Below are 56473 nucleotides of genomic sequence, written 5' to 3' on the forward strand. Positions count from 1 at the left end.
CATTCTACAGCAGCCTCATTTGCTGTCAAGTGATTATTTTCAGAAGTTTTCGAAGATTTCTTCAACAACTTCAACCACTTGCGCTTCCGATCTCTCGTTAGCGGGAGGCGAATTCTACAGCGTTACACGCTGCTGTCAACACCTCTTTTTCTCCGCTTTCGACCGAGAAGATCGAAACATTAATAGAGCCAGACAACACTACCCTATCAACTCCTTCTGGGCTCCAATGAACTGAAGCAAGTCGCTGTCGAATTCTGCGTAACTCTTTGTTTACCAAGGAGTTTTCCGTTTCGACTGCGCCGGAAGTGGGGCGAATTATAGACTTCCAGAATCTGCCGTCAACCCTTAATTTGGTTTTTCTATCAAAGAGCCTGAAACACTCAAAGTCCGTCCTGTATAACGCATCAAAAAGGATAATTGAGCAATATATTGCTCATCACCAAACAGTTGCGCATCATAGCGCTCTTGCTTCTTTTATATGACTTCGGACGAATTCCCCAATGACCACCTCCCCCCGCAGCCTGGCCTCGACACTGTTCCCTGTCGGCCTGCTGTTGATCGCCATGGCCTCTATCCAGTCCGGCGCCTCGCTGGCCAAGAGCATGTTCCCTGTCGTTGGCGCACAAGGCACAACGGCACTGCGCCTGATTTTCGCCAGCATGATCATGCTGCTTTTGTTGCGCCCGTGGCGCGCCAAACTGACCTCCAAGTCCTTACGTACCGTCATCGTCTACGGGATGGCGTTGGGTGGCATGAACTTTCTCTTCTATATGTCATTGCGCAGCGTGCCCCTGGGGATTGCGGTCGCCCTGGAATTCACCGGCCCCCTCGCGGTGGCCATTTACGCCTCTCGGCGCGCAGTCGACTTCCTGTGGATTGCCCTCGCCATCATCGGCCTTCTCTTGTTGATCCCGATGGGCGAGGCCAGCAGCGGCATCGACTTGCTGGGGGCAGCCTACGCGCTGGGAGCAGGCGTCTGCTGGGCACTCTACATTCTGTATGGTCAGAAAGCAGGGAATGACAACGGCGTCCAGACCGCCGCCCTCGGGGTGATGATCGCCGCATTGTTTGTTGCACCTATCGGCATCGTCCACGCAGGCAGCGCATTGCTGACTCCCGCACTGATCCCGATCGCCATCGGCGTCGCCATTCTGTCCACCGCCCTGCCCTACACCTTGGAAATGGTTGCACTGACGCGCCTCCCTGCCCGAACCTTCGGCACCCTTATGAGCATTGAGCCCGCTTTCGGCGCGCTTTCCGGCCTGTTATTCCTGCACGAGCACTTGTCCTTCGCCCAGTGGCTGGCAATCACTTGCATCATTTTGGCCTCCGTAGGTGCCACGGTAACGATGCGCAGCGAACCAAAGCCACTGGTTGCCTCGGATTGAAGTCTGTTTGAATGTAGCTCTGGTATTTACCGCACATTTAGGCCATGTTTAAGCCGTAAACGAATGTCATTCATGGAGAATTTCGACAAGGACAGCGCGAACGCTACACCCGAAAGCGAGTAGAGCCGGCCTCTAGCGTTGCAAGGCGGCTATTAAGGATAGGAATGAAGCGAATTTTAATACTGTTAATGGTCATGGCCGTTGCTGGTTGTGCCGCGACCACCAAGACAGAAGTGAAACGTGGCAAAAAAGGGTTGCATATCAACTGTTCCGGCCTGTCCTCTTCCTGGGAGCAGTGCTACACCAGTGCGACCAACTCCTGTGGCGCCAAGGGCTACCGAGTAATCGCAAAGTCCGGTGACAATTCTGAGGAACCTGGGGACTACCCATTCGGCCTCAACCCTGCCGGCTACACCAGCCGCAGTATGATCGTCATCTGTAAGTAATCGAATGAGCAGTCATCTCTGACTGCTCCTATCAAATCCGGATACAAATCCGGCCCTTCGCGACACGGCGTCTAAACTCCTGCTCTACCATCGAGCCAACGGAGTTCCCATGACACACAACAAAAAAATCGTATTGGTAGTGGGCGCCGGTGATGCAACCGGCGGCGCCATTGCCAGACGCTTCGCCCGCGAAGGCTATGTGGCCTGCGTCAGCCGCCGCAGCGCCGATAAGTTACAGCCGCTGGTGGACAGTATTAACGCAGTGGGCGGCGAAGCCCATGGGTTTACCTGTGATGCGCGTAAAGAAGAAGACGTCATCGCGCTGATCGAACAGATCGAAACTGAGCTGGGTCCGATTGAAGCCTTTGTGTTCAATATCGGCGCCAATGTGCCGTGCAGCATCCTGGAAGAAACCGCGCGCAAGTATTTCAAGATCTGGGAGATGGCCTGCTTCTCCGGTTTTCTGAACGCACGCGAAGTGGCCAAGCGCATGGTCACGCGCAATCGAGGCACCATCCTGTTTACCGGCGCCACCGCCGGATTGCGCGGCGGCGCAGGTTTTGCCGCCTTCGCCGGGGCCAAGCACGGGATTCGGGCCCTCGCGCAAAGCATGGCGCGGGAACTGGGTCCCAGGAACATCCATGTCGCCCATGTCGTGATCGATGGCGCCATTGACACCGACTTCATTCGCGACAATTTCCCGCAGAAATACGCACTCAAAGACCAGGACGGCATCCTCAGCCCCGAGCATATCGCCGATAACTATTGGCACCTCCACAGCCAGCCACGCGATGCCTGGACCTTTGAACTGGACCTGCGCCCCTGGAATGAACCCTGGTAAGCACGCCCCCATAACAATAAGCAGCGAGCATCGACCATGCGTAAAACCCTGGAATTCTTCTTTGACCTGGGCAGCCCCGCCACCTACCTGGCCTACACCCAGCTACCGGCATTGTGCGAGGCAACCGATACACAGCTTGTGTATAAACCCATGTTATTGGGCGGCGTGTTCAAGGCCACCGGTAACGCCTCTCCAATCACCGTTCCTGCAAAGGGTCGCTACATGCTCGATGACCTGGCGCGTTACGCCCGGCGCTACAACGTACCGCTCCGGTTCAACCCGCACTTCCCCATCAATACGCTGGTGTTGATGCGAGCGGTCACCGGCATCCAATTGCACCAGCCTGAGCGTTTCCTGGACTTCGTTGATTGCCTGTTCCATGCCCTTTGGGTCGAAGGCCGTCACTTGGGAGACCCCGCCGTCGTGGCTGCCGTACTCACTGAATACGGATTTGCCGCCAATGAAATCCTGAATTTGGCCAATGACGAAACCGTTAAGGCTGCCTTGAAGGACAACACCGAACAGGCCGTTCAACGCGGCGTGTTCGGTGCCCCCAGTATGTTTGTAGGCAACCAGCTGTTCTTCGGTCAGGACCGTCTGGAATTTGTGCGCGAAGCGTTGAGTTAGAGCTTGATGGCCAAAACGCCCTGGCACGTTACTGCCTGGCAGGTAATCAGATAGCCGCAGTGCGTACCTGCAACCACTCCAGCGCGGCACCGCTGAGCAATGGGCTCAAACGCTTGCGCACCTCAGTGTGGTAAGCGTTGAACCACTCACGCTCGTCTGCCGTGAGCAACGATGGCAACAGGCAGCGCGTGTCGATCGGGCACAAGGTCAGGGTTTCGAACTTGAGAAACTCACCGAACTCGGTCTTGCCCGCTTCGCGGTTCAACACCAGATTCTCGATACGCACGCCCCAACGGCCTGGACGGTAAGTACCCGGTTCAATGGAGGTGATCATCCCCGCTTGCATCGCCGTTTGCGGCGCGGTAGCCGCCTGGTAGGCAATCACTTGTGGGCCCTCATGCACGTTGAGGAAATAGCCTACACCGTGGCCAGTACCGTGGCCGTAGTCCACGCCTTCCGCCCAGATCGGCGCGCGGGCAATCGCATCCAGCAGCGGCGACAGGATCCCTTTCGGAAAGTGGGCACGGGACAAGGCAATCACGCCCTTGAGCACCCGGGTGCAGTCCCGCTTCTGCTCGTCACTCGGCGTGCCGATCGGCACCATCCGCGTGATATCCGTGGTGCCGCCCAGATACTGGCCACCCGAATCAATCAGCAGCAGGCCATCGCCTTCGATCAGCGCGTGCTCTTCTTCAGTGGCGTGGTAATGCGGCATCGCGCCGTTGGCGTTGTAGGCCGCAATGGTGTTGAAACTCAACGACACATAACCAGGGCGGCGGCTGCGTGCAGCGGTCAGGTGTTCGTCGATGGTCAACTCGGTGATGCGTTCACGGCCCAGCGCACTGTCCAGCCAGGCGAAAAACTCGCACAGCGCTGCGCCATCCTGCTCCATGGCTTGGCGGATATGTTCTGCGTCGGCCAGGCTCTTGCGGGACTTGGCCAATGTGGTCGGGTTGAGGCCTTCGACCAGCTTGACGCCGGCATCGAGATTTTCCAGCAAACCCGCGGTAACGCGCGCCGGGTCGACCTGCAGACTGGCGCCCGCCGGCACCGCGCGCAATGCATCCGCCACTTCGCTGTAGTCGCGCAGCGTCACGCCATCCTGCTCCAGCACAGCCCGCAACTCGGCGTCGACTTTGCTCAGTGCCACAAACAGCGTGGCCTGGTGTTGATTGATCAACGCAAAGGACACAAACACCGGGTTGAACGAAACGTCACCACCACGCAGGTTGAACAGCCAGGCAATGTCATCCAGGGTCGCGATGAAATGCCAGTCGGCGCCCTTCTCTTTCAAGGCAGCACGCAGCGAAGCGAGTTTTTCAATACGGCTGACAGTAGCCTGCGGTGGCAGGTGTTGATAGATCGGCTGGTTCGGCAATGCCGGACGGTCATGCCAGACTTCATCAAGCAGGTCGATATCGGTACGCAAGCGCGCGCCGCGCTCCGCCAGCTTACCGCCCAGGGTACGCGCCGAAGCCACGGCCATGACCGCACCATCCACCGCCACCACACCACCTTCCGGCGTTTGCTCGGCCAGCCACTCCAGCGGCCCGGGTTGGCCCGGCTGCAGCTTCACCAATTCGATGCCGCTGCCCTTGAGTTCCTTGGTCGCCTGTTCCCAGTAACGGCTATCGGCCCACACACCGGCGAAATCCGCAGTGACAATCAGCGTTCCCACCGAGCCATGAAACCCCGACAGCCATTGCCGCCCCTGCCAGTAACCCGGCAAGTACTCGGACAAGTGCGGGTCGGCCGACGGCACCAGCAGGGCATGAATACCCTCGCGGCTCATCAGTTCACGGGTATGCGCCAGGCGCTGGGGAACCGTTCCATGGGTCAAGGGCTGCGTACTCATTGTGTCTCCTGCTAACCACGAATAATTGTTATGTGTCGCGATAAATGAATCAGACCGCCCAGAACGCCGGTGCGCTGGCGAGGGCCGCCTTGATCAGTTGCACCGCCTGGTCGATATCCTGTTCAGTGGTAAACCGGCCGAGGCTCAAGCGAATGGTGCGGCTGGCGCTGCGTGCATCATGGCCCAGGGCGAGCAGCACATGGGACGGTGCATTGCTGGCCGAGTTGCAGGCCGAGGTCGCAGAAAACGCGATCCCCGCGCTCAACGCCGCGGCGTTGAATTCGCCTTCACTGAACGTGAGGCTCAGGGTATGGGGAATACGCTGTGTAGCGCTGCCATTGAGGCGCACACCGGCCACCGACTCCAACTGGTCGAGCAGGCGCTGGCGCAGAGCCACAATCACCGCCTTTTCTTCAGAGAAAGACGCCGCCGCCAAGGCGAACGCGGTGCCCATGCCAGCAATCTGATGGGTCGCCAGGGTGCCGGAACGCAAGCCACCCTCGTGGCCGCCACCGTGAATCTGCGCCAGGACCTTCTGCTGCGCCCGCGGACCGACGTACAAAGCACCGATACCTTTGGGGCCATAGAGTTTGTGCGCGGAAAACGACATCAGATCCACCGGCCACTGCGCCAGATCGATCGCCACCTTACCCGCCCCTTGCGCCGCATCCACATGCAACAACGCGCCGTGTTCACGCACGCGGGCACCGATGGCAGGGATATCGTTGAGGGTGCCGAGCTCGTTGTTCACCAGCATTAACGACACCAGGAAGGTGTCCTCGCGCAAGGCTTCGCTGACGGCATCGGCGCTGATCAAGCCATCGGCGTCCGGCACCAGGTAGGTCACGGCCACGCCGGCTTCCTGCAATTGTCGCGCGGTATCCAGGGTGGCCTTGTGTTCGATCTGGCTGGTAATGATATGCCCACCCGCCACGCCCCGCGCCTGGGCCACGCCTTTGATCGCAAGGTTGTTGGATTCGGTGGCGCCGGAGGTCCAGACGATTTGGTCCGGGTTGGCACCGACCAGCCCGGCCACCTGACGACGCGCCTGTTCGACCGTCTGCCGGGCCGCCTGGCCGAACGCATGGGAACTGGACGCGGGGTTACCGAAATTGGCGTTGAAGCCCAGACACTCGACCATCACCTGGATGACCCGCTCGTCCACCGGGGTGGTGGCGGCATAGTCGAAATACAACGGACGTTTATTCATGACGTTAGAAACTCGCAGAGCAGGTTCCCGAGAGCAGCGTCTCAGGGGCACGGACCGGGACAGAGGTCGTCAGGTTTAACCGATCACACGCCATTAAAGAAGGACCACTTTATGTAAATGTGCGTAGGAACGCTCCTGAAATTCAGCTTAACAGGCTGAAGTCGCTCCATGGCAAACAAAAAGCCCGAGGATCCTTGTGGATAACCTCGGGCTTTTTGTCGCTGGGCGCGGGTTCAACTGGGACGACCATGCAGGGTCACGCTGCGTTCGGCATTCATTTCGCCCTTGCTATCAAAGTCGAAGGGTTTCTGTGGCTGGCCGGTCAGCGCGGCGCGCTGCTGTTGATATTCGTCAAACGACAAACCACGACGGCTCAATGCTTCAAGGGCCAACTGCTTGGTTTCTTCTGCGGTGTAAGGACGCAATTCAGGCGAAGGATGAGTCGCACATCCGGCAAGGACTGAGCTGACAATCAATAAGGAAACAGCGAGGAATCGGTTCATGGTGGTGGCCCTGCGAAGGAGGTTTCGAGTCAATGAACACAGGCTACTCCGGCCCCTTGATGGTGAAAAATCACCTGCCTTGATAGTTGCTATCAACCGCCAACGCACCTTCGATAGCAGAGCCTTTATATTTCCTTATGATCTATAAATATGGAAATACGTTAATTTACGGAATAAATACAACCCTCTATAAAGGGACTACACCGCCTGGCACTGTTGCCCACGCAACTGTTGCCCTGGCAACAGCCAATCAACAAATCACCAGGCAGCCAACACCGGCATTTTTCAGCAGTGAGCCTGCAACCCGCGTCGATCAAGGCTTGCACCCGTTGGTACAGCTCTTGCTCAAGCGGTTGCACTCCACCTGCTATGAACCACTGTTGAAAAAGGAACTGTTCATGACCCGTCCCCTGAATGTTGTTGCCCTCTCCGGCGGAACCTGGCGCCCGTCCCGTACCCTGGTGTTGACCCAGGCGGTGCTGGCTGAGCTGGCTACCTTGCTGCCGATCCAGGCCACCCTGATCGAGCTGGGCGATATCGCCCGGCCGCTGGGCGGTGCGCTGTCCCGTGATGAACTGCCCGCAGAAGTCGAAGCGCAACTGTTGGCCATCGAACAGGCCGACTTGCTGATCGTCGCCGCGCCGGTCTATCGCGGTTCCTACCCGGGCCTGCTCAAGCACCTGTTCGACCTGGTCGGCCTCAATGCGCTGATCAACACCCCCGTGCTCCTGGCGGCAACCGGCGGCAGCGAACGCCACGCGCTGGTCCTCGACCACCAACTGCGTCCGCTGTTCAGCTTTTTCCAGGCGCTGACCCTGCCGATCGGTGTGTACGCCACCGAGGCCGACTTCACCGACTACCAAATAACCAGCGAATTACTGAAAGCCCGTATTCAACTGGCGGCAGAACGCGCAGCGCCTTTGTTCGCCGCGCACTCCCCCTCTCTGCTGAAAATCGCTTAAGGATTGGTCATGGATGTTTTCTGGTTTCTGCCAACGCACGGCGACGGTCATTACCTGGGCACCACGCAGGGTGCACGGCCGGTCACCCTCAATTATCTGAAACAAGTCGCCCAGGCAGCTGACAGCCTGGGCTACCACGGCGTGCTGATTCCTACCGGGCGCTCGTGCGAAGACTCCTGGGTCATCGCCTCGGCCTTGGTGCCGCTGACCGAACGCCTGCGTTACCTGGTGGCGATTCGTCCGGGCATCATTTCGCCGACTGTCTCGGCGCGCATGGCGGCGACCCTCGATCGCCTGTCCAATGGCCGCCTGCTGATCAACGTGGTGACCGGCGGCGACCCCGACGAAAACCGTGGCGACGGCAGTTTCCTCGACCACGCCGAACGCTACGAAGTCTCCGACGAATTCCTACGTATCTGGCGCCGTGTGTTGCAGGGCGAATCGGTGAATTTCGAAGGCAAGCACCTGCGCGTGCAAAACGCCAAGGCCCTTTACCCGCCGGTGCAGAAGCCTTACCCGCCGCTGTACTTCGGTGGATCCTCCGACGCCGCCCACGACCTCGCCGCCGAGCAGGTGGACGTGTACCTGACCTGGGGCGAACCACCCGCCGCCGTTGCGGAAAAACTCGCGGATGTGCGTGAGCGCGCCGCACGCCACGGGCGCACCGTGAAGTTCGGCATCCGCCTGCATGTGATCGTGCGCGAGACCGCAGAAGACGCCTGGAAAGCCGCCGACAAGCTGATCGAGCACATCAGCGACGAAACCATCGCCGCCGCGCAAAAATCCTTTTCGCGCTTTGATTCCGAAGGCCAACGCCGCATGGCCGCCCTGCACGACGGGCGCCGTGACAACCTGGAAATCGCCCCCAACCTGTGGGCCGGCGTCGGCCTGGTGCGTGGCGGGGCCGGCACCGCGCTGGTGGGCAACCCGCAACAAGTGGCCGAACGCATCAAGGAATACGCGGACCTGGGGATCGAGAGCTTCATTTTCTCCGGCTACCCGCACCTGGAAGAAGCCTATCGCTTCGCCGAGCTGGTGTTCCCGTTGCTACCGGAACCCTATGCCAGCCTTGCCGGCCACGGCATCACCAACCTCACGGGCCCCTTTGGCGAAATGATTGCCAACGATGTGTTGCCGACCAAAGCTTGAGATCAATGAGGAACACCGTGTGACCGCCAAACCCCACAGCGTCCTGCCGTCCCCCTTGCAGACCGCCAGACTGCTGGCCGCCGACTTCGCCCTCACCGCCGTCGAACGTGACGAACGCGGCGGCACACCCAAGGCTGAACGCGACGCCCTGCGCCAGAGCGGCCTGCTGGCCCTGAGCATTCCCACCCAGTACGGTGGCCTCGGCGCACGCTGGAGCGACACCCTGGGTATCGTGCGTGAATTCGCCAAGGTCGACAGCTCCATCGCCCATGTCTTCGGTTTTCACCACCTGATGCTCGCCACCGTGCGCCTGTTTTCACGCCCGGACCAATGGCAACCCTGGTTCGAACAGACCGCGCGCAAAAACTGGTTCTGGGGCAACGCCCTCAACCCGCTGGACACGCGCACCGTGGTCAAGGATTTCGGCGGCTGGCGCGAGTTCTCCGGCAAAAAGAGCTTCTGCTCCGGCGCCAGCGACTCTGAAATGCTGATCGCTTCGGCGGTGGACGAATCCGCCGGTGGCAAACTGCTGATCGCAGCGATCCCCAGCGGGCGCAGCGGCATCACCTTGCACAATGATTGGAACAATATCGGCCAGCGCCAGACCGACAGCGGCAGCGCCAGCTTCGAACGGGTGCGCGTCGAAGAATCCGAGCTGCTGCTCGATCCGGGACCGCTGAGCACACCCTTCGCCTGCCTGCGCCCGTTGATCGCCCAACTGACGTTCACCCACATGTTTCTCGGCATTGCCGAAGGCGCCTTCGAGGAAGCGCGCAATTACACCCTCACCGAAACCCGCGCCTGGCATAAATCCTCGGCCGAAGATGTGCGCAGGGACCCTTACGTACTGCATCACTACGGCGAATTCTGGGTCGCACTGGAAGGCGTGCGCCTGCTGGTGGAGCGCGCTGCCGACCTGCTCGACCAAGCCTGGGCCAAAGGCCCGAACCTCAGCGAAACCGAACGCGGCCAGTTGGCCATTGCCATCGCCACCGCCAAGGTCGCCGCCACCCAGCAGGGCCTGGAGCTGTGCAGCCGCCTGTTCGAAGTCACCGGTGCGCGCTCTACCCACGCGTCGCTGCGCCTGGACCGTCACTGGCGCAACCTGCGCACCCAGACCCTGCACGACCCGGTGGACTACAAACTCCACGAACTGGGTGACTGGGTGCTGAACCACTCCCTGCCGATTCCAACGTTCTATTCCTAAGAGAGGTGCCCATGCAGCTGTTGACCCTACCGCCCTCGCCCGCCCTCGCGACCTCGATCCGCGCCACGGCCCAGGTCTTCGAAGACCCCAAATCCCAGGCGTTGCTCGACCACATCCAGCAAGTGGCGCCCAGCGAAGCCAGCGTGCTGATCATCGGCGAGACCGGCACCGGTAAAGAGCTGGTGGCACGCCACATCCACAACCTCAGCGCACGGCGCAACCGGCCATTCGTGGCGGTCAACTGCGGGGCGTTCTCCGAGTCCCTGGTGGAGGCCGAACTGTTCGGCCATGAAAAAGGCGCCTTCACCGGCGCCCTCAGCGCCAAGGCCGGCTGGTTCGAGGAGGCCGACGGCGGCACGTTGTTTCTCGATGAGATCGGCGATTTGCCGATGGCGATCCAGGTCAAACTGCTGCGGGTCCTGCAGGAACGAGAAGTCGTACGCCTGGGTTCGCGCAAGAGCATTCCGATTGATGTGCGCGTCTTGGCCGCAACCAACGTGCAGTTGGAAAAAGCCATCAACGCCGGGCATTTCCGCGAAGACCTCTATTACCGCCTCGATGTGGTCAGCCTGGAGCTCAGCCCGCTGCGCGAGCGCCCCGGCGATATCCTGCCGCTGACCCGACACTTTATCGAAGCCTACAGCCAGCGCCTGGGATATGGCCCCATCACCATCAGCCGCGAGGCCGAGCACAAGCTTAAAAGCTACAGTTGGCCGGGCAACATCCGCGAGTTGGAAAACGTAATCCACCACACCCTGCTGACCTGCCGGAACGGCGTGATCGAGCGCGACGACCTGCGCCTGTCTAACATGCGCATCGAGCGCCAGGACGACAGCCAGCACGGCAGCGACAACAGCGCTGAAGCATTGCTGGCGCGGGCCTTCCAGAAACTGTTCGAGGAACAGGCCGGCGCCCTGCATGAAAAGGTCGAAGATGCCCTGCTACGGGCCGCCTACCGTTTCAGCCATTACAACCAGGTCCACACCGCCAACCTGCTCGGCCTGAGCCGCAACGTCACACGTACGCGCCTGATCAAGATCGGCGAGCTGGCGGTGAACAAGCGCCGGCCCGGAGAAAACGTGCAAGGCGAGCGCATGCTGCACCTATCCATTTAGGCGGCAGTGCAACGCGTTGTCGTGGCTGCGCTCGAAACTGCGCAGCACCTGGAACGAACCAAAGGTCACGGCCGTGGCCTGGTGGGCGCGAATCAATGTCCAGAAATCTTCCTCGCCATGCTCAAAACACTGGAAGGCCGCCTCGCCGTCTTCACGCGAGTGCCATTGCAGGTAATTGAGCACCCGCCGTCCGTCATCGCTGACCAGCACACTCGCATTGATAAAGCCGCCATGGCCCTGGGCCAGGCGTTCGCTCTGAAGGGTCAGGGCGGCCACCAGGGCAGATTGTTGCCGGGGTTCGATCTGAAACTCGATCAATTGAGTGAAGCTGCGATTCTTCTCTGATACCTGCATGAACACTCCCCTTCCTCTGTAGGCAGAATCTTGCGATTCGATGCCATGCAGGGTAAAACCTCTAGTTAAGTCAAGGTCAAGCGCTTATCTGGAGTTTTTCATGCTCAACAAGGAACTCACTGTCGGCCAACTGGCCGCCCGCAGTGGTGTGGCGGTCACGGCGCTGCACTTCTACGAAACCAAGGGGCTGATCAAGAGCAATCGCAACGCCGGTAATCAACGGCGTTACCCCCGGGATGTACTGCGGCGCGTGGTGGTGATCAAGATCGCCCAGCGCCTGGGCATTCCGCTGGCAACGATTGGCGAAGCCTTGCAGACATTGCCGGAGGGGCGCACGCCCAACGCCCAGGATTGGGAGCGTTTGTCGGCGCTGTGGCGGCAAGACCTGGATGAGCGCATCAACAAGCTGACGCTGCTGCGCGACAAGCTCAATGGCTGTATTGGCTGCGGATGTTTGTCGATGGAGGCGTGTCCATTGCGCAATCAGGATGACCAGCTTGGTGAGCGCGGGCCGGGGGCACAGTTGCTGGAACCGACACCCCCTGCATGACCTGCGGCCCCAACACTTCGTCGACTGCCCACAGGCCACACGGAACGTGGCCTATAGTGAAGAGGCCGTTTCTCTACAACCACAATCAAGGAGAGCGATATGAGCGTTGAACCTATTCCGGAGGGCTACGCCAGCATCACGCCTTATATGGGCATCGACAAAGCCAGTGAAGCCATCGAGTTCTACAAAAAAGCCTTCGGCGCCACCCAGGTCATGCGTCTGGACATGCCGGATGGCAAAGTCGGCCATGCCGAGCTGCGCATCGGCGATTCGGCCATCATGCTGGGCACGCCCTGCGACGAAATGGCCCTGCGCAACCCGGCCGAACACACCAGTGTCGGCTTGCATCTGTATGTGAGCGATGTCGACGCGCAGTTCAAGCAAGCCGTTGCGGCTGGCGCCAGCGTCGTGTCCGAGCCCAAGGACCAGTTCTATGGCGACCGCTCCGCCAGTGTGAAGGATCCGTTCGGTCATCTGTGGTTCCTGGCGACCCACAAGGAGGACCTGACCGAAGCACAGATCCGCGAACGTGCCGAGGCCCTGTTCAAACAAGGCTGACCCTTTGCAGGAGCGAGCAAGCCCGCTCCTGCATCACACTTCATGAACACCCCCTCCACGTTTTTGCCCTTGCCCCGAATGCCGCGTGATTCCACGATGCAAGCATTCATCACAAGGAGTCATTCCATGTTCGCCGGATTCCAGAAAGACCAGTGCCACGTCAACGGCGTGGACATCAGCTACCGCAAAGGTGGTACAGGTCCCGGTCTGCTCCTGTTGCACGGGCATCCGCAAACCCACGTCATCTGGCACAAAGTCGCCGACCAACTGGCTGAACACTTCACCGTGGTGGCCGCCGACCTGCGCGGCTATGGCGACAGCAGCAAGCTGCCGGCCAATGACCATCACACCCATTATTCGAAACGGGAAATGGCCCGGGACAACGTCGAACTGATGCAGGCGCTGGGCTTCGACAGGTTCTCGGTGCTGGCCCACGACCGTGGTGCCCGCGTGGCCCACCGCCTGGCCCTGGACCACCCAGCGGCCGTGCAACGCATGGTGCTGCTGGACATTGCCCCGACCCTGTCGATGTACGCGCAGACCAACGAAGCCTTCGCCCGCGCCTACTGGCACTGGTTCTTCCTGATCCGTCCGGCGCCCTTGCCGGAAGCCTTGATCGAGGGCAACCCGGAGCTGTACCTGCGTAGCGTGATGGGCAGTCGCAGCGCCGGGCTCAAGCCGTTCACTCAGGAAGCCTTCGCCGAATACTTGCGTTGCCTGAAATTGCCGGGCGCCGCCACGGGCATCTGCGAGGACTACCGGGCTGCCGCCGGCATCGACCTTGAGCACGACCAGGCGGACATCGACGCCGGCCATCACCTGAGCCTGCCGTTACTGGTGATGTGGGGTGCCGAAGGCACTGTCGGGCGCTGCTTCGAGCCGCTCAAGGAATGGCAGAAAGTCGCCACCGACGTGCGTGGCAAGGCCCTGCCGGCCGGCCATTACATCGCCGAAGAAGCCCCTGAGTTGCTGCTGGGCGAAGTCCTGACCTTCCTTCGCTGAGCAGCGCTGTAACCCCGGTTCTTCCGCATCCTCGGCATTATCTGCCGGGAGGGCACCGATCGGCGCCTTCGCTGCTATCGCGTTCACCACCGGCAAGCAACCGGGCCTGCCGGAAGGTCTGCCCAACCGGTGCTATTCTGGCGGCTCATGCCGCCAGCCCCGTTTGTGATGACTAACAAGAAAGATACCGTGCCCCTACCCGAAGACCTGCGGGTGTTCCTGACCGTGATCCGCAAGGCCGGTTTCGCTGCGGCGGCCGATGAGCTGGGCTTGTCGCCAGCGTATGTCAGCAAGCGCATCCAGATTCTCGAAACCACCTTGGCCACCCGCCTGTTGCACCGCACCAGCCGGCGCATTGCCCTGACCGAAGACGGTGAACGGGTGCAGCGCTGGGCGGTGCGCATCCTTGAAGATTTCCAGCAACTGTCCGATGAACTCTCCGACGCCCATGACCGCCCGCGTGGCCACCTGCATCTGTGCAGCAGCTTCGGTTTCGGTCGCAACCATGTGGCCCCCGCCGTATCGTTGCTGGCTGAGCAGTACCCGGACCTGGAAATCCGTCTGGACCTGTTCGACCGCGTGGTGGATATCGTCAGCGAAGGCTTCGACCTGGAGATCCGCGTGGGCGACGACATCCCCGGCCAGCAGATCGGCCGTCGGCTGGTGAGCAACCGGCGCGTGCTGTGCGCCGCCCCGGCTTACCTGGAGCGGCGCGGCACACCGCAACAGTTGAGTGACCTGGAGCAGCACGACTGCCTGATACTCAAGGAGCGCGATAACGCGTTCGGCATCTGGAACCTGGAGCGCGACGGCACCCAGGAAAGCGTGCGCGTACGCGGGCCGCTGTCGTCGAACAATGGCGAAATTGTGCTGCAGTGGGCATTGGATGGGCGCGGTGTGCTGCTGCGCTCGATGTGGGATGTGAAGCCGCTGTTGGAGCAAGGCAAGCTCGTGCAGCTACTGCACGGTTATACCCAGAGCGCCAACGTGTGGGCGGTGTACCCGACACGGTTGGCGTATTCCGGGAAGCTGCGGGCCTGCGTGGAGTTTTTGCAGGAGCATTTCAAGGGATTGTCGATCTAGCTCAGCCAGGGGTTGGCTTGCAGGTGCCGGCGTTCGAAGGCCTTGATCTCCTCACTGCGCTGCAAGGTGCTGCCGATGGCATCCAGGCCCCGCAACAACGCAGTCTTGCGCAGGGTATCGATCTGGAACGGGATCACCTGGCCATCCGACAAATGGATCTGCTGGGCTTCAAGGTCGACACTGATCTGCGCCTGGTCCGCCTGGCTGACGGTCTTGCCCAGCTGCTGCAACACCGCCTCATCCAAGGTGATCAACAACACCCCGTTGCGCTGGCAATTGTCATAGAAAATCCCCGCGAAGCTGCTGCCGATCAGCGCGCGGATGCCCATCTGCTTCAAGCCCCATACCGCGTGTTCCCGGCTGGAACCGCAGCCGAAGTTCGGCCCGACCACCATGAAACATGCGCCCTGCCAGGCCGGCAGGTTCAGCACGAACTCGGGGTTGGGCTCGCCGGACGGCAAGAAGCGCAGGTCGAAGAACAGCCCGCGGTCCAGGCCGCTGCGGTCAATACCCTTGAGAAACTGTTTGGGCATGATCACATCGGTATCGATGTTGGCCGCCAGCATCGGCGCGGCCTTGCCGGTGACCAGGGTGAAGGGTTGCAGGCTCATGGGTGCGCTCCAAAGTGGCGGATATCAGTGAGGCGGCCGGTAATGGCAGCGGCGGCGACCATCGCCGGGCTCATCAGGTGGGTGCGTGCGCCCGCGCCCTGGCGGCCTTCGAAGTTGCGGTTGGTGCTGGACGCACAGCGGTCGCCGGGGGCGAGCACATCGTCGTTCATCGCCAGGCACATCGAGCAACCCGACTGACGCCATTCAAAGCCGGCGTCGATAAAAATCGCTGCAAGGCCTTCGGCTTCGGCCTGGTCGCGCACTTCGGTGGAGCCCGGCACGATCATCGCCCGCACGTGTTCAGCGACGCGCTTGCCACGCACCACGCTGGCGGCGTCGCGCAGGTCTTCGATGCGGGCGTTGGTGCAGGAGCCGATGAACGCATGGCTGATGACGATCTCGATCAACGGCATACCGGCTTCCAGGCCCATGTAGTTGAGGGCGCGGCGCATGTCCTGGCGCAGGATCGGGTCGCTGACGTCCTGCGGGTCGGGCACGCGGGCGCCGATGGGGGCGGCCTGGTCGGGGCTGGTGCCCCAGGTGACCATGGGTTCCAGGGTGCTGGCATCGAGGTGCACTTCCTGGTCGAACACCGCATCGGCATCCGAGTGCAGTTGGCGCCAGCCCACCAGTGCCTGGTCCCACAGCTCGCCTTTCGGCGCACGCGGCTTGCCCTTGAGGTAGGCGAAGACTTTTTCGTCCGGCGCCATGAACGCGCCGCGCGCGCCCGCTTCTACCGCCATGTTGCAGATGGTCATGCGCGCCTCGACGCTCAGCGCATCGATGGTGGAACCACGAAACTCAATGGCATAGCCCGTGGCACCGGAAGCGCCGATCTTGCCGATCAGCGCCATGATCACATCCTTGGACGTCAGGCCGGGTGCCAGGTCGCCCTCAACCGTGACCCGCAGGGTCTTCAGACGCTTGTAGACCAGCGTCTGAGAGGCCAGCAGGTGTTCGATCTCCGAGGTGCCGATGCCGAAACCGAAGGCACCGAGGGCGCCGTAGGTGGTGGTGTGGCTGTCACCGGCGGCGATCACCATGCCTGGCAGGATAAAGCCCTGCTCCGGGGCGATTACGTGTTCGATGCCCTGGCGCTTGTCGAGGATGTCCAGCAGCTCGATGCCGAAGTCCCGGCAGTTCTCCGCCAGGTAGGACACCTGCCGCGCCCCGCCTGCATCGGGCATCGCCGCGACGCGCTTGGGCGTGGTGGGGTTCACATGGTCGACCACGGCCAGCGCCGTGCCTGGGCGCCACACGTTGCGCCCGGCCTCGCGCAAGCCGCTGAAGGCCTGGGGGCTGGTGTATTCGTTGATCACCTGGCGGTCGATGTAAAGCAGCACATGGCCCTGGTCATCCAGGGGGCACACCGTGTGGGAATCGATGTGTTTGTCGTAGAGGGTTCGGGCAGTCATTTTTCTGGGCTCACTTTTGTCGGCGCTCAACGGTATGCGCCCATCCTACGCAGCCGCCTCGCCCCATCAATGGCGCCTGGGTGATGGCTTGGAACATGTTTCGTGTTCGATCAAGGCGATAAAACGCCCCGAATGTGAACCTGAAACATTTTCTTTCATATCCGCCTTAGGGATTTCTCATTCTCATCCGTCTTAACTTAGATACAGCCCGTCGCGTCAGCAAAAGCTACGACTGGCCTTTTCCGGGCCTCCATTGCCCTCCTCTGATCAAGACCCTCATTCACATGTCGAAGAAGTCACGCTCCAAACTCTGGTTTCTCGTACATAGCTGGCTGGCATTGCCTATCTGGTTCTTTGTACTGATCGTCTGCGTCACCGGCACCCTGGCGGTGGTCAGCCAGGAGATCGTCTGGCTGGCCAACCCGGATATCCGTGCGAGCAAGCCCTCGGACGATGCCGAACCGCTGAGCTATGACCAGGTGATCGCCGCCATCAAGCGCGATGAACCCCAGGTATATGTGCAGTCGATCAGCCGGCCCGACGAATCGCATTTTGCCTTGAGCGTCGACCTCAGCTACCCCGACGGACGCTCGGTGGAGGTCTACGTCAACCCGTACACCGGGGCGATCCAGGGCATCAGCCCCTCCTTCAACTTCCAGCAGTTCACCCGCGCCCTGCATGGCTGGTGGCTGGTGCCGTTCACCAATGGCTACAGCTGGGGCTGGTACCTGGTGTCGGCACTCGGCATCCCGCTGCTGGCGTCGCTGGTCACCGGGCTGGTGGTGTACAAGCGGTTCTGGAAAGGCTTCCTGCGCCCGACTCTGCGGATCCGCCACGGCGCGCGGATTTTCTGGGGGGACTTCCACCGCTTGAGCGGTATCTGGTCGATCTGGTTCATAGCAGTCATCTCCGTTACCGGCATCTGGTTCCTGATCCGGGCGATTTTGGGCGACAACCAGATTTCGATTTCCACCGAACCGGTCATCCCGGTGATTGCCCGGGAGAAGGTGCCGATGTCGGCGCCCGGCGTGCCGGCCCCCATGATTCCGGTGGACGAGGCGATCAAGATCGCCACCCAGCGCATCCCTGGCCTGGAGGCAAGTTTCATCAGCCTGCCGCTCAATGCCTACAGTCACCTGCAGATCGGCGGGCGGGGCTGGTACCCGTTGATGTTCCAGACCGCGCAGATCAACCCCTATGACGGTGAAGTGGCTGCGGCGCACCTGCTGTCCGACCGTTCGAAGCTGGAGTTCGTCACCGAATCCATGCGCCCCCTGCACACCGGCGACTTCGGCGGCATCTGGATCAAGCTGATCTGGGCCTTCTTCGGCCTGATCATGAGCATGATGGTGTTGAGCGGCCTGCTGATCTGGACCAAGCGCACCGCCCTGGCCACCCTCAATGCCTTCAAGCGTGAAGCCAAGGCACAGCACAAACCGGTTTCCCTCCCCGCCCGGCAGGCGCAAACCTCGGAGGCCAACTCATGAGCAAGGTCGCTGCGGTAAAACCATCGCCTCTGCGGACACTCTGGCTGAAATGGCGTTTCCATCTCAATGTGCTGCTGTTGCTGGTGCCGCTGGGCTTCATGCCCAAGTACTTCGCCGATGCAGCGCTGTTTCGCGGCGACACCGGCATCGGCGAACGGGTGGCCGGCGACGTACAGGTCGGACCCTGGAGCCTGAAGCTTGCCGAGTTTCGCAATGAAGGCCCGCGCCCCGACCCGGCCGGCCCGATGAAATTCTTCAACGCCGCCCTGTGCGACAGCTGTGCCAACCAGGTCAAGGCCACCTACCTGCGCATCGGCAAGCCGCGCAGCCTGCGCGCTGCCGGGGTGATCTTCTTCGGTACGCCCTACCGCATGGGCGCCGGCCTGCCGATCCCGGAACGCACGCCCGTCGACGCCGAACTGTGGGTGACCATGGAAGGCTGGGACGGCAGCATGCACCAGGGTTCCATCCCGTTGCGCCAGGCTTCGCCTGCCACGATTGCCTGGCTGAACAAGCAAGGAGTTAAACCATGACTTTGATGCGACTGACCCGCGCCTGCGGCGTCCTGTTGATGGGTGCGGGGTTCAGTACCGTCGCCCTCGCCCACAACCCGATGTGCGAGTGCAAGGAAATCCCCGGTGAGCAGATCCAGTGCAAGGGCGGCTTCTCCGACGGCAGCGGTGCACCCGGCGTGACCCTGGACGTGATCGGCTACGACGAAACCATCCTGGTGCCCGGCAAACTCGGCCAGGACTCGACCCTGACCTTCAAGAAACCGTCCGCCGAGTTCTACGTGCTGTTTGATGCCGGTCCCGGCCACGTGGTGGAAATCGACCAAGCGGATATCCAGCCGCAATGAGTACCACACAGGTTGTACGCCCGGCCGGTGCCGGTCACGAAACCCTCTACGTGCTGCTGTTGTGCCTGATCATCCTCGCGGTGGCCGGCTCGGTAATAGCGCTGCACGGTGAATCCCAGGAAGTCGCGGCGGTGCCCAGCCACCAATTGGACGCGCGCCGCGACCTGAGCGCCGCCGAGCAAGGCATTTACGCTGACCTGCGGGTGACCCTGGATGAAATCCAGCTGTTGCAGCAGGAACAAAGCGCGCTGCCCAGCCCGGCGCAACTGGCCGAAGAAGGCTTTGCGCCGTTTGCCCAGGACGCCAGTTCGGTCAGCCGCGGCGATCACCGCTGGCAACTGTTGGAACCCTCGGCCTACCTGGGCTTGAGCCAGGCGCCAGCGACCAGCGGTTCATTACTGATGCGCGTGCACGGTGCCGAGCCGGACATCTGGCTCAATCGCCAGGCCAACCTCGCCGCTCCCTCCGACCTCTCCGACCAGGCGCTGATCGCAGCCGGCTGGCGGCAGGTGGTCGCGCAATTCGATGCCGGCGTCACCCGCCAGCACCGTCACTGAACGAGAAGACCGATTGCCCATGTCTATTTCATCGCCCCTGTTGCGCCTGTTGCTGGTTGGCCTGTTCAGCCTGATGCTCGCTCCCCTGGCCAATGCCGAGGCAACCAAGCGCCTGCGTATCGGCATCACCCTGCACCCTTATTACAGCTACGTGGCCAATGTCGTCGGCGACAAGGCCGAGGTGGTGCCGCTGATTCCGGCCGGTTTCAACCCGCATGCCTACGAGCCACGCGCCGAAGACATCAAGCGCATCGGCACCCTGGACGTGATCGTGCTCAACGGCGTCGGCCACGATGATTTCGCCGACCGCATGATCGCTACCAGCGAGCGCCCGGACATCCCGGTGATCGAAGCCAACGCCAATGTGCCATTGCTGGCCGCCACCGGTAACGCCGCACGCGGTGCGGGCAAGGTGGTCAACCCGCATACCTTCCTGTCGATCAGCGCATCGATTGCCCAGGTCAACAACATTGCCCGCGAACTGGGCAAGCTCGACCCGGACAACGCCAAGACCTACACCCAGAACGCCCGCGCCTACGGCAAGCGCCTGCGCCAGATGCGTGCCGATGCCCTGGCCAAATTGACCAGCGCACCCAACCCGGACCTGCGCGTGGCCACCGTGCATGCGGCCTACGACTATCTGCTGCGCGAGTTCGGCCTGGAAGTCACCGCCGTGGTCGAACCGGCCCACGGCATCGAGCCAAGCCCCAGCCAGTTGAAGAAAACCATCGACGAACTGCGCGCCCTGGACGTGAAGGTGATCTTCTCGGAGATGGACTTCCCGTCCACCTACGTCGACACCATCCAGCGTGAATCCGGGGTCAAGCTGTACCCGCTGTCGCATATTTCCTACGGCGAATACAGCGCCGAGAAGTACGAAGTGGAAATGACCGGTAACCTCAACACGGTGGTCCGGGCAATTCAGGAGTCCGGAGCATGACGGCGGCGGAACAGCTGAAGGCGGTCAGCGTCGGCCCGACGCTCGAGTTCGACAAGGTATCGTTGACCCTGGGTCGCACCGCGATCCTCGATGCGGTGAGTTTCCAGGTACAGCCGGGCAGCATCCATGCGCTGGTCGGCCCCAACGGCGGCGGCAAAAGCTCGCTGATCAAGACCCTGCTCGGGCAAACACCCCATCAGGGTCGGCTGAGCCTGCATTGGCCGGCCGCACCCGGCACCATCGGTTATGTACCCCAGGCCCTGGAGTTTGACCGGGGCTTGCCGATGACCGTGGATGATTTCATGGCTGCCATGTGCCAACGGCGCCCGGCGTTCCTGGGCCTGTCCAGGCACTACGCCGGCGCGATCGGGGATGCACTGGAGCGCGTCGGCATGCAGGACAAACGCAAGCGGCGCATGGGCGCGCTGTCCGGCGGTGAACGCCAGCGTGTGCTGCTGGCCCAGGGGCTGATCCCGGCGCCGCACCTGCTGGTGCTGGATGAGCCGATGTCGGCCCTCGACGAAGCCGGTATCCAGGTGTTCGAGCGCCTGCTCAATGACTGGCGCCTGGCCGGGATCACCGTGCTGTGGATCGAGCATGACCTGGAAGCCGTGGGCCGCCTGGCCGACCGCGTCACCGGCCTGAACCGCCGCGTGCTGTTCGATGCCACGCCCAAGGAGGCGCTGACCCCGGATCGCCTGCTGACCCTGTTCTCCACCCACCCTCGGAGCCCGGCGCAATGAGTTATGAAGCCTTTCGCTTGATGGTCCAGGGCTGGGCCTCTGCCGGCTACCTGCCGGAGGCGCTGGCCTACGGTTTTGTGGTCAACGCCCTGCTCGCCGGTCTGCTGATCGGCCCGGTGCTGGGCGGCCTGGGCACGCTGGTGGTGGTCAAGCGCTTCGCATTTTTCTCCGAAGCGGTTGGCCATGCCGCGTTGACCGGCGTGGCAGTCGGGATCCTGCTGGGTGAACCCTACACCGGGCCGTATGGCGCACTGTTCGGCTACTGCCTGCTGTTCGGCATCCTGCTCAACTACCTGCGCAACCGCACGGGCCTGGCGCCGGACACCTTGATCGGGGTGTTCCTGTCGGTGTCCCTGGCGCTGGGGGCGAGCCTGTTGCTGATCCTGGCCGGCAAGATCAACGTGCATATCCTCGAGAACGTGCTGTTTGGCTCGGTGTTGACGGTCAACGGCAACGATCTGCTGGTGCTGGCGGTTGTCGGTGCGCTGGTAATGGCCCTGGCGCTGCCGCTGTACAACCGCATCATGCTGGCCAGCTTCAATCCGCAGTTGGCCGCTGTGCGCGGCGTCGCCGTGAAAACCCTGGACTACCTGTTCGTGATCCTGGTGACGCTGATCACCGTCGCGGCGGTCAAGGTCATCGGTGCGATCCTGGTGGGAGCGCTGCTGGTGATTCCGGCGGCTGCGGCGCGGCTGTTGAGCCAGTCGCTGAAGGGCTTCTTCTGGGTCTCGGTGGCGATTGCCACAGTCAGCACCCTGTGCGGGATCCTGCTGCCGATCATCTTCGACCTGCCCGTGCCGTCCGGCGCCGCCATCATCCTGGTCGCCGGTATCGCCTTCGCCCTGGCCGCCATCGCGCGCGGCACAGTGCCCAGCCTCAAAGGAAATCTTGGATAATGCGCCCTGTACTTCGTCCATTGGCTCTGGCCATCACGTGTTTCATCAGCACTTCGGCCCTGGCGGTCGACGGGGTAGAGCCCAAACCTCTCAAGATCCATCAGGGATTGGGCCACGTCGCACTGAGCAAGGCCACTTCGGTAAAACAGGTGAAGATCCTCGCTTCGCTGCCGATTACCTACGGCCTGGCCGAGGTGCTGCTCAAAGGCACCAACGTACAGCTTGAGCGCGCCGCGCCGGCCAACTTGCCAGGTTCACGCCAGGTGTCCTACTTCACCGGCCGTGGCGCGCCGGCCCTGAGCAAATTGGCGCTGGACGCCGACGCCGCCATCGGCCTGCGCTCATTGTGGGCCGATGACCCGCTGTACCCGGTGGCGCGGCGTAGCAATATCCGTATCGTCGAAGTCGACGCCGCCCGCCCGGTGGATGGTGGCTTGCCTGGCATCGCCGTACAGCCTGGCGTTGCCGATGGCCTGAACAGCCAGCCATGGCAGTCGAGCAACAATATGGGACGCATGGCCGATGTACTGGCTGCCGACCTGAGCCGCCTGGCCCCGGGCGCCAAGCCGAAGATCGACGCCAACCTCGCCGCCCTCAAGCAGCGCCTGCTCAAACTCACCGCCGACAGCGAAGCGCGCCTGGCCAAGGCGGATAACCTGAGTGTGGTCAGCCTGAGCGATCACTTTGCTTATCTGATCAGCAGTTTGAACCTCGAAGCGCTCAGCACCGATGCACGGCCGGATGCCGACTGGACGCCCGAGGCGCTACAGAAACTCACGGCCGAGCTGAAGGACAACGATGTGGCGGTGGTGCTGCATCATCGCCAGCCGAGTGAGGCGGTGACGGTAGCGGTAACGGCAAGTGGCGCCAGGCTGCTGGTGCTGAACGTGGACGGTGCGGAACCGGTGGCGGAGCTGGAGACCAATGTGGACCAGGTGATCAAGGCGCTGACCCCATGACATCCACACCGACATGAATCGCATCATGCCGCCAGAACTCCAGGTCGCAGTCGATCAACCGCTGGTGCTGGTCATAATTGACCCGGGCGATACGCAAGCCCGGGCTGCCCACCGATACGCGCAACGCCGCAGCAGCCTCCACCGGCAGTGACGTCGGCACGATCTCGAAACGCACCCGCCCGTAGTGCAGGTCGTACTTGCGTGCGTACAGCTCGGTCATCGACTGATTCAAATCACACGCCAGGATCCCCGGGAAATACTGCGGGTTCAGGTAGTGCTCCACATACAACACCAGGCGTCCATCGATGCGCCGACCCCGGCAGATCTGGATCACGCTCGACAGTGCCGGCAGCTGCAACCAGGCGCACACCGCCGCCGACGCCGGTTGCAGCCGCGCGGAGATGACCTCGGTGGACGCCACCCGCCCCTGGTCGCTGACCATCGCGTGAAAGTGGCTGCGTTGCATCAGGTTGTAGGCCAACCGTGGCGGCGAGACAAACCAGCCGCGTCGCTCCTCGCGATAAATCTGACCCTGCGCTTCCAGTTGTAACAAGGCTTCCCGCACGGTAATCCGGGTGGTACCGAACAACTCGCTGAGCTTGCGCTCGGCCGGCAGTTTGCTGGCAGGCGGCAACAGGCCGTGGTCGATCTGCTCTTGCAGCGCCAGGCCGATGGATGTCACCGCCTTGATTGCCTCATCACGCATCAACGTTACCTATCTGGACTAGACCAGCACCGACAAGGTGCACAAACCGCTCCGTAAATGGGCTTGCACGGTTGAGTGCCAGCCTAGGTAGTACAGATGACCGACAGATGACAGTCCGTGTGCAGCCGTCGCAGCACACCCTGCAATACGTCGGCCAAGTCCCTTCCCCACGGGCACTTGAGCATGGTCTACGCTGACTCTGCGACAAGCGACATCAGCATTTTAAAAACGACATCGACATGAAACTGTCATCCATCGAGCCTAGATTGGCTCAGGTATTGCTCTGACCTAGACCAACAACACCGCAGAAACAACCGCCGCGTTGAAAACGCCCAAAGGAGCTTCGGATGAAACAGCTTTTCCTGGCATCACTGTTAGGCTCGACCATTGCCATGTGCACCGCCGCCATGGCCGCTGATACCGATCTAAAAACCCTGGAAGCTGCCGCCAAGGCAGAAGGCGCTGTCAACAGCGTCGGCATGCCCGATGACTGGGCCAACTGGAAAGGCACCTGGGAAGACCTGGCCAAGACCTACGGCCTCAAGCACATCGACACGGACATGAGCTCGGCCCAGGAAATCGCCAAGTTCAAGGCTGAGAAAGACAACGCCAGCGCCGACATCGGCGACGTGGGCGCGGCGTTCGGGCCGATTGCGGTGAAGCAGGACGTGACCCAGCCGTACAAACCGTCCACCTGGGCCCAGGTCCCGGATTGGGCGAAAGACAAGGACGGTCACTGGGCCCTGGCCTACACCGGCACCATCGCGTTTATCGTCAACAAGAAGCTGCTGCACGGCTCTGAAGTGCCCACCAGTTGGGCTGACCTGCAAAACGGCAAATACAAGGTCTCCATCGGTGACGTAAGCACTGCGGCGCAAGCGGCCAACGGCGTACTGGCAGCCGCCATTGCCAATAAAGGCGACGAAAAGAACATCGCCCCCGGCCTGCAATTCTTCACCAAGATCGCCCAGCAAGGCCGCCTCTCACTGTCCAACCCGACTATCGCCACAATGGAAAAAGGTGAAGTCGAAGTGGGTGTGGTCTGGGACTTCAACGGCCTGAGCTACAAGGCCAAGATGGCCAACCCGGATGACTACGTGGTGTTGATCCCATCGGATGGCTCGGTGAAATCCGGCTACACCACCCTCATCAACAAATACGCCAAGCACCCGAACGCCGCCAAGCTGACCCGCGAGTACATTTTCAGCGACGCCGGCCAACTCAACCTGGCCAAAGGCAATGCGCGTCCGATCCGTGCTGAAACCGACCTGAAACTGCCGACCGAGATCGCCAAGAACCTGATCCCGGGCGAGCAGTACACCAAGGCCAACCCGCAGCCGATCAAGGATGCCGATGCCTGGGAAGCCACGTCCAAGAAGCTGCCTCAGCTGTGGAACGAGCAAGTCATCGTAGAGATGAAGTAAGCCTGCCACCCCACATTGGACTCCACTGGAGATCCAATGTGGGAGGGGGCTTGCCCCCGATGGCGGTGGATCAGTGACAGATATTCAAACTGACACACCGCTATCGGGGGCAACCCCCCTCCCACACTTGAACCCAGATGCATCAGGAATATCGAGCCAAGTCCATCGTTGCGGAGCGCCTCCCCCCATGAAGCACAATGTCATCCTTGTCGTGCTCGACGGCCTGAACTTCGAGGTTGCGCGGCACGCCATGGGGCACTTGCAGGCCTATGTCGGCGCAGGACGCGCAGCCCTGTACAAACTGGAATGTGAACTGCCCGCCCTGTCCCGCCCGTTGTACGAATGCATTCTCACCGGTGTACCGCCGATCGATAGCGGCATCGTGCACAACAACGTCTCGCGCCTGTCCAACCAGCGCAGCATCTTCCATTACGCCACCGACGCCGGCCTCACTACCGCGGCGGCGGCTTATCACTGGGTCAGCGAGTTGTATAACCGCACGCCCTTTCTCGCCGCCCGCGACCGTCATACCGACGACCCGGCGCTGGCGATCCAGCACGGGCATTTCTACTGGAATGACCACTACCCGGATTCCCACCTGTTCGCCGACGCCGAAAGCCTGCGCCTCAAGCACGCGCCGAACGTCCTGCTGGTGCACCCGATGAACATCGACGACGCCGGCCACAAGCACGGCCTCGACACCCCCCAGTACCGCAACAGCGCACGCTCGGCCGACATCATCCTGGCCGACTACCTGCACACCTGGCTCGACGCCGGCTACCAGGTGCTGGTGACCGCCGACCACGGCATGAACAACGACCGTTCCCACAACGGCCTGCTCCCCGAAGAACGCGAAGTGCCGCTGTTTGTGCTGGGGGCTGCGTTCAGCCTGGACAGCCGCGCCGCACCGAAACAGACCGAGCTGTGCGGCACCGTCTGTGAGCTGCTGGGCGTACCCCACGACAAACCTGTATGCCGGGAGCTGTTGAAATGATCCGAGGCAAATGGCTGGCGCTGCTGTGCCTGGTGCCTTTCGCACTGTTCTTTATCGTGTTCGAAATCGCCCCGTTGGTATGGGTGCTGATCAACAGCCTGCAAACCGAAGAGGCTGGCTGGGGCGTGGAAAACTTCACGCGCATCTTCAGCTCGAAGTTCTACCTGCAAGCCATCCAGTTCAGCCTGGAGATCAGCTTCTACTCCAGCGTGTTCGGCATCATCATCGCCACCCTCGGCAGTTACTCCCTGCGTCGGGTGGATTCGCCGCTGCGCAACTTCGTCACCGCCTTTGCCAACATGACCAGCAACTTTGCCGGCGTGCCCCTGGCCTTCGCCTTCATCATCCTGTTGGGCTTCAACGGCAGCATTACGATCATGCTCAAGCAGGCGGGGATCATTCAGGACTTCAACCTGTATTCGAAGACCGGGTTGATCATTCTCTACACCTATTTCCAGATTCCCCTCGGTGTACTGCTGCTGTACCCGGCCTTCGATGCGCTGCGCGAGGACTGGCGTGAGTCGGCGTCGCTGCTGGGTGCCAACGGTTGGCAGTTCTGGCGACACATCGGCTTGCCGGTGCTCACCCCGGCCCTGCTCGGCACCTTCGTGATCCTGCTGGCCAACGCCCTTGGGGCCTATGCCACGGTGTATGCGCTGACCACCGGCAACTTCAACGTGCTGCCGATCCGCATCGCGGGCCTGGTCTCCGGTGACGTGTCCCTCGACCCGAACCTGGCCAGTGCCTTGGCCGTGGTGCTGGTGGCGCTGATGACCGTGGTCACCGTGGTCCATCAACTGCTGCTCAAGAGGAGCTACCATGTCTCGCGCTGAAGCCGGCCCGGCCTCCCTCTACCACCGCGCGGTGGTGTGCCTGTTGTTTGCGATCCTGGTGCTGCCGCTGATCGGCACCTTCGTCTATTCCATCGCCAGCAGTTGGTCGGCAACGATCCTGCCCGCTGGTTTCACGGTGAAATGGTATGTGCAGCTGTGGAGCGACCCGCGCTTCCTGATGGCCTTCGGGCAATCGTTGCTGGTGTGCGTGGGCGCCTTGGTGCTGTCGGTGGTGCTGATTTTGCCGCTGCTGTTCGTGGTGCATTACCACTTTCCCAAACTCGACGCGCTGATGAACATCCTGATCCTGCTGCCCTTCGCGGTGCCGCCCGTGGTGTCGTCGGTGGGCCTGCTGCAATTGTATGGCTCAGGTCCCTTTGCGATGGTGGGCACGCCGTGGATTTTGATCGGCTGCTACTTCACCGTGGCACTGCCGTTCATGTACCGGGCGATCACCAACAACCTGCAGGCGATCAACCTGCGCGACCTGATGGACGCCTCCCAGCTGCTTGGCGCCAGCACCTGGCAGGCGGCGATCCTGGTGGTGCTGCCCAACCTGCGCAAAGGCTTGATGGTGGCACTGTTGCTGTCGTTCTCGTTCCTGTTCGGTGAGTTCGTGTTCGCCAATATCCTCGTGGGTACGCGCTACGAAACCCTGCAGGTCTACCTGAACAACATGCGCAACAGCAGCGGCCACTTCACCAGTGCCGTCGTGATTTCCTACTTCTTCTTTGTGCTGGTGCTGACCTGGGCCGCCAATATCTTGAACAAGGACAAAAGCCAATGAGCTTCGTCAGCGTCCAACACCTGCAAAAAAGCTACGCCGGCACCCCGGTGTTCAGTGACATCAACTGCGAAATCGCCAAGGGCGAGTTCGTCACCCTGCTCGGCCCGTCCGGTTGCGGCAAGTCCACGCTGCTGCGCTGCATCGCCGGGCTGACCTCGGTGGACAGTGGCAAACTCCTGCTGGATGGCCAGGACATCGTCCCGCTGAGCCCGCAGAAACGCCATATCGGCATGGTGTTCCAGAGCTATGCGCTGTTCCCCAACATGACCGTGGAACAGAACGTCGCCTTCGGCCTGCGCATGCAGAAGGTCAACGCCGACGACAGCCACAAGCGCGTGCAGGAAGTCCTGCAACTGGTAGAACTCAAGGACCTCGCCGGTCGCTACCCGCACCAGATGTCCGGCGGCCAGTGCCAGCGCGTGGCCCTCGCCCGCTCATTGGTCACGCGCCCGCGCCTGTTGCTGCTGGATGAGCCGCTGTCGGCACTGGATGCGCGGATTCGCAAGCACCTGCGCGAGCAGATCCGCCAGATCCAGCGCGAGCTGGGGCTGACCACGATCTTTGTGACCCATGACCAGGAAGAAGCCCTGACCATGTCCGACCGGATCTTCCTGATGAACCAGGGCAAGATCGTGCAGAGCGGTGATGCCGAGACCCTCTACACCGCGCCAGTGGACGTATTCGCCGCCGGTTTCATCGGCAACTACAATCTGCTGGATGCCGACAAGGCCACCCAATTGCTGCAACGCCCGATCAACAGCCGTATCGCCATCCGCCCGGAAGCCATCGAGCTGAGCCGCAATGGCGAGTTGGACGCCTTGGTTCGCAGCCACAGCCTGCTGGGCAACGTGATTCGCTACCGCATCGAAGCGCGCGGCGTGGAACTGGTGGTGGACGTGCTCAACCGCTCGGCCGACGACTTGCACCCGGATGGGCAACGCCTGGCACTTTCCATCGACCCCAGCGCCCTGTGTGAAGTAGCCTGAGCAGCGACGATTATTGAGAGAGCGTGACGGATGGCATTGGTAATTTTTGATCTGGACGACACCCTGATCCATGGCGACTGCGCCACCCTGTGGAGCGAGCAGATGGGCCGCCTGGGCTGGGTCGACCCTGAGTCGTTCATGCGCAGGAACAACGAATTGATGGCCGCCTACAGCCAGGGCCAGCTGAAGATGGAAGACTTCATGGACTTCAGCCTGGAGCCGATGATCGGCCGCACGCCGGAGGAAATCGAGCACTTGGTGGAGCCGTGGGTCGAGGATGTGATCGAGCCGCTGATCTACAGCGACGCCACCAAGACCATCGCCCGCCACCGTGCGAATGGCGACCGGATCCTGGTGATCTCCGCCTCGGGCACGCACCTGGTTACGCCGATTGCGGCGCGGATCGGCATTGATGAGGTGCTGGGGATTGAGCTTGAAGTAAAGCACGGCGTGTACAGCGGCCATACTCAGGGTGTATTGACCTACCGTGAAGGCAAGATCACGCGTTTACTGGAATGGCTGGCGCAGGAAGGTGAAACACTGGACGGCGCGTACTTCTATTCGGATTCGCGCAATGATTTGCCGTTGTTGCTGAAGGTGGAGCATCCACAAGTGGTCAATCCGGACCCGGTGCTGCGCGAGCATGCCGAAAAAGCCAGCTGGCCGATCCATCACTGGATCTGATTGAACCGAGATCAACATCTGGGAGGGGCGGTGCGACGATTCGACTTGCCCCGATGGCAGTGTGTCAGATGAAGAATTCTTCACTGTCCCAGCGCTATCGTCGCACCGCCCCTCCCACATTGACCGCATTCAGTTCAAACTTGCGTCGATCACCAACACCAGCTTCCCGGAAATCCGGTTCGTCGCAAGCTCGGCAAACGCCGCTTCGGCATCCCTGATCGCAAAGGTCCTGGCCAACTGCGGGCTCAGCCGCCCTTCAACAAACAGCGGCCATACATGCTGGCTCAAGTCGCTGAGCAGGTCGGCCTTGAACTGATCACTGCGGCTGCGCAAGGTCGAGCCCAGCAACTGAATGCGCTTGCCCAGCACCTGGGCCAGGTCCAGTTGCGCGTCACGCCCGCCCATCAAGCCGATCAACACCCAACGACCATCGAGGGCCAGCAGCTTGAGGTCCAGCGCCGCATAGTTGCCACCGACCGGGTCGAGGATCACATCGAACGGCCCGAAATCCCGCAACCCTTCGATGCCGTCGGTACGCACCACGCCGCCCTGTGCGCCGAGCTCCTCGCAATAGGTCAGGCGCTCTGCCGAGCCGACGCTGACCCAGCACGGATTGCCAAACGCCTTGCACAACTGGATCGCCGCCGAGCCCACGCCGCTGGCGCCGGCATGCAGCAGTACCTTTTCACCGGGCTTGAGGCCCGCCAAGTGGAACAGATTCAGCCACGCCGTGCTGTACACCTCGGGCAGCGCCGCCGCTTCGACCAGCGACAGGCCTTCCGGCACCGGCAGCACGTGGCGCGCATCCACCACCACTTCTTCGGCCATGCCGCCACCGGCGAGCAGTGCGCAAACCCGGTCACCGACTTGCCAGGACGAGCCGGCGCCCACTTCGCTGATCACCCCGGAACACTCCAGGCCCAGCACGTGGCTGGCACCCGATGGCGGCGGATAGAGCCCCGCACGCTGTAATAAATCGGCGCGATTGAGGCCCGCTGCCGCCACACGAATACGAACTTGCCCTACATCGCAAGTAGGACCGGGTTCTTCCAACCACTCCACATGACCGTCAACGCCTTGCAATGCTTTCACAGTGCCTCCATAGTGAGTCTGGACTGAGCCCGTAGCTGTATCGCCGGGCTTTTTGCATTATGCGACCGGACCATATGGAACCGGCTCCCTCAAAGACGGCCTAATATGCGTTATCAATTGCCCCCGCGTCGAATCAGCATGAAGCATCTGTTCCCCAGCACCGCCCTCGCTCTATTCATTGGTCTCGGCTTCGCGTCGATGTCGACCAATACGTTCGCAGCCAACAGCTGGGACAATCTTCAACCTGATCGCGATGAGGTGATTGCCAGCCTTAACGTCGTCGAGTTGCTCAAGCGCCATCACTACAGCAAGCCGCCGCTGGACGACGCTCGCTCGGTGATCATCTACGACAGCTACCTCAAGCTGCTGGACCCGTCGCGCAGCTACTTCCTGGCCAGCGATATCGCTGAGTTCGACAAGTGGAAGACCCAGTTCGACGACTTCCTCAAGAGCGGCGACCTGCAGCCCGCGTTCACCATCTACAAGCGTTACCTGGACCGCGTCAAAGCGCGTCTGGACTTCGCCCTGGGTGAGCTGGACAAAGGCGTCGACAAGCTCGACTTCACCCAGAAGGAAAACCTTCTGGTGGACCGCAAGGACGCACCTTGGCTGACCAGCACCGCCGCGCTTGACGACCTGTGGCGCAAACGCGTCAAGGACGAAGTGCTGCGCCTGAAGATCGCCGGCAAAGAGCCCAAGGCCATCCAGGAGCTGTTGACCAAGCGCTACAAGAATCAGTTGGCGCGCCTGGACCAGACCCGTGCCGAAGATATCTTCCAGGCCTACATCAACACCTTCGCGATGTCCTACGACCCGCACACCAATTATCTGTCGCCAGATAACGCGGAAAATTTTGATATCAACATGAGTCTATCGCTGGAAGGCATCGGTGCCGTCCTGCAAAGCGACAATGATCAGGTCAAGATCGTGCGCCTGGTACCGGCAGGCCCGGCCGACAAGACCAAGCAGGTCGCTCCGGCCGACAAGATCATCGGCGTGGCCCAGGGCGACAAAGAGATGGTCGACGTGGTCGGTTGGCGCCTGGACGAAGTGGTCAAGCTGATCCGTGGGCCGAAAGGCAGCGTGGTGCGCCTGGAAGTGATTCCGCACACCAATGCACCGAACGACCAGACCAGCAAGATCGTGTCCATCACCCGTGAAGCGGTGAAGCTCGAAGACCAGGCTGTGCAAAAGAAAATCCTCAACCTCAAGCAGGATGGCAAGGACTACAAGCTGGGCGTGATTGAGATCCCGGCCTTCTACCTGGACTTCAAGGCCTTCCGTGCCGGCGATCCGGACTACAAATCCACCACCCGCGACGTGAAGAAAATCCTCACCGAACTGCAGAAGGAAAAAGTCGACGGCGTGGTCATCGACCTGCGCAACAACGGCGGCGGCTCCCTGCAGGAAGCCACCGAGCTGACCAGCTTGTTTATCGACAAGGGCCCGACCGTGTTGGTACGCAACGCGGATGGCCGTGTCGACGTGCTGGAAGACGAGAACCCGGGCGCCTTCTACAAAGGCCCGATGGCCTTGCTGGTCAACCGCCTCTCGGCCTCGGCCTCGGAGATTTTCGCCGGCGCCATGCAGGACTACCACCGCGCCTTGATCATCGGCGGCCAGACCTTCGGCAAAGGCACCGTGCAGACCATCCAGCCGCTGAACCATGGCGAGCTGAAACTGACGCTGGCCAAGTTCTACCGGGTTTCCGGGCAGAGCACCCAGCACCAGGGCGTACTGCCGGACATCGATTTCCCGTCGATCATCGACACCAAGGAAATCGGCGAAAGCGCCCTGCCGGAAGCCATGCCGTGGGACACCATCCGCCCGGCGATCAAGCCGGCGTCGGATCCGTTCAAGCCGTTCCTGACGCAGTTGAAGGCTGACCACGACACCCGCTCCGCCAAGGATGCCGAGTTCGTGTTCATCCGCGACAAGCTGGCCCTGGCCAAGAAGTTGATGGAAGAAAAAACCGTCAGCCTCAACGAAGTGGACCGTCGCGCGCAGCATGCCGACATCGAAAACAAGCAACTCGTACTGGAAAACATCCGCCGCAAGGCCAAGGGTGAGGATCCACTCAAGGAGCTGAAGAAAGAAGACGAAGATGCGCTGCCGACCGAAGCGGAAAAAACCAAGCCGGAAGACGACGCCTACCTGGCCGAGACCGGCCGGATCCTGCTGGACTACCTGAAGATCAGCAAGCAGGTGGCCAAGCAGTAAATGATGGCGATTTAATGTGATCGCTCCTTGGAGTGTCATCATATAGACATCATTCTGTCGTGAAATGAAGGACCGCAGGTTTCAAGCCTGCGGTCCTTTTTTTTCGATCGAGATCGCCATGACCATGACCGAACAGCTGAATGCATTGGGCTCTATCTTGGCTCAAGGCAGTTTGCACAGCCTGTTCCAACCGATCATCTGCCTGTCTGAACGGCGCATTCTCGGCTACGAAGCCCTCAGCCGCGGCCCGTCCAACAGCCCGCTGCACTCCCCCGTCGCCCTGTTCTCCGTGGCCAGCCAGGCCGGACGCCTGAGTGAACTGGAGATCGCCTGCCGCGAAAGCGCGTGCCGGCGCTTCAGCGAGCAGAAGCTACCGGGCAAGCTGTTCCTCAACGTCTCGCCTCAATCCCTGATGGAAACCGCGCACCAACCGGGACGCACCCTGCAACTGCTGCATGACTACGGCATTCCACCGAGCCAGGTGGTGATCGAACTCACCGAACAAACCCCCACCAACGATATCGACCTGTTGCAAACCGCCCTGCATCACTACCGCAACATGGGCTTCTCGATTGCCCTGGATGACCTGGGCGCCGGTTATTCCAGCCTGCGCTTGTGGTCGGAGCTGCGTCCGGATTACGTGAAGATCGACCGGCACTTTATCGACGGTATCCATCAGGATGCGCTCAAGCGCGAGTTTGTCGGCTCCATCCTGCAGATCGCCAAGGCGTCGCGCGCCCAGGTGATTGCCGAAGGCATTGAGTTGCACGAGGAGTTGGCGGTGCTGACGGAAATGGGTGTGGACCTGGTCCAGGGCTACCTGCTGTGCCGACCGCAGGAGCAACCGCCGCAGGAAGCCCGCCTCATGCTGCCCAAGCCCGACAGTTCCAATGTGGCACTGAACGATGAAGGCAGCGACCTCAGCGCCCTGCTGAGCGAACAGCCGGCGGTGGACCAGGACACCGCCACCGCCCAGGTACTCGAAGCGTTCCGCCGCCAGGCCAACCTCAATTCCCTGGCGGTGCTGGACGGGCGTGGGCACCCGATCGGTATCGTGCACCGGCATTCGCTGTCGGATGCGCTGCTCAAGCCGTTCGCCACCGACCTGTTTGCACGCAAGCCCATCAGCCGCTTGATGAGCACCGACTTCCTGGCGGTGGAGTTGAGCCAGTCGCTGCAACAGGTCAGCCGCCTGCTCACCAGCCGTGCGCGGCAACGTATCGAAGAAGACTTCATCATCACCCTCAATGGCGATTATCTGGGTCTGGGCCGGGTGATCGATGTGCTCAAGCTGATCACCGAACGGAAAATCCAGCAGGCGCGCTACGCCAATCCACTGACCCTGCTACCCGGCAACGTGCCGATCCAGCAGTGCCTCACACGTCTTCTGCAACAGCAGCGCGAGTCGGTGATCTGCTACGTGGATATCGACAGTTTCAAGCCGTTCAACGACATCTACGGCTATGGGCGTGGGGATGAGGTGTTGCTGTGCCTGGCGCAGTGCCTGAACGACCGCGTCGATCCCAGCCGCGACTTTGTCGGGCATATCGGCGGTGATGACTTTTTGCTGGTGCTCGGCCCGCAGGACTGGCGCAAGCGGCTCAACCAGCTGCTGGATGACTTCCACACCCAATGCCGGCGCTTCTACCGCGCCGAGCATCTGGAGGCCGGCTGTTTCGTGGCGTTGAACCGCCAGGGCGTGCGCCAGGAGTTTGCACTGCTGTCGCTGTCCATCGGGGTGGTGCATTTGTATCCACAGGCCTGTGGACAACTCGATGCCAGCCAGTTGGCGGAGTTGGCGTCGCAAGCCAAACACCATGCCAAGGATATGGCCGGCTACAGCATCCATGTGATCGACAGCATGGACGCACTGCCCCAGGCGCTTTAAGCCTCGGCGGACTCGGGATACTCGTATTCAAACACCCGCACCACTTCCGAAGCGTGCCAGGAGGCGGCGGCCACGCCATCGGACGGCCCGCTGAAACGCCCCAGGCGCTCTACGCACTCGAAGAAACCGGTACGCGGCAAACGGCTGGCACCCTGGCTGATCACCAGCGAGCTGCGCAATGGCTGCTCGGCCTTGGCGTCCAGCGCTGCCAGGTGTTCCAGGGCAGCGGCCAGGGTTTGCATGGCCGGAGTGGGAAATTGCAGGCGCTCCAACAGCGCGCGGTAGGTCAGCAAATGGCGCTGGCGGCGCGCCTGGTCCAGTTCGTTGAGTAACCCATCCCAGTGTTGACGGCTGATACGTAGGCTCAAGATTCATCCCTCCAACCTGCAACGCCCAATTCCCAGGCCAGGCTGCGGCGGATCGCGGCATCCGGCTGGCGTTCACCACTTTCAATCAATCCAAGATATGACGGGCTGATGCCCACGGTGCGGGCCAGGGTCTCGATCGCCAGGCCTTTGGCTTCGCGCAAGCAGCGCAGGTCGGCGAGCAGGCGCAGATCCTGCGCAGGGGCGGCTTGGGCAGTCGATACGGAAGGAGGTGGCGTAGGCTGTTGCTGACCGGCCGCTTTTAGCAGCGCCTGGTACTGATCCCATGGCAACACCGCGTATTCGGGTTCGCCATTGCGTGAAATTATCTGAATATCCATGACTGCCCCGTAGGATAACTGCACTTACTAAGTAAGCTCTTTCCTTAGGAGTGTAATCCTAACAGCCACAAAGGTCGCAGGGGATAGCCAGGTCATGGGTTTTTTTGCGGGTTTTCCTGGGCCAGCAGCGCGGGCGTCGCAGGCAGCCGCTCAACCACGGCGAGCTTTTCCGGACGCTGGGCGTCGCGCCAGGCGCGAAACGCGTTCAGTTCGCCGTCCAGGGTCTTCATGACCCATGCCAGCACGGCAATGTCGTCGAGCATGCCGAACATGGGGATAAAGTCGGGGATCGCATCAATCGGGCTGAGGAAATACATCAGCCCCGCCACCACCGAGATCAGCGCCTTGGGGCTGATGGCCCGGTACTCACCGCGCCAGTAAGCCAGGCACAGGGCCTGGAGCAACCTGAGATCATCCTTGAGCTTGCCCAGGCGATTGCCTTGGTTCGAGCCCTTGGCAGCGACCGCGAACAATAGCGTAGGCAAGCGCCCGCGACCCAGAAGGCGTGCGGCCATGGGCAGGAAACGGGTGAAATTGAACGGTGGTTTCATTCGTCACTCCAGTTCCATATGACATAAAAGGTTATCCACACAAATTGTGGATAACCTTGTGAACAGAGCCTGTTTTCCGGGCTGAAAGCCACGTAGTACAAGGCTTGCAGTCAGATCGGGCGTTTTTTGCGCACTGAAAAAAAACCCAAGATTTCATTGACTTGGCGTTGATGTGCGGCTACCCGTACTCGAGTCTTATATCAGACTGTTGCAGGTTGCAGACGTTCGTTTGAATTCGCCAGGCTCTGATGTGGGAGAGGGCTTGCTGACCACAGAAACAACAACGCCCCGTCGAGACGGGGCGTTGTATGTTCAGGCGCCGATTACTTCTTGGCGGCTGGTGCAGCAGGCGCGTCAGCCTTGGCTGGGTCCTTGATGGCCAGCAGTTCCAGGTCGAAGACCAGCACGGAGTTGGCTGGAATCGCCGGGCTCGGGCTCTGTGCGCCGTAGGCCAGGTCGGAAGGAATGTACAACTCGACCTTCTCGCCCACGTGCATCAGTTGCAGGCCTTCGACCCAACCCGGGATCACACCGCTGACCGGCAGGTCAATCGGGCTGCCGCGATCCACGGAGCTGTCAAAGGTGGTGCCGTTGGTGAGCTTGCCGGTGTAGTGAACAGTCACCACGTCGGTCGGCTTGGGCTGGGCGCCATCGCCCTTCTTCACGATCTTGTACTGCAGACCGGAAGCGGTGGTGACGACGCCGTCTTTCTTGGCGTTGTCTTCGAGGAATTTCTTGCCGGCGGCTGCCGACTCTTCGCTCATCTTGGTCATGCGTTCTTCGGCACGCTTCTGCAGTGCGGCAAACGCTTCAACCAGTTCGTCGTCTTTGAGCTTCTGCTCTTTTTTGCCGACCGCATCTTCGATGCCCTGGGCTACCGCTTTGGAATCCAGGTCATCCATGCCTTCTTGGGCAAGGCTCTTGCCCATGTTCAGGCCGATACCGTAGGAAGCTTTCTGCGCCGGGGTTTTCAGCTCTACGCTGGTCTGCGAATCACAACCCGCAAGTACCAGGCTAACCAGGGCCACCGCCGCCGCCAACCGATGCTGTTTCATGCTATTTCCTTGTTCATGCGCCAAAAGGGCATTCGAATAAAGTCGCGAGCTTATCAGGCGGCCACGACCAATGGCTACCGGCATGTGAGCAGGAAACTTCCGATAAGTTCACGTGTTTAAAAGCATTTTCATTCATGATGCAGGGCCGCGACGCATCGTGGAGCCACCTACTACCAGGCTCATGGCCACTTGCCGCCCTTGTGGCGTAGTGGCATAACAACGCGACCACTCGACAAGGCCGAGACAAGGATAGCCATCTTGCGCATTTTTTCCCGTGTTTTACTCCTGATATTCGCCATGTTGGCCCTGGTGCTGGCCGTGGTGCTCTATTACACCGTCAACCCCAAGCTGCCGGACTACGTGCCTGTGGAGCAGGTCCACTACCAGGACCAATGGAGTGCCGCCGACCGCCAGACCTATTACTTCACGCCCCAGGGCACACAAGTGAAAGGCCTGCACTACGACTGGTTCACCGCCCTCGAACTGCCGTTTTCCGAGCGACGTTTTGCCACGCCCGACTACCTGGCGCGCTTCGGTTTCCTGGTCGACCCCAGGCAGGTGCCCACCGTGCAAAACCCCGGCAACTTGCCCGTGGGTTTCGCCCGGCATAAAAACGCCGGCAGCAACGTTGAATACCTGGATATCACCTGCGCCGCCTGCCATACCGGCGAGCTGCACTTCAAAGGCCAGGCCCTGCGCATCGACGGCGGCTCGGCCCAGCATGTACTGCCCTCCAGCGTTCCGACCCTGCGCGGCGGCAGTTTCGGCCAGGCGTTGGTCGCCAGCCTCGCCGCCACCTACTACAACCCGTGGAAGTTCGAGCGTTTTGCCCGCCAAGTGCTCGGCGATCGCTACGACGCCGAACACAAACAACTGCGCCAGGACTTCAAGCAATCGCTGAACCAGTTCCTCAAGGTGGCCTGGAATGACACCCATCGCGGCCTCTACCCCACCGAGGAAGGCCCGGGCCGCACCGACGCGTTTGGCCGTATCGCCAACGCCAGCTTTGGCGATGCGATTTCCCCCGACAATTATCGCGTCGCCAACGCGCCGGTGGACTACCCGCAGTTGTGGGACATCTGGACTTTCGATTGGGTGCAATGGAACGGTTCGGCCCAGCAACCCATGGCGCGCAATATCGGTGAGGCCCTGGGTGTCGGCGCCACGCTGAGCTTTTTCGACGCCGCCGGCCAGCCACTCCAGGGCGATGCGCGTTACCCGTCCAGCGTCCGCGTGCGTGACCTCAACCTCATCGAAGAAACCCTGCAGCGCCTCAAGCCGCCGACCTGGCCCGAGGAGCTGTTCGGCGCCATCGACAAGCCCCTCGCCGCCCAGGGCCGTGCACTGTTCGCGGAAAACTGCGCCGGCTGCCATGTGCCCAGCGTCACCCAGGAACACGGCCGCCCGGTGCAGGCGCTTAAAATGCTGCCGGTGGACTACATCGGCACCGACCCCGGTACTGCCAGCAACATTGCCGACCAACGCTACGATCTCAGCGCCCTGCAATGGGACCCGGCGGAACTGGCCACACTCAACGTCGAGCTGCACCCGACGCCGACCGAACCGCTGGACCTGAAAAAGATGTCCGTGGCCAAGGGACTCGCCTACGTCACCGCGTTTGTCGAAGAGCATGCCTACCGTGCCGCCGGCGTGACCCCGGCCGAGCGTCCGCGCCTGGATGGCTACGGCTTGCCCATCGGCGTGCGCGAGCTGCGGGCCTATAAGGCGCGGCCATTGGCTGGCGTATGGGCTACGCCGCCGTTCCTGCACAACGGTTCGGTGCCGACGATCTACCAATTGCTCTCGCCTCAGGACGAGCGCAGCACCACCTTCTATAAAGGCACCTTCAACTACGATCCGCGTCATCTGGGCTTCGAAACCGGTGCGTTCAAGAACGCCTTCCTGTTCGATACCAAAATCACCGGCAACCACAACAGCGGCCACGAATTCCGTGCCGGGCAACGTGGCAATGGCGTGATCGGCCGTTACCTGCAACCGCAGGAACGCTGGGCGCTGCTGGAATACCTCAAAGTGCTGGGCGGCCCGCTGGAGCAACAACTGCCATGATGATTCGATCCCCCTACGACCGACCTTCCCTGCTCGCCCGCCTGTGGCTGCGCATGGGTGCGTTTCTCGGCAAGACCTTAGTCTGGCTGGTGGGCCTCGGCCTGCTCGGCTGGCTGGCCGCCACCGCCTGGTATGCCTGGCAGCACAGCGGGCCGGTGTCGCCGAATGAGCAGGTTCCGCCCGGCGAAGCGGCGATGACCCAGGGCATCATCCAGACGGCGGTGCGCATCGTCGACCAGCACCGCGAAGGGACGCGCTACCTGCGCGACGCCCACGCCAAGGCCCATGGCTGCGTGAAGGCCGAAGTCAGCGTAATGGCCGACCTCGATCCGGCGCTGCGCCAGGGCGTGTTTGCCGAGCCGGGCAAGACCTGGCAGGCGCTGATGCGGCTGTCCAACGGCAACGCCTACCCGCAGTTCGACAGCATCCGCGATGCACGGGGCATGGCGCTCAAGCTGTTGGACGTGCCGGGCAAGCAACTGCTGGCCGACCAGCAGACCCGCACCGAACAGGACTTCGTGATGTTCAGCCACCCGAACTTCTTTGTCAGTGATGTCGCGGAGTACGCACAGAACATCGGCGCCCAGGCGGATGGCAAGAAAGTCCTGGCGTTCTTCCCCAAGGTCGACCCGCGTACCTGGCAGGTCCGTCACCTGTTCATCGCCCTCGCCACCCTGGCGCCGGCACCGGCGAGCCCGACACAGACCACGTACTTTTCGGTCTCGCCCTACAAGTTCGGCGCGGCCAACGCCAAGTTCCGCGTGGCCCCCGACCCACAGAGTTGCCCGGAATACGCACTGCCCAAACAGAATCAGGACCTGCCGAATTTCCTGCGCAGCGCCTTGAGCCAGCAGTTGTCTACCGATCGCGTGCCGGCGTGTTTCGTGCTGCAGATCCAGCGGCAGAACCCGCAGAAATTCATGCCCATCGAAGACACCAGCATCGAGTGGAAGGAAAGTGACGCGCCGTATGAGACGGTGGCCAAGGTGCGGATCCCGGCGCAGGACTTCGATACCCCCGAGCAGAACCTGGCGTGCGACAACCAGTCGTTCAACCCCTGGTTCGGCGTAGCAGAGCATCGCCCCATCGGCGGCATCAACCGCTTGCGCAAGGCGGTGTATGAAGCGGTCAGCGATTACCGCCACAGCCGCAACGCCCCGTAAAAAGTGCGTAACAATAGGCCCGCCCGCATAAGGATTGCGTCGGGTCTATTGAGCCGCTTTCGCCCCGCCTCTACCGTGAAGACCTACTCCATCACCTGTAGGAAACCACCGTGGAAAGCTCAACCCTCGGCATGCTCGTACTCACCCTGATTGCAGTGTTCGGCACCGCGTCTTTTTGTTTCGAGCACTTGGCGACGCGTCAGACCCGCAAGAAAAAAACCGGCCAACGTTGACCTTCAGCCAAATCACTCGACCTCGGCAGCCTTGGCCAGTAACCATTGACGAAAACTGCGCGCAGCCGACGGCGGGTTGCGGTGGTGGGGTTGCATCAGATGCAGGCGGCCCCGGCTGTGCATGGTATGAGGCAAGGCCATTTGCAGGCGCCCGGACGCCAGATCGTCTTCCAGCAGACTCTTCCAGCCCAGTGCGACGCCGTGGCCCATCACCGCCGACTGCATCAGCAGTTGATAGCTGTTGGTCCGCAACGCGTGGCGCGGGGTGTAATAGTCGGCACCGGCATCGGTGAACCAATCGGCCCAGGTCAGCCAATCGTGGTAGTGGTCCTCCACGATCAGCAAGGTGTGGGCATGCAGCAAATGGTGTATATCGCGAATCGGGCCGTGGTGTTCGAGGTAGACCGGGCTGCACACGGTGATGACCTGCTCGCTGTCGAACACCGGCGATAGCTCGAGGCCATGGGGCGCGGCCAGTTCATCCAAGTGATAGAACAGGCCCAGGTCATATTCACTGACGTCCAGATGGCTGGGGCTTTCGCTGCACAGGATGCGAATGTCCAGGTCCGGGTGTTCGCGCTGGAATTGCGGTAACAGGCCGGCGAGCCAGATCGTACTGATGGTGGGGGTGCTGGCCAGGGTCAACTGGCGGTCGGCGCCACGCCGACGCAACTCGGCGGACTCGCGATCGAGCTCGCGCAACAGACGCTGGATGGTACGGAAGTAACGCACACCGGCGGGCGTCAGGCTCAGGCCCTGGGCCAGTCGATAAAACAGCGGGCGGGCCAGGTCCTCTTCAAGGCGCTTGACCTGACGGCTGACCGCGCTCTGGGTCAGGTTCAGTTCATGGGCGGCCTGGGTAAAGCTCAAATGGCGGGCAGCCGCTTCGAACGTCTGCAAGCAGTTGAGCGGTGGAAGATCGACGTTTCGGCGCGACATGAACAGTTCCATTGGCAATGGCGAGCCCGAGTTGCCCCAGGCCCGCAGCGATCACGATGGCAAGCATCCTGCCAGTTGCCCGCTTACAGCGCGACCCTCGCCACGCGTTTGCTCCATTGCCGACGGTGTTCCAACTGGCCCTGTTCCCAGGCGGTCTGCTCCGCTTCGATGTAGAACCACTCGGCATCGGCGTGCACGCTCAAATGGCTTTCCACCTCCACGGCCCACTGGTCACGGCCGACGCGGTAGTGCCATTCGATATCCGCCCGCGTCGACAGCGGGTCCCAAGGCAAGGTGCGATATTGCTCGGTGCAACGCTGGTCCACCGACAAGCCGTGATCGGTAAACCGTACCGCGCCCAGGTCGTCTTCGATCTTCACGCAGACTTCGCCACTGCCCACATCTTCGATCAGGGTGCGTTTCGGCGCAGCGGCGCGTAGGACTTCCATCGCCACCGGCGTCGCCGATTGCGGCGCCTCGAACGGGCAGTCCACCGCCGCACCGGTGAACACCGGCAGTTGCAGGCTTTGCAGGGCCGGCAGCAAGGTCAACGTCGTGAGCTCGCGACTCGGCCACAGCAAGGGGAAGCTCGCAGTGCTCAGGGCCAGGCGCAGACGGTAACCGGCCGGCAGGCGCATGCCGATGTGATCGAGGTTTAGATGCACATCCATCGGTTCACCCGGGACTACAGGTGTTACGCGGGAGAAGTCTTCACGCAGCGTGAGATTAAGCACGCCATAACTGATCTGCGTCACCTGCCCGTCCGGTGCCACGGCATTCAGCCGGGCGACCAATTGGCCGCAGGCCGTGTCACTCGCCAGGCGCAGCTTGAGGCGAGCATCGCCCAGCAACGCCAATGGCTCGGTCAGCGGTTGGGAATCGAAGCACAGCGAGTGGGCGTCATCACGGCGCTGATCCGTCGGGCCGTCCGGGCCAAACCAGATGGCGCAGTATTCGCCCTGGTGCAGGCCCGTGGTCAGCGGCGAGCAAATGCTGCGCGTCGTGACCAAAGGCTGTGCTCCAGGATTCAGGCCATGTTCGCCCAGGCTGAAATCGGCCCATTGCACCTGAGGGTCCGGCCAGCCGGCGGTCTGTACCCAGACGCCCGGCCGTTCGGCATAACTGCCCTTCGGCGGCAGAATATCCTGTAGGTAAAAGGTGCACGCCGCGTCATCCATCACGCCGTTATCCACACCTTTGAGCCAGTGATCCCACCAACGCTTGGCCTCCTGCAGAAAGCCGATGGCCGGATTGGGCACCGCGAAATGCGGGTATTTATGAATCCACGGGCCGAGCATGGCCTTCTTCGGCCCCGGCAGGTTTTCCATCAGGCGCGACACGGTATTGCGGTAGGCATCGCCCCAGCCGCCCACCGCATACACCGCAGCCTTGATTTGCGCATAGCCCTCGCACACCGAGCCATGGCGCCAGTAGTCATCGCGGGTCTGGTGCTGCAGCCAGGTTTCGGCGAGCAACGGCATGGCGTCCAGGCGTTGGTGCCAGAGGCTTTTCCAGTCCTCGACCAACAGCGGATCGGGCACCGCCGCGCTGAAGTTGAGCATGGTGGCGGCCCAACCGAAGTTCTCCATCAGCAGGTTGCCGCCCTTGTAGTGGATGTCGTCGGCAAAGCGGTCATCGGTGGAACACAGCGTGATGATCGCCTTCAGCGCCTCGGGTTGGCGTGCCGCGACTTGCAGGCCGTTGAAGCCGCCCCAGGAGATGCCCATCATGCCGACGTTGCCATCGCACCAAGGCTGCCGGCACAGCCAATCGATCACTTCAAGGGCGTCTTCCTGTTCCTGCAACAGATATTCATCGGCCATCAGGCCCTGGGACTCACCATTGCCGCGCATATCGACGCGTACACACACATAGCCCTGCCCCGCCATCCACGGGTGGGTCAACGCATCACGCACGGCGGTGCCATCGCGCTTGCGATATGGCAGGTATTCCAGGATCGCCGGGAAGGTCTGCGGGTCGGCGACTTCTGGCAGCCAGATGCGTGCGGCCAGTTGGGTGCCGTCCCTCAAGGGGATCAGGCAGTGCTCGATTTCTCGCACGGTGTAAGCAAATTCAGTAACGATTTCCATCAGTAACTCCAACAGCAGTTCAATCGATCAGCGGGCGAAATCGGGCACAGGGCCGGCGCCACGCAGTTCCGTTTCAGGTGTCCGCTGAAGGCGTTTCACGTCCAGCAAGGCGGGGTTTTTCAACCAGAAGATCAGCGAGGTACTGGCCAGCAACACCAGGATCATGCCCGGCAAACCGCCGAGGTTAGAGAGCATCTTCACCCCGTCCACCCCGACAAACGCGACCATCACCCACGACACCGTCCCGATGATCAGGCCCCAGACAATCTTCAACAGCGGGTTGCCGTCGAGGTCGGAATCGGCAGTCACGCCCTTGCTGCACAGGTTGGCAATCACGTCGGTGCTGGAGTCTGCCGCGGTCACAAAGGAGATGAACGCCACGAACAGCAGGAACGCGATCATCAGGCCACTGGCCGGCAATTGCTGGAACATCTGGTACAGCACGTGTTCCACGCCCTGTTCGTTGAGCACACGGTTGAGGCTGCCGTCGCCCAGCGCATCGAAATACAGGCTGGTGCCGGAGAAGATGCAGATCCACACCGCCGTGAACAACGCCGGGTAGAGCATGTTGATATGGATGAATTCACGCACGGTATAGCCACGGCCGATCTTGCCGAGGAACAGCGCGCTCACCGGCGCCCAGGCAAACCACACCGACCAGTAGAACACCGTCCAACTGTGCGGCCAGGTGTCGCCACTGGCAGCACCGGTGAACAGGCTGCGGCTGAAGAAGGTGTCGAGGTAGACGCCGAGGGATTCGACGCCGAGGCTGAACATGTACAAGGTCGGCCCGCACAACAGCACGAACAGTCCCAGGGCCAGCATGATCCAGGTATTGAACGAAGACAGCATCACAATGCCTTTTTGCAAGCCACTGGCGGCCGAGGCGACAAAGGTGATGACGATGATTGCAATGATGATGGCCAGGCGGAACGGCGTGGTTTCACCGCCGATGTATTGGGCCAGGCCACCGGCCAGGGTCAGCGCGCCTGTGCCCAGGGACGAGGCCATACCGGCGACCAGGGCGAACATCGCCAGGGTGTCGATCAGCCCGGCATAGCGCCGAACACGCACTTCGCCGAGCAACGGCTCAAGCATGGCGCCGATGGAGAAACGGCTGCGGCGGTTGTAGAACACCAGGGCAAACACCAGCGAGGGCACCAGGTAGATCGCGTAGGGCGTAATGGTCCAGTGCAGGAACATCGTCGACATGGCAAAGCTCTTCGCCGCCGCGCTGCCGGGCTCAATCGGCAGGCTGGTGGGTGGGCCGTACAAGTGGTAGAGCGGTTCGGCGGTGGTCCAGAACAGCACACCCACCGCCAGCGTGGTGCACAACGCCACCATGAACCAGCGCCATTTGCTCAGCAAAGGCTGCGCATCTTCACCGCCGATACGCACCTTGCCCAGCGCGGAGAAGTAGACGATGGCGGTCAGCACCACCATGGCAAAGGAGCCGGCGCTGAACAGCCAGGAAAAGTTTTTGAGGATCAGGTTGTTGAGCTGTTTGCTGATCGCCAGGAACGCATTCAGGTCAATGTAGCTGGCGATCACCGCCGCCAGCAGGATCAGGAAAGTTGGCCAGAACACCAACGGACGCAGTGGATATTTCATCTAGAGCCATTCCCCTTGCAGACTATTTTTATGTTGGAGAGCGGGCACCGCAGCCTCCTGCTGCCGATGACTCGCCTGGAAGTCTTCGCGTGGCTATAGATAAACGTTTAAGCCGCAAGGGACGCAATCGACCAATGTGCATGGGGGTATTCCCTCACGTCATGACGCACCAGCACAGTTCAGGGCGAATAGGCAGTGCACAACGTCAAGGCAAGGGAGGTCAAATCGCGGACGAAAAAAAGCCCGCTCAATGAGCGGGCTTCCTGGGGTGACCTGGCGTTCAGTGTTCCAGGTGACCGAATATGGCGCAGCGGACGGGACTCGAACCCGCGACCCCCGGCGTGACAGGCCGGTATTCTAACCGACTGAACTACCGCTGCGCGTAACACTTGAAGCGAATGGTGGGTGATGACGGGATCGAACCGCCGACATTCTGCTTGTAAGGCAGACGCTCTCCCAGCTGAGCTAATCACCCTTCGTTTCGGTGTGGGCGCATCATACACCAAAAAATCGTAATGTCTTGATTTAAATGCAATTTATTTAAAAAAAGTTCTGCTTGCGATTTTTTGCCATATTCCGGGCAAAGAAAAGCCCGCTCAATGAGCGGGCTTCCTGGGGTGACCTGGCGTTCAGTGTTCCAGGTGACCGAATATGGCGCAGCGGACGGGACTCGAACCCGCGACCCCCGGCGTGACAGGCCGGTATTCTAACCGACTGAACTACCGCTGCGCGTAACACATGAAGCGAATGGTGGGTGATGACGGGATCGAACCGCCGACATTCTGCTTGTAAGGCAGACGCTCTCCCAGCTGAGCTAATCACCCTTCGTTTCGGTGTGGGCGCATCATACACCAAAAAATCGTAATGTCTTGATTTAAATGCAATTTATTTAAAAAAAGTTCTGCTTGCGATTTTTTGCCATATTCCGGGCAAAGAAAAGCCCGCTCAATGAGCGGGCTTCCTGTGGTGACCTGGCGTTCAGCGTTCCAGGTGACCGAATATGGCGCAGCGGACGGGATCATAACTCATCCTCTAACTCATTGAAAAGCTTTAGCCTTCTAAAATCAGCATCTCCGTGATGGACTTGATTGTGTACTTATTACACGCCGCTGCCAATACCAATTATCGTCTGCGATGACGCATGGCCTGTTCCCAGATGAGAAAGACTCAGTGCCATCCTGCGTTAACCGGACGCCGCCAGCAACGCTAAGCACCAATTCGGAAGCAGCTATAGAGGAGGCAATTGAAGACGGAGGGAATCACGCCTGTGGTTAGCGAAATACTCGCCACCCAGATCAGACTGACGTGCAAACCAGCGATGAGCTAGACGATTACGCAAGTTGACAAACGCTGCTAGCACGCCACCCACCTACCGGCTGGTTTTCCGCTGGTGTGTCTGCCGAGGCAAGCCGTCCGTTAGACGACAGTACAGCCTCACGGGAGGCACCACCAAAGATACTGACAGTTCCACCATTATTATCAAAATAGCGATCAGTCACACTGACTTAGAAAGCGCCAATACTGCTAGCTCTCTACACGTTGAGAGCAGTTCGGTTAAGATGAGTGAAGGACTCGAATGTGGTGGGAAAGCGCGTAAACGTTGTCGTTTATATTCATTCAGATGCTACGCGGACAACCTCCTTTCATATTCCGAGTCTACGAACATGCATGTGCATGAGACTCTATATGGCATTCAGCATAGTTATCAAGCTACAGATATCCAGGCTAATAATTAGGCGGAAACCTTGAACGCACCGTTCAATAGCACAAATACACCCTTTTATCAGCGCTACAGTGTCATATTCCAGCCGCTCCGCCTACTCTACCAACCGAAAAATAACGAACCGGTCGAACCCGAAGAAAATGGCAAAAACGTTCGAATTAGACGCAAAATAAAACCTCTGCCAGACCGCGCCAAAAGCCCCCTTCAAAATTTTCAACACCCTACTTCCTAACATATGTATTCACCATCAGGAACCTATTCGTAAACGGATAGTTGTTGCCTGAAAGTTTCGCCATTTCTTAATCACTCAAATCGAACCGGATTAAGATTTGGAAAGCCGGGTGCGACTAGGCATCAATATACCATCGATCTAGCTGAGCTTTCGGACGTAGCTTTTTGCGCACATTTGTGCCGGGAATGTATAGCGGACGTCCGGAAATGTAGATCACTGTCTTAGGCCACATCTAATAATCGATACATGCCGAGCACCGACAGGAGGATTGACCTATGGCTTCAGCAAAAAACACCCGCTCGTCTCATCGTAAGAGCACGGTGAGGAGCACTTGGCCAAGCGCCACCCTCGAAAACTTTCACGAAGCGCCAGCTGAAGACGAAACTGCCCCTGCAGCATGGTGTTATACCGATAGCCTTTCATATTTCCCAGGCGAAATGGTGAGTATTCATACATGCACCACGATGGATCGTTATAACCTCTGCATTTACCGAGACGGGCTGAAGCAACACGAAGTTTATCGCGTTAACGGAGTAAAAGGCGTATACCATCTAACACCAAATGATTGCTCGGTAAATGGTTGTAACTGGCCTGTCAGCCAAAGTTTCCGCATTCCCGCAAACATTAGGAGTGGCGGCTATATTCTTTGTATTGAGGGATATGAAGACGATGAAATTCGGATCGAACATCATTTCCCATTCATAATTAAAGCCCATTCACCATCGACGCCTGACGCATTGTTGCTGGTAGCTTGCACTGCGACTTGGGTGGCGTACAACGACTGGGGTGGATCTAATTACTACGAAGGTACCTGCGGGCCTAATGAGGATCAGCCAAGCCCAATCGTCAGTACTCAACGTCCATTCAGCAGGGGTTTCGCGTGGCTGCCAGAAGGAGCACCGCGGATTCCGCTTCGCGATCCGCCTAAACTTGGAGCAGCGCCGAGATATATTCACGCAGAATGGGCATATGCCAACGGTTTTAGTAAAAAATATGCATCGGCTGGGTGGGCGAGCTATGAGCGGCACTTCGTTCAATGGGCTGAACGTGAAGGCTATACAGTCGACGTAATCACTCAACATGATTTGGAAGCAGGTTCAGCTGTATTGAAAGAATACAAATGCGTGGTTTTTGTCGGACACGATGAGTATTGGTCATGGAACATGAGAGACACCGTCGATGACTATGTCAACGGCGGAGGACACGTAGCAAGATTTGCCGGGAATTTCATGTGGCAAGTACGCGTGGAAGCGGAAGGCAAACAACAAATTTGTTTCAAGGCTAATGCGGAGTTTATGGATCCCGTAAGGGATAGCGAACGCAAACATTTGCTTACCACGTCTTGGGACGATTGCTGCATTGATCGGCCTGGTACATATACTTTTGGCCTAAAGGGCACGACTGGGATTTACGCTGGCTGGGGTGCATGCGTTCCAAGAGGTCCCGGAGGTTTCACTGTTTACCGTCCAGAACACTGGATATTCGAAGGAACAGATTTGTATTACGGAGACCTATTAGGGGCGCAGTCGAAAATATTCGGATACGAGGTTGACGGCTGCGACTACACCTTTCGCCATGGACTTCCCTATGCTACAGGGTCCGACGGAGCTCCTTCCAACTTGGAAATTCTGGCGATGGGCCTAGCTACGACACAAGAGGCGGATCACAAAAATCCCGGCTCTGTGTTGTTTATCGCTCATCACGATTTGGAACTCGTAGCAAATCTGCACGAGCGCAAAACAGATGAAAAAACCCTCGATAACTATCGCAGGGGTGCAGGAATGATCGCTTATTTTGAACGTGGGAACGGTGCTGTTCTCAATGCCGCTAGTTGCGAATGGGTATCTGGCCTAATCGACAATGACCCTTTTGTGATACGAACTACAAAAAATGTTCTTGATCGTTTTATCAAAAAGCAACCTCAAAAAACCAAAGCTACACCAGAGGGGATAGTATAAATATGACTTCAAATGCAACTGCCGGAAGCTTGGCCGGCGTAACGGTTATTGATTTTGGACATTATATCGCTGGCCCTGGTGCTGCGATGATGTTGGCGGATCATGGCGCCGATGTAATAAAAATCACACAGCCTGGGGTTGACACCAGCAAGGATGGCGCCCAAGCCGTGCTAAATAGGGGGAAGCGGAAGATCGCACTAGATCTCAAGTCTCCAGAAGGAATCTCGGCAGCTATTGACCTGATAACTACCGCAGACGTTGTGATCGAAAACTTTCGCCCAGGTGTAATGGAACGGTTGGGCTTGGGTCAAAATGCAATGTTGGCTATCAACCCCGGATTAATCTATCTCTCTCTTCCGGGTTTTTCCGCAGTGGATGAGGAATTCGCAGGGCTGCCCGCATGGGAAGGAATCGTCGCAGCATCGATGGGGCAGTTCACCGACATGGGCTTGAACAGGGTATTGATGGGAATAGAGGCATCCTATTCGCCACTTTCACTCGCATCTGCGTACGCATCGGTCATCGGCGCACTTTCAGTGACTTTGGCGTTGAGGGCCCGTTTGAAAACCGGGTTGGGTGATCACATCGAAGTACCTCTGGCCGCTGCGCTGATGGAGGGTCTCGTCTATAACTCGCTAAGCATCGAGAACCTTCCTGAACGCTATAAATCCTTACGTGAATTGGAAATTGAGCGCAGACGTTCAAACCAGCTTCCAATGAACTTGAAATATGAAGATCTCCAAGAGTTTCTTGATCCATTCTATCGCTCTTACAAATGCAAGGATGGCCGGCCATTTTATGTAGTCAGCGAAGCACACGCTACCCACTCCATTCGTGCACTGCAGGTGCTAGGGCTCTGGGAGGAAATGAAGGCTGCTGGCGTTCCGGTTGCAGACCCGTACCTCTCAACCAGCGAATGGCCAGAGGGCGTGAACTGTACGCTCAAGGCGTATCCAATTGCGGAGCCTTGGGCGGGTTATCTCTCTCGCAGAATGGCTGAGAGATTCCTGACAAAGGACAGCTTTGAATGGGAGACATTATTTGGCGAAGCCGGCGCTCCAGCCGCCGCTCACCGCACCACCAAAGAATGGTTGCATTCAGAACATGCACATTTATCGGGATTAGTGATGCCGGTCGACGATTCCGAATTGGGCGACATGCTTCAACCCTGCCCGGTTGCATGGCTTGAGAGCGAAGGAGGCGAGTTTTTGATTAACACCTGCAAGCAGCAGTCGCATCGCAACTTGGACTCCCACTACGACCTATCCTCATCCAGCCAACCCGAGGAGTCGCCAATTGCAAATGCGCCATGGTTGTCGGGTATCACAGTTCTGGACATGACCAATGTGATCGCGGGACCTACCATCGCAGGCACCATGACCCGGTTCGGTGCCAGGGTTATAAAGCTGGATTCCGCTCGACCTACGTTTGATCCGTGGAATACTGTGGCTTGCGGGCTCTACGCTAACCTTGGTAAGGAAAGCATACTGGTAGACGTTAAGACGGCTGCAGGCAAGGAAATATTACTGCAGCTAATTCGTGCGGTAGATGTCATTACGATCAATGCTACTGGACTGCAACTTGAGTCTTTAGGCCTCACGAAACAGGAACTTGAAGAGGTCAATGAACGGGTCATCCTCTGCCATTTAGATGCCTTTGGGGGGCCAAAACGAGGGCCGCGCAGTAACTATCCAGGATATGACGACTTGGTGCAGGCATCTACTGGCGTGATGGAGAGATTCGGCGGGTCGATGGACACTGTAGAAGAACATGCCCACTTCGGCACTATTGATGTCTTGGCAGGATTCTGCGGTGTTTTCGCTACTGCTATGGCTCTGCTACAACGCGAAAAAACCGGCAAAGGCGATATTGCTAGGACCTCATTGGCGGCCGCTGGACAATGGTTACAGTCTCGCTTTATGTATGATTATGAAGGGCGGCCACCTTTCAACGAAGCTCGCGGTCGGGATGTCAAAGGTGAGGGAGCATGGTACCGGTGTTACAAAGCCGCTGATGGATGGTTTTTCCTCGCTGCGCTAGGCTTGGACCCGCAAAGCCTTACTTCATCAAAACTGCTAGCTCCAGCTTCGAAAATTGATAAGGATAAAATAGAGCCGTGGTTGGAAATTCTTTTCTCCACACAAACTGTTGAGTACTGGAAAGAACATCTCCGCGAGTTGGATATTGCTGTTCAGCCACTGGAGTCAATGGCCAACATCAGGGATTCGAGTATCGGGAACTCTCCTGCTCTCAATACCGTGTGCTTCCACAAGGACAGTGATCATCCGAGTGGTCGAGACATCGTTCATGTAGCGGCAACTGCGGTGCGCTCGGCCCGAGCTAGACTGGTATCACTTCCAGCAGCGGAAAAGTACGGTATGAGCACTGGAACCATCTTGCGAGAGCTCGGCTATTCGCAAGATCAGATTAACGAGCTACTCCACAATGGGGTCGTCGCCGAAAGCTGGTCCAAGCAATACCTTCCAGACTAGATTTTACGGCTGAGCAATAATTTGGCGAATCGTGCCCCGCGGTGATTCGCCTATTAACAAATTCTGGAGTTTCCAATGAAAAACCTGACGAAGATTTTGTGTATTGCGACGATCTTTGCAAGCAATGTGGCTTTTTCCGCTGAATCAACATCCTGTAAAACGGTTAAGCTGGGCGCAGTTAACTGGACCGATGTCGTTGCAACCACTGCTATAACGCAAGTGCTCCTCGAATCACTGGGTTATCAGGTTAAGCTGACAAGCGCCTCGCAGCAGATTGTATTGGGAAGTATGGCTGATAAAAAACTAGATATTTTTATGGGTTATTGGCAGCCCACTATGCAAGCAGTGGCAAACCCATATTTGGAGAGAAAGCAGCTGGCAGTGCTCGAGCCGCCGGTTCTTCCTGACGCACAAGCAACATTAGCGGTACCAGATTATGTTTATGACGGCGGCCTCAAATCGTTCGCGGACATCGCGAAATTCAAAGAAAAACTTAATAACAAGATTTACGGTATTGAACCAGGAGCGGGCGCGAACCGTATTACTGGCGCCATGATCAAAGAAGATATGTTTGACTTGAAAGGCTTCCAATTAGTTGAGTCGAGCGAGGCTGCAATGCTCGCTGCGGTGAAACGTGCGGTTTCCCGCAAGGAGTGGGTGGTGTTCGTGGGATGGAAGCCCCATCCTATGAATCTACAGATCGATGGAATGAAGTACCTCACAGGCAGCCAGGATACCTTCGGCCCTAACGATGGTGCGTCGACGGTTTCGGCCATGACTGCCATTGGATATTCTGATCAGTGTCCAAACGTTGGCAAACTATTGCACAACTTAAAGTTCACTAGCGACCAGGTCAGCGAGGTGATGGCACCGATTCTTGAGCGTACGAAGCCAGATGACGCTGCAACGACATGGCTTAAAGCCCATCCGACTGTCTACGAATCATGGCTGGCAGGGGTGACTACCGCTGACGGTAAAGATGGTTTGGAGGCGGTTAAGACTAAACTCAACTAACTATATCGAAGGCATGCGGGGGCTGTCTTTAGCTCTATTCCTCCTACCGCTGAAAAGCCCTTCGGGACATGGAATGTCCGTGAACCGCGCCGGAGTTGGGAGCAACGCTTGATACGTTGCTTCCAACAGCGGAAGGTCTCATTATCTATATAATGGTTAGCTGACCAGTGGATGAGTCTTGATAAGGCTCTGGGGGGAATAGTTCTACCGGCAGCAATAGCGTCTTTATACCAAGAGCGAACGCGAGGGTCGTACTCAGATGGAGTGTCGTCCGGAGGCCGCGTTGCGAATGCCTCGTCTTGCTGACCTAGGTAAGCAGACATGAATGTGGCTAATAAGCTTTTTGCTTCAGCAGTGACTCTATTTTTCCGAGCGATGATCTAGACTAATATTTTCTGCTAGATTCCTAATTAACAAGATCCGCCCGGACAACCAATTCTGAAGATTGCTGGCTGTACTTTTACCTGTACCTGAAGATTATTCTCCAGTGCGTCGCGGATCAGGCCGCGTTATAAGTAATCAGAGTAGGCGGTGAACAGGGCAAATACCGCTATCACAATCAGTGAGGTAGTAGTCAATATTTTATGTCTAAATTTCAAATTTCTTTTCATGATGCGCTATCATGAAGCCGAATGTGAGGATATACATTACAAACCGGTGATTATCCATGCAGCGCTATTTTCGACGTGCCTCTTTGATTTTTTCTTTGCTGGTATCTCACTCTATAGTTAAGTAAGACGAGTCCAGTAGCGCTACGCAACTCAAGCGAGAGCTGAATATTTTCTGCTTACGAGGTATTATTCGCCAGCACTCTAATTGGTTATTAATCGCCAGATTTAACTCGATCGAGCAAGACATCTGCTCGTAAAAAAAATCGAAATTACTCACTGGGACTTGTTGATGTGCACACCCAGATTAATACCGCCTCCGCTTGGCCTGGGTTGCCGTACCGATAGAATCCTTGAGCGGTGAAGCTCACGCTATCGCCAGGTTCAAGTTTGAAGTACCGCCCCCCCACCCATAACTCAAAGCGCCCAGAAAGCAGGTGGCAGGCCTGCTCTCCCTCGAATCCGGCACTTTGTGTTCTGTACACACTTGGTGGGAAGCGCAGCCGTTGCATTTCGATTTGGCGATTTGGTCGGAAGCTGAGGAGCTCATCTACGATCCCATCTTCATATCGGATGCTCGGGTAAAGGCTCTCACGACCTACGCAACAGTTGTCCTCCGGTAGGGCACAAGGCGTGCTGACGAAAAACCATTGATTTGTGACCCCCAAACAGCGGGCGATATTCGACAGTGTTGGGATTGATGGATATGCCAAGCCCCGCTCAAGCTGGCTGATGTGGCTCGCCGGCAATTTGCTTGTAAGCGCCAACTCAGCCTGAGTCATGTGGCGGCGCTTTCGCAAAGCACGAATCCGCTGGCCGAGGAAATGGGCTACTGCCGTTGAGCCATCAACATGAAGCAGTCTGCTAACGGGCTGAACGGCTTTATTCATCATTTATAACCAGCAGTGCCCATCGCCAAAACCTTTCTATTTTTTTGTGGGTAACGAGATCACCCTGCCAATATACTCAGGAGTCGGTAACTCGAGCTGACCAGCGATGAGGGTTTGTAATTTGTCCAATATAACCTCGCCGAAAGGAGCGGAGCGCGGCCCGGCGAGGTCAACGTGGAGCAGCATTTGTTCGTTGCCTGCTAACTCTCTGGGATCACAGACCTCGTGCAGGCTGTGATATATGTGGAGACGCTTGGAGTCGTGCGCGATGATCTGTGTATGAACCTCAACGTCCGCACCAAGTTTCACCTCATGCAGGTAGTTAAGATGCAACTCCAGTGTAAAGAGAGAATTGCCGCTAGCTTCGCGGTTGTCAGTATTCATGCCCAAGCGGTTCATCAGTGCATCGGTGGCGTAGCTAAATATCAGCAAGTAGAAAGCATCACGGAGATGACCGTTATAGTCGACCCAGTCAGGGCTGATTTTGGTCTGATAAGTAATCAGGGCAGGCATGCGAGTGATCCGGTATATGTACAGTAGATGGATTGCGTTGATAGCGACAAACGTTGGGGCCAGATATTCCGGCCCCAACGGATTGCGCCTTACTCCCGAAATGACATTCCATGCATCTCTTTGGTGGTTTTGACTGCCTCAAGTACGGCTAAAAGACAGTCATCCCGATATCGCTCAAGGGCCGGAATACTATTCTTGCCCAATTGCTCGCTTGTGCCATCTACCACATCGTCGATCAATTTTTCTGTCAATTCAGGGGCTGGCAAATAAGTCCACGGCAGCTGTAATGCAGGGCCAAACTGCGCCATGAAGTGCCGCATACCGGCATCGCCGCCCGCCAGCGTGTAGGTCAAGAAGGTACCCATAAAGGACCAACGCAAGCCGGCACCAAAACGGATCGCGTCATCAATCTCGCCTGTCGTAGCGACGCCGTCGTTGACCAAATGCAGGGCCTCACGCCACAGGGCTTCGAGCAAGCGGTCTGCAATGAAGCCTGGCACTTCCTTACGAACATGGAGAGGTCGCATACCGAGGGATTCGTACACCTTCATCGCTGCCTGTACCGCTTCGGGTGCAGTTTTTTTGCCACCAACTACTTCAACCAGTGGAAGGAGATAAACCGGATTGAATGGGTGTCCAACGACGCAACGCTCCGGGTGAGTTGCCCCCTCGTAAAATTCACTCGGCAACAGCCCTGAGGTACTCGAGCCGATTAGCGCGTTGGGCTTGGCCGCAGCGCTGATTTTACTGTGCAACTCCAATTTCAGATCTAGCCGTTCAGGAGCACTCTCCTGAACGAAGTCGGCGTCACGAACGCACTCCTCAATCGTCGCGACGAATCGCAAGCGATCCTGAGACGCACCTGATGCCAACCCTTGCTTCTCCAGTGCCCCCCAAGCATTAGCGACTCGCTTGCGCAACGCCGCTTCGGCTCCTGGAGCAGGATCCCAAGCCACGACGTCCAAACCATGAGCCAAGGCCCGTGAAACCCAACCGCTTCCAATAACACCACTGCCCAGAGCAGCGAAAATTTTGATATCTGTGATAAATGTCATCGCAAAATCCTGGAATAATTATGAGACTGAAGAGTGCTTTGAGAGTTAAGCCGATGGCTTAAACGATTTGCCTAGTAGGCCTCAAGTAATCGGTTCGAGGTCAGCCAAAACTAGGCGTTGAAGGGCATCGCAGTCAGGTGCGTTTTTTGAGACCCATCTTCTCTCGCCCTTCAGCTGGGGTAAGAACACGAGCCCCCATCCGGCTGAGAATTTCCGAAGCACGCTCTACCAATGCGCCGTTGGAAGCCAGCACCCCCCGATCAAGCCAAATATTGTCTTCAAGTCCAACCCGCACGTTGCCACCAAGCAGAGCGGCCTGGGCAGCCATTGGCATTTGCATCCGGCCGATGCCGAAGCCTGCCCAGACAGCATCAGCAGGGAGGTTATCGACCATCGCTTTCATTGTGGTAGTGTCCGCTGGCGCGCCCCAAGGAATACCCAGGCAAAGTTGAAATAGAGGATTATCAAGCAAGCCTTCCTTGATCATCTGCTTTGCGAACCACAGGTGGCCGGTGTCAAAAATTTCCAGTTCAGCTTTTACACCCAGCTCTTGAATGCGTTTGGCACCGGCCCTTAACTGAGCCGGCGTTGAGACATAAATAGTATCGCCGTCGCCGAAATTTAGGCTGCCGCAGTCGAGAG

54 protein-coding genes and 4 tRNA genes (1 of these 58 cut by a window edge) are annotated in these 56473 nt (G+C 59.4%); 34 read left to right on the plus strand and 24 right to left on the minus strand.

Features of this window, described 5'->3' with window-relative positions; translation table 11 throughout:
• Positions 1–500: 500 nt before the first annotated feature.
• The 4 genes from rhtA (at position 501) to BMX59_RS14525 (ending at position 3302) form a co-directional block, all read left to right on the plus strand.
• Entirely contained in the window at positions 501–1388 is an 888-nt protein-coding gene (gene rhtA, locus BMX59_RS14510) for a threonine/homoserine exporter RhtA (protein ID WP_093122583.1), read from the plus strand.
• Positions 1389–1552: 164 nt separating this feature from the next.
• Positions 1553–1834, plus strand: a complete 282-nt coding sequence (locus BMX59_RS14515; RefSeq protein WP_058426920.1) for a hypothetical protein — start codon at positions 1553–1555, stop codon at positions 1832–1834.
• A gap of 109 nt (positions 1835–1943) precedes the next feature.
• A complete protein-coding gene (locus BMX59_RS14520) occupies positions 1944–2675 on the plus strand; it encodes an SDR family oxidoreductase (protein ID WP_092248073.1) in 732 nt (243 codons plus the stop codon).
• A gap of 36 nt (positions 2676–2711) precedes the next feature.
• Complete coding sequence (locus tag BMX59_RS14525) at positions 2712–3302, plus strand: 2-hydroxychromene-2-carboxylate isomerase (protein ID WP_093122586.1); 591 nt, start codon at positions 2712–2714, stop codon at positions 3300–3302.
• Positions 3303–3348: 46 nt separating this feature from the next.
• Here the strand turns inward: BMX59_RS14525 and BMX59_RS14530 are convergent, their stop codons facing one another.
• From BMX59_RS14530 to BMX59_RS14540, 3 genes are all read right to left on the minus strand, one after another.
• Entirely contained in the window at positions 3349–5157 is a 1809-nt protein-coding gene (locus BMX59_RS14530; protein WP_093122589.1) for an aminopeptidase P family protein, read from the minus strand.
• Positions 5158–5206: 49 nt separating this feature from the next.
• Complete coding sequence (locus tag BMX59_RS14535) at positions 5207–6367, minus strand: cysteine desulfurase family protein (protein WP_071492286.1); 1161 nt, start codon at positions 6365–6367, stop codon at positions 5207–5209.
• Positions 6368–6600: 233 nt separating this feature from the next.
• On the minus strand, positions 6601–6870 hold the full coding sequence (locus BMX59_RS14540) for a hypothetical protein (protein WP_092248061.1): 270 nt from the start codon (positions 6868–6870) through the stop codon (positions 6601–6603).
• 398 nt (positions 6871–7268) lie between these two features.
• Between BMX59_RS14540 and msuE the strand changes: the two genes are divergently transcribed.
• From msuE to BMX59_RS14560, 4 genes are read left to right on the plus strand one after another with little or no spacing between them, the layout of a single operon-like run.
• Positions 7269–7832, plus strand: a complete 564-nt coding sequence (gene msuE, locus BMX59_RS14545; protein ID WP_058426944.1) for an FMN reductase — start codon at positions 7269–7271, stop codon at positions 7830–7832.
• 9 nt (positions 7833–7841) lie between these two features.
• Positions 7842–8981 carry an FMNH2-dependent alkanesulfonate monooxygenase gene (gene ssuD / locus BMX59_RS14550; protein WP_093122595.1) on the plus strand — a complete coding sequence of 380 codons (1140 nt, stop codon included), beginning with the start codon at positions 7842–7844 and terminating at the stop codon, positions 8979–8981.
• Positions 8982–9000: 19 nt separating this feature from the next.
• Positions 9001–10188, plus strand: a complete 1188-nt coding sequence (locus BMX59_RS14555) for an acyl-CoA dehydrogenase family protein (protein ID WP_093122598.1) — start codon at positions 9001–9003, stop codon at positions 10186–10188.
• Between the two features lie 11 nt (positions 10189–10199).
• The gene (locus BMX59_RS14560; RefSeq protein WP_093122601.1) at positions 10200–11303 is read left to right on the plus strand and encodes a sigma-54 interaction domain-containing protein; all 1104 of its coding nucleotides are present in this window, start codon (positions 10200–10202) and stop codon (positions 11301–11303) included.
• Here BMX59_RS14560 and BMX59_RS14565 read toward each other — a convergent pair.
• Positions 11292–11657, minus strand: a complete 366-nt coding sequence (locus tag BMX59_RS14565) for an antibiotic biosynthesis monooxygenase (RefSeq protein WP_071492281.1) — start codon at positions 11655–11657, stop codon at positions 11292–11294. The two genes, BMX59_RS14560 and BMX59_RS14565, sit on opposite strands and share 12 nt — an antisense overlap.
• 100 nt (positions 11658–11757) lie before the next feature.
• Here BMX59_RS14565 and soxR point away from each other — a divergent pair, with 100 nt between their 5' ends.
• From soxR to BMX59_RS14585, 4 genes are all read left to right on the plus strand, one after another.
• A complete protein-coding gene (soxR, locus tag BMX59_RS14570) occupies positions 11758–12207 on the plus strand; it encodes a redox-sensitive transcriptional activator SoxR (protein WP_071492280.1) in 450 nt (149 codons plus the stop codon).
• 99 nt (positions 12208–12306) lie between these two features.
• On the plus strand, positions 12307–12765 hold the full coding sequence (locus tag BMX59_RS14575) for a VOC family protein (protein WP_092248052.1): 459 nt from the start codon (positions 12307–12309) through the stop codon (positions 12763–12765).
• Between the two features lie 126 nt (positions 12766–12891).
• Complete coding sequence (locus tag BMX59_RS14580) at positions 12892–13767, plus strand: alpha/beta fold hydrolase (protein WP_093122604.1); 876 nt, start codon at positions 12892–12894, stop codon at positions 13765–13767.
• A gap of 168 nt (positions 13768–13935) precedes the next feature.
• Positions 13936–14850 carry a LysR substrate-binding domain-containing protein gene (locus BMX59_RS14585; RefSeq protein ID WP_218189805.1) on the plus strand — a complete coding sequence of 305 codons (915 nt, stop codon included), beginning with the start codon at positions 13936–13938 and terminating at the stop codon, positions 14848–14850.
• Here the strand turns inward: BMX59_RS14585 and leuD are convergent.
• Both leuD and leuC read right to left on the minus strand, forming a co-directional pair.
• Entirely contained in the window at positions 14847–15461 is a 615-nt protein-coding gene (gene leuD / locus BMX59_RS14590; RefSeq protein WP_093122610.1) for a 3-isopropylmalate dehydratase small subunit, read from the minus strand. The genes BMX59_RS14585 and leuD overlap by 4 nt on opposite strands.
• The gene (gene leuC / locus BMX59_RS14595) at positions 15458–16876 is read right to left on the minus strand and encodes a 3-isopropylmalate dehydratase large subunit (protein ID WP_093122615.1); all 1419 of its coding nucleotides are present in this window, start codon (positions 16874–16876) and stop codon (positions 15458–15460) included. The genes leuD and leuC overlap by 4 nt, the downstream gene beginning before the upstream one ends.
• Positions 16877–17160: 284 nt before the next feature.
• On the opposite strand from leuC, the gene BMX59_RS14600 reads away from it, so the two are divergent.
• Genes BMX59_RS14600 through BMX59_RS14635 form a run of 8 tightly spaced genes read left to right on the plus strand, consistent with a single transcriptional unit; the run spans position 17161 to position 23317 of the window.
• Complete coding sequence (locus BMX59_RS14600) at positions 17161–18363, plus strand: PepSY-associated TM helix domain-containing protein (RefSeq protein WP_071496151.1); 1203 nt, start codon at positions 17161–17163, stop codon at positions 18361–18363.
• Positions 18360–18896: a thiamine pyrophosphate-binding protein gene (locus tag BMX59_RS14605; RefSeq protein WP_093122619.1), complete on the plus strand. Its 537-nt coding sequence runs from the start codon at positions 18360–18362 to the stop codon at positions 18894–18896. The genes BMX59_RS14600 and BMX59_RS14605 overlap by 4 nt, the downstream gene beginning before the upstream one ends.
• The gene (locus BMX59_RS14610; RefSeq protein WP_071492272.1) at positions 18893–19222 is read left to right on the plus strand and encodes a hypothetical protein; all 330 of its coding nucleotides are present in this window, start codon (positions 18893–18895) and stop codon (positions 19220–19222) included. The genes BMX59_RS14605 and BMX59_RS14610 overlap by 4 nt, the downstream gene beginning before the upstream one ends.
• The gene (locus BMX59_RS14615) at positions 19219–19779 is read left to right on the plus strand and encodes a DUF6162 family protein (protein ID WP_071492271.1); all 561 of its coding nucleotides are present in this window, start codon (positions 19219–19221) and stop codon (positions 19777–19779) included. Before BMX59_RS14610 ends, BMX59_RS14615 begins: the two co-directional genes overlap by 4 nt.
• Positions 19780–19798: 19 nt before the next feature.
• Positions 19799–20719, plus strand: coding sequence for a metal ABC transporter substrate-binding protein (locus BMX59_RS14620; protein ID WP_092248031.1), 921 nt, complete (start codon positions 19799–19801; stop codon positions 20717–20719).
• Complete coding sequence (locus tag BMX59_RS14625; protein WP_071492269.1) at positions 20716–21462, plus strand: metal ABC transporter ATP-binding protein; 747 nt, start codon at positions 20716–20718, stop codon at positions 21460–21462. Before BMX59_RS14620 ends, BMX59_RS14625 begins: the two co-directional genes overlap by 4 nt.
• Complete coding sequence (locus BMX59_RS14630) at positions 21459–22358, plus strand: metal ABC transporter permease (RefSeq protein ID WP_093122625.1); 900 nt, start codon at positions 21459–21461, stop codon at positions 22356–22358. The genes BMX59_RS14625 and BMX59_RS14630 overlap by 4 nt, the downstream gene beginning before the upstream one ends.
• Complete coding sequence (locus tag BMX59_RS14635; protein WP_093122629.1) at positions 22358–23317, plus strand: metal ABC transporter solute-binding protein, Zn/Mn family; 960 nt, start codon at positions 22358–22360, stop codon at positions 23315–23317. The genes BMX59_RS14630 and BMX59_RS14635 overlap by 1 nt, the downstream gene beginning before the upstream one ends.
• Here the strand turns inward: BMX59_RS14635 and BMX59_RS14640 are convergent.
• A complete protein-coding gene (locus BMX59_RS14640; protein ID WP_033900319.1) occupies positions 23298–24023 on the minus strand; it encodes a UTRA domain-containing protein in 726 nt (241 codons plus the stop codon). The two genes, BMX59_RS14635 and BMX59_RS14640, sit on opposite strands and share 20 nt — an antisense overlap.
• Before the next feature lie 347 nt (positions 24024–24370).
• Here BMX59_RS14640 and BMX59_RS14645 point away from each other — a divergent pair, with 347 nt between their 5' ends.
• From BMX59_RS14645 to BMX59_RS14670, 6 genes are all read left to right on the plus strand, one after another.
• Positions 24371–25447: an ABC transporter substrate-binding protein gene (locus BMX59_RS14645; protein WP_093122633.1), complete on the plus strand. Its 1077-nt coding sequence runs from the start codon at positions 24371–24373 to the stop codon at positions 25445–25447.
• A 187-nt stretch (positions 25448–25634) separates the two neighbouring features.
• On the plus strand, positions 25635–26441 hold the full coding sequence (locus BMX59_RS14650; protein ID WP_093122638.1) for an alkaline phosphatase family protein: 807 nt from the start codon (positions 25635–25637) through the stop codon (positions 26439–26441).
• A complete protein-coding gene (locus tag BMX59_RS14655) occupies positions 26438–27274 on the plus strand; it encodes an ABC transporter permease (RefSeq protein WP_092248014.1) in 837 nt (278 codons plus the stop codon). The genes BMX59_RS14650 and BMX59_RS14655 overlap by 4 nt, the downstream gene beginning before the upstream one ends.
• On the plus strand, positions 27261–28061 hold the full coding sequence (locus BMX59_RS14660) for an ABC transporter permease (RefSeq protein ID WP_093122642.1): 801 nt from the start codon (positions 27261–27263) through the stop codon (positions 28059–28061). Before BMX59_RS14655 ends, BMX59_RS14660 begins: the two co-directional genes overlap by 14 nt.
• Positions 28058–29047 (plus strand): ABC transporter ATP-binding protein, encoded by a 990-nt coding sequence (locus BMX59_RS14665; RefSeq protein ID WP_093122645.1) that lies wholly within the window; start codon positions 28058–28060, stop codon positions 29045–29047. Before BMX59_RS14660 ends, BMX59_RS14665 begins: the two co-directional genes overlap by 4 nt.
• A 30-nt stretch (positions 29048–29077) precedes the next feature.
• A complete protein-coding gene (locus BMX59_RS14670; protein WP_093122647.1) occupies positions 29078–29731 on the plus strand; it encodes an HAD family hydrolase in 654 nt (217 codons plus the stop codon).
• A gap of 129 nt (positions 29732–29860) precedes the next feature.
• On the opposite strand, the gene BMX59_RS14675 is transcribed toward BMX59_RS14670, so the two are convergent.
• Positions 29861–30823 (minus strand): zinc-binding dehydrogenase, encoded by a 963-nt coding sequence (locus BMX59_RS14675; protein ID WP_093122650.1) that lies wholly within the window; start codon positions 30821–30823, stop codon positions 29861–29863.
• Between the two features lie 138 nt (positions 30824–30961).
• Between BMX59_RS14675 and BMX59_RS14680 the strand changes: the two genes are divergently transcribed.
• Together BMX59_RS14680 and BMX59_RS14685 are read left to right on the plus strand one after the other, a co-directional pair.
• Complete coding sequence (locus tag BMX59_RS14680; RefSeq protein ID WP_170856108.1) at positions 30962–33043, plus strand: carboxy terminal-processing peptidase; 2082 nt, start codon at positions 30962–30964, stop codon at positions 33041–33043.
• 118 nt (positions 33044–33161) lie between these two features.
• Entirely contained in the window at positions 33162–34931 is a 1770-nt protein-coding gene (locus BMX59_RS14685; RefSeq protein WP_071492291.1) for a bifunctional diguanylate cyclase/phosphodiesterase, read from the plus strand.
• Here the strand turns inward: BMX59_RS14685 and BMX59_RS14690 are convergent.
• The 4 genes from BMX59_RS14690 to BMX59_RS14705 form a co-directional block, all read right to left on the minus strand.
• On the minus strand, positions 34928–35299 hold the full coding sequence (locus tag BMX59_RS14690; RefSeq protein ID WP_005786715.1) for a hypothetical protein: 372 nt from the start codon (positions 35297–35299) through the stop codon (positions 34928–34930). The genes BMX59_RS14685 and BMX59_RS14690 overlap by 4 nt on opposite strands.
• Entirely contained in the window at positions 35296–35637 is a 342-nt protein-coding gene (locus BMX59_RS14695; RefSeq protein ID WP_093122654.1) for a helix-turn-helix domain-containing protein, read from the minus strand. Before BMX59_RS14695 ends, BMX59_RS14690 begins: the two co-directional genes overlap by 4 nt.
• 92 nt (positions 35638–35729) lie before the next feature.
• A complete protein-coding gene (locus BMX59_RS14700; protein WP_092247993.1) occupies positions 35730–36188 on the minus strand; it encodes a YkvA family protein in 459 nt (152 codons plus the stop codon).
• Between the two features lie 323 nt (positions 36189–36511).
• On the minus strand, positions 36512–37243 hold the full coding sequence (locus BMX59_RS14705) for a BamJ family beta-barrel-assembly machinery protein (RefSeq protein ID WP_071492256.1): 732 nt from the start codon (positions 37241–37243) through the stop codon (positions 36512–36514).
• A gap of 258 nt (positions 37244–37501) precedes the next feature.
• Here BMX59_RS14705 and BMX59_RS14710 point away from each other — a divergent pair, with 258 nt between their 5' ends.
• The 3 genes from BMX59_RS14710 (at position 37502) to BMX59_RS30760 (ending at position 40706) form a co-directional block, all read left to right on the plus strand.
• Positions 37502–39310 carry a di-heme-cytochrome C peroxidase gene (locus BMX59_RS14710; RefSeq protein WP_093122657.1) on the plus strand — a complete coding sequence of 603 codons (1809 nt, stop codon included), beginning with the start codon at positions 37502–37504 and terminating at the stop codon, positions 39308–39310.
• On the plus strand, positions 39307–40473 hold the full coding sequence (locus tag BMX59_RS14715; protein ID WP_093122660.1) for a catalase family protein: 1167 nt from the start codon (positions 39307–39309) through the stop codon (positions 40471–40473). The genes BMX59_RS14710 and BMX59_RS14715 overlap by 4 nt, the downstream gene beginning before the upstream one ends.
• 110 nt (positions 40474–40583) lie before the next feature.
• Positions 40584–40706: a hypothetical protein gene (locus BMX59_RS30760; RefSeq protein WP_256572963.1), complete on the plus strand. Its 123-nt coding sequence runs from the start codon at positions 40584–40586 to the stop codon at positions 40704–40706.
• 12 nt (positions 40707–40718) lie between these two features.
• On the opposite strand, the gene BMX59_RS14720 is transcribed toward BMX59_RS30760, so the two are convergent.
• The 8 genes from BMX59_RS14720 to BMX59_RS30150 all read right to left on the minus strand — a co-directional run bounded on the left by BMX59_RS14720 (position 40719) and on the right by BMX59_RS30150 (position 46368).
• Positions 40719–41645, minus strand: coding sequence for a LysR substrate-binding domain-containing protein (locus tag BMX59_RS14720; protein ID WP_058427309.1), 927 nt, complete (start codon positions 41643–41645; stop codon positions 40719–40721).
• Between the two features lie 83 nt (positions 41646–41728).
• Positions 41729–43735, minus strand: a complete 2007-nt coding sequence (locus BMX59_RS14725) for a CocE/NonD family hydrolase (protein ID WP_093122664.1) — start codon at positions 43733–43735, stop codon at positions 41729–41731.
• A gap of 27 nt (positions 43736–43762) precedes the next feature.
• On the minus strand, positions 43763–45346 hold the full coding sequence (locus tag BMX59_RS14730) for a BCCT family transporter (protein WP_092247981.1): 1584 nt from the start codon (positions 45344–45346) through the stop codon (positions 43763–43765).
• Between the two features lie 303 nt (positions 45347–45649).
• Positions 45650–45726: transfer RNA gene (locus BMX59_RS14735), tRNA-Asp, on the minus strand.
• A 19-nt stretch (positions 45727–45745) separates the two neighbouring features.
• Positions 45746–45821, minus strand: a tRNA-Val gene (locus BMX59_RS14740).
• Between the two features lie 177 nt (positions 45822–45998).
• Positions 45999–46075: transfer RNA gene (locus tag BMX59_RS14745), tRNA-Asp, on the minus strand.
• Positions 46076–46094: 19 nt separating this feature from the next.
• A tRNA-Val gene (locus tag BMX59_RS14750) sits at positions 46095–46170 on the minus strand.
• Complete coding sequence (locus BMX59_RS30150; protein ID WP_139212881.1) at positions 46165–46368, minus strand: hypothetical protein; 204 nt, start codon at positions 46366–46368, stop codon at positions 46165–46167. The genes BMX59_RS14750 and BMX59_RS30150 overlap by 6 nt, the downstream gene beginning before the upstream one ends.
• Before the next feature lie 1208 nt (positions 46369–47576).
• Between BMX59_RS30150 and BMX59_RS14755 the strand changes: the two genes are divergently transcribed.
• The 3 genes from BMX59_RS14755 (at position 47577) to choX (ending at position 52765) form a co-directional block, all read left to right on the plus strand.
• Positions 47577–49259, plus strand: coding sequence for a N,N-dimethylformamidase beta subunit family domain-containing protein (locus tag BMX59_RS14755; protein WP_175486679.1), 1683 nt, complete (start codon positions 47577–47579; stop codon positions 49257–49259).
• Positions 49260–49261: 2 nt separating this feature from the next.
• Complete coding sequence (locus tag BMX59_RS14760; protein ID WP_093122668.1) at positions 49262–51751, plus strand: CoA transferase; 2490 nt, start codon at positions 49262–49264, stop codon at positions 51749–51751.
• Positions 51752–51826: 75 nt separating this feature from the next.
• Positions 51827–52765, plus strand: a complete 939-nt coding sequence (choX, locus tag BMX59_RS14765; RefSeq protein WP_093122671.1) for a choline ABC transporter substrate-binding protein — start codon at positions 51827–51829, stop codon at positions 52763–52765.
• Positions 52766–53645: 880 nt separating this feature from the next.
• Here the strand turns inward: choX and BMX59_RS14770 are convergent.
• From BMX59_RS14770 to BMX59_RS14785, 4 genes are all read right to left on the minus strand, one after another.
• The gene (locus BMX59_RS14770) at positions 53646–54263 is read right to left on the minus strand and encodes a helix-turn-helix domain-containing protein (RefSeq protein WP_093123357.1); all 618 of its coding nucleotides are present in this window, start codon (positions 54261–54263) and stop codon (positions 53646–53648) included.
• 36 nt (positions 54264–54299) lie between these two features.
• Positions 54300–54776, minus strand: coding sequence for a thioesterase family protein (locus BMX59_RS14775; protein WP_093123360.1), 477 nt, complete (start codon positions 54774–54776; stop codon positions 54300–54302).
• An 89-nt stretch (positions 54777–54865) separates the two neighbouring features.
• Complete coding sequence (locus BMX59_RS14780) at positions 54866–55831, minus strand: L-carnitine dehydrogenase (RefSeq protein WP_093122674.1); 966 nt, start codon at positions 55829–55831, stop codon at positions 54866–54868.
• Positions 55832–55964: 133 nt separating this feature from the next.
• Positions 55965–56473, minus strand: the 3' portion of a protein-coding gene (locus BMX59_RS14785; protein ID WP_093122677.1) for a 3-dehydrocarnitine:acetyl-CoA trimethylamine transferase CdhC. It continues 379 nt past the right edge of the window; 509 of the gene's 888 nt are visible here — the last part of the coding sequence; its start codon lies off the right edge, out of view; it ends in the stop codon at positions 55965–55967.

The sequence above is a fragment of the Pseudomonas sp. NFR09 genome (genome assembly GCF_900111535.1).
GTDB classification, from domain to species: domain Bacteria; phylum Pseudomonadota; class Gammaproteobacteria; order Pseudomonadales; family Pseudomonadaceae; genus Aquipseudomonas; species Aquipseudomonas extremorientalis.

Excerpts from the sequence above, each read along its gene's own strand:
- rhtA (WP_093122583.1), top strand. The coding sequence starts at position 501 with ATGACCACCTCCCCCCGCAGCCTGGCCTCGACACTGTTCCCTGTCGGC.
- BMX59_RS14515 (WP_058426920.1), top strand. The coding sequence starts at position 1,553 with ATGAAGCGAATTTTAATACTGTTAATGGTCATGGCCGTTGCTGGTTGT.
- BMX59_RS14520 (WP_092248073.1), top strand. The coding sequence starts at position 1,944 with ATGACACACAACAAAAAAATCGTATTGGTAGTGGGCGCCGGTGATGCA.
- BMX59_RS14525 (WP_093122586.1), top strand. The coding sequence starts at position 2,712 with ATGCGTAAAACCCTGGAATTCTTCTTTGACCTGGGCAGCCCCGCCACC.
- BMX59_RS14530 (WP_093122589.1), bottom strand. The coding sequence starts at position 5,157 with ATGAGTACGCAGCCCTTGACCCATGGAACGGTTCCCCAGCGCCTGGCG.
- BMX59_RS14535 (WP_071492286.1), bottom strand. The coding sequence starts at position 6,367 with ATGAATAAACGTCCGTTGTATTTCGACTATGCCGCCACCACCCCGGTG.
- BMX59_RS14540 (WP_092248061.1), bottom strand. The coding sequence starts at position 6,870 with ATGAACCGATTCCTCGCTGTTTCCTTATTGATTGTCAGCTCAGTCCTT.
- msuE (WP_058426944.1), top strand. The coding sequence starts at position 7,269 with ATGACCCGTCCCCTGAATGTTGTTGCCCTCTCCGGCGGAACCTGGCGC.
- ssuD (WP_093122595.1), top strand. The coding sequence starts at position 7,842 with ATGGATGTTTTCTGGTTTCTGCCAACGCACGGCGACGGTCATTACCTG.
- BMX59_RS14560 (WP_093122601.1), top strand. The coding sequence starts at position 10,200 with ATGCAGCTGTTGACCCTACCGCCCTCGCCCGCCCTCGCGACCTCGATC.
- BMX59_RS14565 (WP_071492281.1), bottom strand. The coding sequence starts at position 11,657 with ATGCAGGTATCAGAGAAGAATCGCAGCTTCACTCAATTGATCGAGTTT.
- soxR (WP_071492280.1), top strand. The coding sequence starts at position 11,758 with ATGCTCAACAAGGAACTCACTGTCGGCCAACTGGCCGCCCGCAGTGGT.
- BMX59_RS14575 (WP_092248052.1), top strand. The coding sequence starts at position 12,307 with ATGAGCGTTGAACCTATTCCGGAGGGCTACGCCAGCATCACGCCTTAT.
- BMX59_RS14580 (WP_093122604.1), top strand. The coding sequence starts at position 12,892 with ATGTTCGCCGGATTCCAGAAAGACCAGTGCCACGTCAACGGCGTGGAC.
- BMX59_RS14585 (WP_218189805.1), top strand. The coding sequence starts at position 13,936 with ATGACTAACAAGAAAGATACCGTGCCCCTACCCGAAGACCTGCGGGTG.
- leuD (WP_093122610.1), bottom strand. The coding sequence starts at position 15,461 with ATGAGCCTGCAACCCTTCACCCTGGTCACCGGCAAGGCCGCGCCGATG.
- leuC (WP_093122615.1), bottom strand. The coding sequence starts at position 16,876 with ATGACTGCCCGAACCCTCTACGACAAACACATCGATTCCCACACGGTG.
- BMX59_RS14600 (WP_071496151.1), top strand. The coding sequence starts at position 17,161 with ATGTCGAAGAAGTCACGCTCCAAACTCTGGTTTCTCGTACATAGCTGG.
- BMX59_RS14605 (WP_093122619.1), top strand. The coding sequence starts at position 18,360 with ATGAGCAAGGTCGCTGCGGTAAAACCATCGCCTCTGCGGACACTCTGG.
- BMX59_RS14610 (WP_071492272.1), top strand. The coding sequence starts at position 18,893 with ATGACTTTGATGCGACTGACCCGCGCCTGCGGCGTCCTGTTGATGGGT.
- BMX59_RS14615 (WP_071492271.1), top strand. The coding sequence starts at position 19,219 with ATGAGTACCACACAGGTTGTACGCCCGGCCGGTGCCGGTCACGAAACC.
- BMX59_RS14620 (WP_092248031.1), top strand. The coding sequence starts at position 19,799 with ATGTCTATTTCATCGCCCCTGTTGCGCCTGTTGCTGGTTGGCCTGTTC.
- BMX59_RS14625 (WP_071492269.1), top strand. The coding sequence starts at position 20,716 with ATGACGGCGGCGGAACAGCTGAAGGCGGTCAGCGTCGGCCCGACGCTC.
- BMX59_RS14630 (WP_093122625.1), top strand. The coding sequence starts at position 21,459 with ATGAGTTATGAAGCCTTTCGCTTGATGGTCCAGGGCTGGGCCTCTGCC.
- BMX59_RS14635 (WP_093122629.1), top strand. The coding sequence starts at position 22,358 with ATGCGCCCTGTACTTCGTCCATTGGCTCTGGCCATCACGTGTTTCATC.
- BMX59_RS14640 (WP_033900319.1), bottom strand. The coding sequence starts at position 24,023 with ATGCGTGATGAGGCAATCAAGGCGGTGACATCCATCGGCCTGGCGCTG.
- BMX59_RS14645 (WP_093122633.1), top strand. The coding sequence starts at position 24,371 with ATGAAACAGCTTTTCCTGGCATCACTGTTAGGCTCGACCATTGCCATG.
- BMX59_RS14650 (WP_093122638.1), top strand. The coding sequence starts at position 25,635 with ATGAAGCACAATGTCATCCTTGTCGTGCTCGACGGCCTGAACTTCGAG.
- BMX59_RS14655 (WP_092248014.1), top strand. The coding sequence starts at position 26,438 with ATGATCCGAGGCAAATGGCTGGCGCTGCTGTGCCTGGTGCCTTTCGCA.
- BMX59_RS14660 (WP_093122642.1), top strand. The coding sequence starts at position 27,261 with ATGTCTCGCGCTGAAGCCGGCCCGGCCTCCCTCTACCACCGCGCGGTG.
- BMX59_RS14665 (WP_093122645.1), top strand. The coding sequence starts at position 28,058 with ATGAGCTTCGTCAGCGTCCAACACCTGCAAAAAAGCTACGCCGGCACC.
- BMX59_RS14670 (WP_093122647.1), top strand. The coding sequence starts at position 29,078 with ATGGCATTGGTAATTTTTGATCTGGACGACACCCTGATCCATGGCGAC.
- BMX59_RS14680 (WP_170856108.1), top strand. The coding sequence starts at position 30,962 with ATGAAGCATCTGTTCCCCAGCACCGCCCTCGCTCTATTCATTGGTCTC.
- BMX59_RS14685 (WP_071492291.1), top strand. The coding sequence starts at position 33,162 with ATGACCATGACCGAACAGCTGAATGCATTGGGCTCTATCTTGGCTCAA.
- BMX59_RS14695 (WP_093122654.1), bottom strand. The coding sequence starts at position 35,637 with ATGGATATTCAGATAATTTCACGCAATGGCGAACCCGAATACGCGGTG.
- BMX59_RS14700 (WP_092247993.1), bottom strand. The coding sequence starts at position 36,188 with ATGAAACCACCGTTCAATTTCACCCGTTTCCTGCCCATGGCCGCACGC.
- BMX59_RS14705 (WP_071492256.1), bottom strand. The coding sequence starts at position 37,243 with ATGAAACAGCATCGGTTGGCGGCGGCGGTGGCCCTGGTTAGCCTGGTA.
- BMX59_RS14715 (WP_093122660.1), top strand. The coding sequence starts at position 39,307 with ATGATGATTCGATCCCCCTACGACCGACCTTCCCTGCTCGCCCGCCTG.
- BMX59_RS14720 (WP_058427309.1), bottom strand. The coding sequence starts at position 41,645 with ATGTCGCGCCGAAACGTCGATCTTCCACCGCTCAACTGCTTGCAGACG.
- BMX59_RS14725 (WP_093122664.1), bottom strand. The coding sequence starts at position 43,735 with ATGGAAATCGTTACTGAATTTGCTTACACCGTGCGAGAAATCGAGCAC.
- BMX59_RS14730 (WP_092247981.1), bottom strand. The coding sequence starts at position 45,346 with ATGAAATATCCACTGCGTCCGTTGGTGTTCTGGCCAACTTTCCTGATC.
- BMX59_RS30150 (WP_139212881.1), bottom strand. The coding sequence starts at position 46,368 with ATGATCCCGTCCGCTGCGCCATATTCGGTCACCTGGAACGCTGAACGC.
- BMX59_RS14755 (WP_175486679.1), top strand. The coding sequence starts at position 47,577 with ATGGCTTCAGCAAAAAACACCCGCTCGTCTCATCGTAAGAGCACGGTG.
- BMX59_RS14760 (WP_093122668.1), top strand. The coding sequence starts at position 49,262 with ATGACTTCAAATGCAACTGCCGGAAGCTTGGCCGGCGTAACGGTTATT.
- choX (WP_093122671.1), top strand. The coding sequence starts at position 51,827 with ATGAAAAACCTGACGAAGATTTTGTGTATTGCGACGATCTTTGCAAGC.
- BMX59_RS14770 (WP_093123357.1), bottom strand. The coding sequence starts at position 54,263 with ATGAATAAAGCCGTTCAGCCCGTTAGCAGACTGCTTCATGTTGATGGC.
- BMX59_RS14775 (WP_093123360.1), bottom strand. The coding sequence starts at position 54,776 with ATGCCTGCCCTGATTACTTATCAGACCAAAATCAGCCCTGACTGGGTC.
- BMX59_RS14780 (WP_093122674.1), bottom strand. The coding sequence starts at position 55,831 with ATGACATTTATCACAGATATCAAAATTTTCGCTGCTCTGGGCAGTGGT.